Source organism: Thauera sp. 63 (assembly GCF_000310165.2).
Lineage (GTDB): Bacteria > Pseudomonadota > Gammaproteobacteria > Burkholderiales > Rhodocyclaceae > Thauera > Thauera humireducens.
Genome location: NZ_AMXC01000012.1, coordinates 1 through 57377, shown reverse-complemented (window position 1 = coordinate 57377; position 57377 = coordinate 1). Strand labels below are relative to the sequence as shown.

Sequence of the window (57377 nt, the reverse complement as noted above, 5' to 3'; positions counted from 1 at the left end):
AGGTCACGTCCACCGACTACGTGGGACCGCTGCTCGACAAGGCCGCCGATCGCGCACGCGCCGAAGGCCTGTCGGTCAGGTTCCAGGTTGCCGACGTCGAGGCCCTGCCCTTCGCCGATGGCCATTTCGACGCCGCGCTGTCGACCTTCGGTGCGATGTTCGCGCCCGATCACGAGCGCACCGCCAGCGAACTGCTGCGCGTCGTGCGTCCCGGCGGACGGATCGGCATCGCTGCATGGACGCCGGAAGGCTTCATCGGGCGCCTGTTCCGCGTCATTTCGGCCCACGTGCCGCCGCCGGCCGGGCTGCGCTCACCGGTGAAATGGGGCGACGAGCCCTACCTGGTGGAGCTGTTCGGCGCCCATGCCGAAGACATCCAGTGCGCGCGACGCACCTTCAACTTCCGCTACCGCTCGCCGGCACACTGGATCGAGATCTTCCGCAACTATTACGGGCCCACGCACAAGGCCTTCGCCGCGCTCGACGAGGCTGGTCAGGCGCGCCTAGAGGCCGACCTGACGGCGCTGCTCGAGTCGATGAATGTCGGCGGCGCGGACTCGCTGGTGGTGCCGGGCGAATACGTGGAAGCGGTCATCACCCGGCAGTGACGGGGCCGGCCGCGGGCGCGAGGGATCAGGCCGCAAACGCGGCCAGGGCCTCGCGCAGCTCGTCCGGGGTGACGTCCTCGGCGAGCACGGCCACGGCCTGCCCGTCGACCACGATCCGGGTGCCGTCAACGGCGAACGCGGCGCCCTGCTTGAGTGCTGACACGACGCTGCCGGCCTCGCGCGGCGAGGCGAAGCCCTCGCCCTGCAGCAGCAGCCTGCCGTCGGCCGCAACCAGCTTGAAGTGGAAGCGGCCATCGGCCTCGCGGTACTGCTTGAACTGCGGCAGTGCAGCCTTCGCCTTGTCCACCGCAACGGGCGTGGCGACCGCGGCGAGGTTGCGCAGGCCGACGGCGTGGCGCAGTTCGGCCAGGAAAGGCGTGGCGATCGCGCGCGCCTTGGCCGCGCCTTCATGCAGCAAGCGCTCGATCTGCATGGGTTCGGCGATCAGCGCCTGGTATTTCTCGCGCATCGGGGCGAGCGTGGACTCGATCTTCTCGAACAACGCCTGTTTGGCTTCGCCCCAGGCGATGCCCTCGTCGAAGGCGGTGCGCATGGCGCGCGTTTCCTCGGCGGTGGCGAACGCCTGATACAACTCGAACAGCGCCGAGCCGTCGGCATCCTTCGGCTCGCCCGGCGCCTTCGAATCGGTGACGATGGAGAAGATCTGCTTCTTCATCTCCGCCGGCGCGGCGAACAGAGGAATGACGTTGTCGTAGCTCTTGCTCATCTTGCGCCCGTCCAGCCCGGGCAGCGTGGCGACCGAAGCGTCGATGGCGGCCTCGGGCAGCACGAAGTGCTCGCCGTACAGGTGATTGAAGCTGCCGGCGATGTCGCGCGCCATCTCGATGTGCTGGATCTGGTCGCGCCCCACCGGCACCGAGTGCGCCTTGAACATCAGGATGTCGGCCGCCATCAGCACCGGGTACATGTAGAGGCCCATGTTGACGCCGGCATCGGGATCGAGACCTTCGGCGGTGTTGCGGTCCACCGCGGCCTTGTAGGCATGGGCGCGGTTCAGCAAGCCCTTGCCCGCGACGCAGGTGATCAGCCAGGTCAGCTCGGTGATCTCGGGGATGTCTGACTGGCGGTAGAACCACACGCGCTCGGTATCGAGCCCCGCGGCGAGCCAGGTCGCGGCGATTTCCAGCGTCGAGCGCTGCACCCGCAGCGGATCAGTGGTCGAGATCAGCGCATGGTAGTCGGCCAGGAAGTAGAAGCTCTCCACCCCAGGATGCCGGCTGGCGGCGATGGCCGGGCGGATGGCGCCGGCGTAGTTGCCGAGGTGGGGCGTGCCCGAGGGTTTGATCCCGGTAAGAACGCGCTGGACAGTCATGGATCGCTCCGGCGGAAACTGGACAAAGAGCGCGAGTTTAACGGCTTTCAGCCGGCCGCGATCAGGCGCCGCCAGCGATCTACTCCAGCCAGCGCAGCTGGATGCGCGCGCCACCGCCCGGCTTCAGGTCCATCCAGTGTTCCTGCGTGATGCCGCCGTAGGTGGCGGTGATGCGGTAGCGCCCCGGCGCCGGCACGTCGACCAGGCCGATGGGCCCGCAGCTCGCTTCGACGCGGCGGTCGCCGAGCGGATCGTCGATGCGGGTGGCGACATCGGCCAGATAGCTGCCATCGACGCTGACGAAGAAGATCAGCAGGGCATGCAGCCCGCCCTCGACCCGCATGCGCAGCGACTCGTCGAGGCCGATGCCGCCGCACTGGAGGCGCAGCTCGCCGGCTTCGGCGGCAATCGCCGCGGGCCCGGCGACATCTGGTGCGACCGCCTGTTGCGCGTGGACGGGCGCCGCGGCCAACAGGGCGAGGGCGGAAAGGAGGCGAAGGGAAACACGGCGGAGCCTGCTCATCGTGACACTCCTACGGACATGCGTTCGACACGGCCTTGGGCTAAGGTTGCGATTGTCGTCGCGCGACCGCCGGGGAACAAGGCCGGCCTGCGGGCGACAAACAGGAGCCCCTTCGGCGCCCTCCGCACGGTGCCTACCCTGTGCCAGGTCCGCCGCCGAACGCCCTTCACCCACCGGACAAGAGGACACCCCCCGCATGCTGGAAACGCTGACCAACCTGGACTGGATCGACACCTATGCCCTGCCCTGGGGCATCAACCTGCTGTTCGCGCTCGGCACCTTCATCGTCGGCCGCTGGGTCGCGCGCGGCGTGGTCGCCGTGGCGCGCAGGGTGCTCACCCACGCCAAGCTCGACGTGATCCTGGTGAACTTCATCCTGTCGATCCTGCAGGGCGTGCTGCTGCTCGTCGTCATCATCGCCGCGCTCGACCGCCTGGGCGTCGACACGACCTCGCTGGTCGCGCTGATCGGTGCGGCGGGCCTGGCGATCGGCCTGGCGCTGCAGGACTCGCTGAAGAACTTCGCCGCCGGGGTGATGCTGATCGTGTTCCGCCCGTTCAAGGCCGGCGACTTCGTCGAGGCCGGCGGCACCTCGGGCGTGGTCGAGAAGATCAACATCTTCAGCTCCACCTTCCGCACCGTCGACAACCGCGAGATCATCGTCCCCAACGGCGCGATCTACTCCGGCGTGATCACCAACTTCTCGGCGCGCGCGACGCGGCGCATCGACCTGCTGTTCGGCATCAGCTACGACGACGACATCCGCAAGGTCAAGGGCATCATCGAGCAGGTGCTGAAGGACGACCCGCGCGTGCTGGCCGATCCCGCGCCCTTCATCGGTGTCGCCGACCTGGCCGACAGCAGCGTGAACATCCACGTCCGACCGTGGGTCGCCACTGCGGATTACTTCGATACGATGTGCAGCCTGAAGGAAAAGGTGAAGATCGCCTTCGACGAGAACGGCATCACCATTCCGTATCCGCAGATGGACATGTACCAGCACGTGATCCATGTCCCCTCGGGGCAGAACGTCGAGACCCGGACCGGGGCCTGAGCGCGGCGGCAAACGGGTTCAGCCCGGCTGCGATTCCGCGCGCCGCCACAACGGCGCCAGCGCGATCAGCCCGAACACCGGTCCGGGCAGCAGCACCCAGGCCACGCGGTCGCCGATCAGGGGCCACAGGCGGGTGGTGAGTTCAATCGAGCCCATGGTGATGGCGAAGCCGATCGCGTTCTGGAAGGCCAGCGCGCTGCCCACGCTCTCGGGCGGGCAGGCGCGTGCCGACAGCGCCGAGAAGTGGGGTGAATCCGCCACCACGCTCGCGCCCCACACCAGCATCAGCGCCGCCAGCAGCAACGGCGGCCAGCCGACGGCAAACGGGTAGACCGCGCAGCACAGCGCGGACACCGCCAGCGCCAGCGCTGCGACGCGCGCGCTGCCGATGCGCCGGCTGAGCCACCCGCCCAGCACGCAGCCCACGGCACCGATGCCGATCACCGCGAACGCCGGCCCCGAAGGCGAGCCGGCCTCGGTGCCACGCGCCGCGATCACCAGCAGGGGCACCAGGGTCCAGAAGGCGTAAAGCTCCCATTGATGACCGAAGTACCCCAGCGCCGAGGCCCGGAAGCGCGGCTCGCGCATGGCGTACAGGCCCTCGCCCAGCCGCAACCGCGGCGCACCCGGGCGACGCACCAGGTGCGGACCGTCACCCAGCGTGAAGATCATCACCGCGGCCAGCAGCGCCAGCACGGACGACACCAGGATGGTCGCCTGCCAGCCCCAGCCGGCGTCGAACATGCGCACCCCATGCGGCAGCGCGGTGCCCAGGGTCAGCATGCCGACCAACCAGGCCAGCGCAGCCCCGGCCTGCTGCGGCACCCAGCTCACCACCAGCTTCATGCCCAGCGGATAGACGCCGGCGAGCGCCAGTCCGACCGCGAAGCGCCACGCCAGGCCGTCCGCCAGCCCTTGCGCCAGCAGCGCGAAGCCGGCGTTGGCGCCCGCGCCGAGCACCGCGCAGACAGCGAAGATGCGGCTGGCAGCGAAACGGTCGGCCAGGCCACTGAGCGAGAAACCCAGCGTGCCGAGGATGAAACCGAGCTGCACGGCATTCGTCAGCCGCCCGATGTCCGCTGCCTGCAGCGCCCAGGTCCGCATCAGGTCCTCGCCGGCGCTGTTGGCGGAGAACCACAGCGAGGTACCGAAGAGCTGCGCGACGACGATCAGGAACAAAGGCGGGAGGCGCACGGGCGACGGCGGGAACGGGATGGACATGGGCGTCGAGTCTGCAGGCGGCGAACGGCCGATTCAAGCGCCATGCATGACGCGCCGCAGCAGCCGATCGACGCCAGGCACGTTCTGCCAGCGCCTGCCGCCGCGGCCCAACCCCGAGGCGAGGGGGCGCCTACCCGCCCGTCTTCCGCGCGATCGGGATACCATTGCGCCTGTGCCGGCGGACACATGCACCCTCGCGTACCCTCCGCCCCCTTGATCACTCAGCGTCGATTCCATCGTGAGCCTGCCCTCCTCCGAACGCCCCCGCGTGCCGACCATCACCATCGGCCTGCGCCCCCATCCCACGACCACCCCGCTCCAGCCCGCCACCGACGACAGGCCCACCGTGACCTCGCCCGTCGGCATACTGCTGGCCACGATGTACGCTGCGCCCGATGGCGCGGCGGTATTCGAGTTCAAGCTCGAGGACAGCCGCATCGAGGCCATCCGCATTCCGGCCGCGACCGAACCCCGTCCGGCCGACGCGCTGTGGCAGCACACCTGTTTCGAGGTCTTCATGGGCGTGAAGGGCGAACCTAGCTACCGCGAGTTCAACTTCTCGCCGTCCGGGCAGTGGGCCATCTACGATTTCCGGGCCTGCCGCGAACGCAGCGAGGATTACGCAGCGGACGCAGCCCCCGAACTCCGTTTCGCACAGGACGACAACGCTGCCCGGCTCGAGGCACGCGTGCCGTCGGCGGCCCTGCCCGCGGTGCCGCCGGGCACCGAACTCGAGATCGGCCTCGCCGCGGTGATCGAACGCAAGGACGGCGAACTGGAGTACTGGGCCGTGCAGCACGTCGCCGAGCAGCCCGACTTCCACGCCCGCAACAGCTTCGTGCTGATGCTGAAGACCTGGGCCGAGCCGGACGGCAAGAAGTGATGTCTTCGATCCGCTTCGGTCTCGACCGCCTGCTCACCGACCCCGCACTGCGCCGCCCACTGGCGGGCAAGCGTGTCGCCCTGCTCGCCCATCCGGCCTCGGTGACCCGCGACCTGACGCACTCGCTCGACGCCTTGGCCGCGCTGCCCGACATCACGCTGTCGGCCGCCTTCGGCCCGCAACACGGGCTGCGCGGCGACAAGCAGGACAACATGGTGGAGTCCTCCGACTACACCGACCCGCTGCTGGGCATCCCGGTGTTCAGCCTGTACGGCGAGGTCCGTCGCCCCACCGCGGCGATGATGGACAGCTTCGACGTGCTGCTGGTCGACCTGCAGGACCTGGGCTGCCGCATCTACACCTTCATCACCACGCTGCGCTACGTGCTGGAAGAAGCGGCCAGGCACGGCAAGTCGGTCTGGGTGCTGGACCGCCCCAACCCCGCCGGCCGGCCGGTGGAAGGCACACTGCTGCGCGAAGGCTGGGAAAGCTTCGTCGGCGCCGGCCCCCTGCCGATGCGCCACGGCCTGACGATGGGCGAACTGGCGCGCTGGTTCGTCGCCACACTGAAGCTCGACGTCGACTGCCGGGTGATCGACATGGAAGGCTGGCAGCCCGAGGCTGCGCCCGGCTACGGCTGGCCGCTGGGCGAGCGCAGCTGGATCAACCCCAGCCCCAACGCGCCCAACCTGTGGATGGCGCGCGCTTACGCCGGCACCGTGATGCTGGAAGGCACGACGCTGTCCGAAGGCCGCGGCACCACCCGGCCGCTGGAGCTGTTCGGCGCGCCCGACCTCGACGCCCGCGCGATCATCGCCGACATGCGCACCCTGGCGCCGGACTGGCTGCGCGGCTGCGTGCTGCGCGACTGCTGGTTCGAGCCCACCTTCCACAAGCACGCCGGCAAGCTGTGCAACGGCGTGCAGATCCACGTCGAGGATCCGGCCCACTACGACCACGCCGCCTTCCGCCCATGGCGGGTGCAGGCGCTGGCCTTCAAGGCCATCCGGCGACTGTGGCCGGACTACCCGCTGTGGCGCGACTTCGGCTACGAGTACGAATTCGAGCGCCTGGCGATCGACCTCATCAACGGCTCGCCGCTGCTGCGCGAATGGGTCGACGACCCTGCCGCGACACCGGCCGATCTGGATGTGCTCGCCGGCGCCGACGAGGCGGCCTGGCGGGAGGCGCGCCGCGCCTTCCTGCGCTATCCGGACTGAGCGCCACGGCGGAGGGCCACCTGGCCCACCGACGTCCACGATGCCCGCCAGCACTGCAAGCGGAATCTGCAGCAGGATGATGATGATGGAGCCAATACCGCTCACGAAGCCGGACACCACCGGGTGGAGAATTAAGTGGACCAGGTCGCCCGCCTTCATCAGACCAAGCCCGAACTGCACCAGACCGCCGACGAGCATCGAGCCGAGCGCCATCGCCAGGTCACCGCCGAGCACGACCAGTGCGGGGGCGAAAAGGACCGCCCTCGGCACGGTCGGCGGAGGCCACGCCAAAGACCAACGCCAGCGGCAGGACATCCACTCCGACCATCAGGCCACCGAACACGTCGCCCCGCACGTGGGATAAGGTCCGCGCACCACGTTCCATCGAAACTCCGTTTCAAACCATGGCCGTGCGGGATCGGCCGAGGATGGGTAGTGCTGTCACCGCCGCTGTCGCTGTGCCGCAGCGATGCGCGAAAAAACGCCATGCGGGCAAGCCCCTGCGAACTACAGTTGGAGTTAGGACGCTTGTTCGATACCAGAAGCGGAAAGACACGTCGACGTATTCCTCCACACTGTGCTTGAGAATATGCTTGTCAACATGATCGGGAGCAGACTCGGTCTTGTTGCTTCCGCTGACTTGCCGCTTCGCTGCCGGCTCAGGAGATGTGTCTCACCCTTGCGATCGCTGGCCTGCGTCAATCGTTTCAACCTTCTCGGAACATCCTGCCATGTCACTAAGCGACAACATCAGCCTTGGCCACAAGTTCCGGCAATACTTCCGAATTGGCGCAGCGCTTGACGATGACCTTCGCCGTGCGGTGTTCAGTATCCGGCATGAGGTCTATTGCGAGGATCTGCACTTCGAGCCCGAGCACCCAGACCGCCTTGAAACGGACCCATACGACGCCCACAGCCTCCATTGCCTGATGCAGCGGGTCGGCTCGCCAGGCGATATGGTCGGCTGCACCCGCCTCGTGCTGACGGATCCTGAGTCCCCGTTCTCGCTCTTGCCTTTCGAAGAGACGTGTTCGGCGACGATCAATCGATCGATCGTCGATCCCATGACAATGCCGCGGGGCAGAATCGCGGAAGTCTCACGTCTCGCCGTGCGACGCATGTTCCGCCACAGGAAGGGCGAAGATCGCAGCAGCGCAAGCGTTCGAGACGAGGATTTCGGTGTCGGCGAGCATCCCCGCTTCCCCTACATTCCCATCGGTCTCTACATGGGCGCGATTGCGCTCGCTGCGCGCAGCGGTATCGACGTTCTGTTCGTCCTGACCGAGCCGAGGCTGACCAGCCACTTTGCTCGCCTCGGCGTCAATATCCGCCAGATCGGTGATCCGGTGTCTCATCGCGGCACTCGCGTTCCCTCGATGCTAGACGTGCAGGAGACCATCAGGGAGATGCGGCCGACGATGCGACCACTGTGGCGTGAGATCCATCGACAGATTGAATGCAGCTACGCGGAGTCTTCCTTCCTCCATCAGTCTTGCGAGGAATGAGGGTTGTCGGTTTTTTTTACACGCAATACGAATTTAGCTCTAATAAACGCAGACCATCTTAACAAGACATTGTTTTATTTTGATATTTTGCCATACGGTACAACTCTTGCTTGATTCTTGATGGCGGCAATGTCTTTCATCCGAGGCATGCAATGCGCGCCTTGCCATCCACGAGGAGAGTCATCATGAAATCAAGTCCGGTTCTGAAGCAGCTTTCTGTTCTGCTAATTGGCTTGGCGGGCGCGGCAACCGTTCAAGCGGCTCCAGTGGTTACAGATTGGAGCTACACACTCAGCGCTGACTGGCAGAGCTACACATTGACCAATGGCGCCACCACCTCCCCGGCGCCGGGCACGAAGTTGATCTCATGGGGATCGGGGGGCACGCAATCCTCTCTGGGGATTACCGACCCTGCACCTGGGTTCATTCAGACGCAGATTACAGGCGACAGCCCTCAGCCGGGCACGACCGCGGCGGGTATCACCCTGACGCACAACAACTTCCCGATCCAAGCGCCGAGCTTGTCCAGTGCGGTACTGCGCGCAACACTGAATCTCACTGCTTTACAACCCTTCGATGCCGTCATCGGTGGTCCCGGTGGGTTGCCTCCGCTGGAGTATGACATCCTGTTCACTGAGACGCCCAATGCAACCCCGTGCGTGGTGGCCAGCCCCACGCCCTGCAACGATATCTTCGTTCAGCAGACAGGTTTCCTCGATCAGTTGCTTCCGTACAACGGCAACAACTATTTCATCAACATCTTCCCGACATTAGGCGGCGCGCTGAGCCTGCTCTCGGACGCAGCGTGCGCCGCTGCTGGGGCGGGGGCTGGCTGCCTTGGTTTCACCACGCCGGAGGGTCAAAGTACGCAGTTGGCATTCGGCTTCACGATTTCGACCGAGCGTTTCAATCAAGTTCCGGAGCCTGGCATTCTTGCGCTGCTGGGTATCGGCGTTGTGGCGGGCGCGTTCAGCGCGCGCCGTCGTCGCGCTTGAACCTGCGGTTCAGTTTGCGGCTGGCAGCCAAGTAGATGCCAAGGTTGAAGGGTGGGCCAGGAGACTGGCCCACCCTTTTTGTACGCTGCTACGGCAGCCGGACAGCTTCAGGGAGGGCGCTGCGGCTTACGGTAGGATCGGCGGGTCGGTCCGGCTTTCGCTAGCGCTTTGCGTTCATGTGGTGCTCGCACCATGGATGTCGCAACACGCAATCACCTGTTTGAGGCTTGGATGAGAGTGATGGATATCGCGGCGGCAACGCAGGCGTGGGGCGCATTGGGGGCAGGGCTTGAGGTGCTCGATGGCGAAGCCGCTGCTGCTGCCTATGGGGCTGACACCACGGAAGTGCGCCGTCGCTTTCTGGGCACGCTGAGGCCCGCACGGGCTGAACTCATACCCGAGATCATGCGCATTGCTTCGCGCTTCGGCGTACCGGTACATCCCATCAGCACCGGGCATAACTGGGGTTACGGCACTGCACTCCCAGTGCGTGATGATTGCATGGTCCTCGATCTGTCGAGGCTCACCCGCATCATCGACTTCGATGCAGAACTGGGTATTGTCACGCTGGAACCCGGCGTCACGCAGCAGATGCTGGCAAACTTTCTTGATCGCGGCCATCATCCGTTCCTGGTACCAGTGACCGGTGCCGGGCCGACATGCAGCCTAGTGGGCAATGCGCTCGAGCGCGGTTATGGCGTCACGCCCGAGGCGGATCACTTTGCTGCGGTAACGAGCATTGAGGCCGTGCTTGCGGACGGTTCAGTGTATCGGGGCATGCTGAGCGACCTTGCCGGGGAGAGCCTCGGCAAGTTGTTCAAGTGGGGGCTTGGCCCCTATTGCGATGGACTCTTCACGCAGAGCGGATACGGCGTTGTCACCCGTGTATCGATTGCGCTGGCGCGCCGGCCAGAATGCATCAAGGCCTTGTTCTTCAGTTTGCGCGACGACAGTCTGCTCGAGGACACGGTCGAACGCATCCGCAACATCCTCTGTTCACTGCCTGGAGTCGTGGGGGGCATCAATCTTATGAACCGGAGGCGCGTGCTAGCCATGGCAGCGCCTTACCCGGCCGACCAGCTGGACCCGGACGGTCTGATCAGGCCCGAGGCAGTGGCAGCGATGGGGCGGGCCTATCAGGTCATGCCGTGGACCGGTTTCGGCACGCTCTACGGCACAGAGCGGGTGGTTCGCGCGGCCCAGCACGAGATTCGACGAGCCTTGTCCGGAGTCGCCACCCGGGTCGTTTTTCTGTCAATGGGTCAGGCTCGGTGGCTTGCGCGCATCGCGCAGAAGTTGCCTGGTAAGCTCGGGGCGCGCGCGGGCAAGACCGCGGCGACCATCGCACAATCGCTCGAACTCGTTGAAGGACGTCCCAACGAGACCGCCCTTCCGCTGTGCTATTGGCGCGGGGGAACCGTGCCGCCGCCAGGCACCTTGCTCGACCCGGCGCGCGACGGTTGTGGGCTGATCTGGTATTCGCCCCTCGTACCCATGCGTCCAGATACGGTGCGCAAGTACGTGAAAATGGTCGAGGAGCAATGCCATCGGCACGGAATCGAGCCGCTCATCACGTTGACCTCGCTCAACGCCAGGCTGTTCGACAGCACCGTGCCCATTCTTTTCAGGCGTGACGACCACGATGAGGCTACGGCAGCTCGCGCCTGCTATGCCTCTTTGTACGAGGCTGGACGCGAGCTCGGCACCCATCCCTATCGCTTCAGCGTACATGAGATGGCGACGCTCGATAACCGCGTTCGCCCCAGCGCCGACCTTGCACGCCGCTTGAAGGAGGCGCTCGATCCTCAGGGCTTGATTGCGCCCGGTCGATATGAATAGGACACGGCTCAGAGTTCGCCCTCTCCCCCTTCCCCTCGGGGCCGACTGCGGATAAAAGGAAGACCTCCGCCACCCGCCCAGAGACAGTCCCATGATGAAACACGGCCTCCAGATCTTCGCCTGCAACGCCAGCCGCGAACTCGCCGGCGAGATCTGCCACCGCCTCGGCATCCGCCTTGGCCAGCTCGACATCTCGCGTTTTTCCAACGACAACCTGCGCGTGCAGATCCAGGAGAACGTGCGCGAGCGCGACGTGTATGTCGTGCAGTCCTTCACCGAGCCGGTCAGCGAACACATCATGGAACTGATGATCACGCTCGACGCGATGCGCAGCGCGTCAGCGCAGCGCATCACGGCGGTGATTCCCTACTATTCCTATGCGCGCTCGGACAAGAAGGACGCGCCCCGCATCTCGATCACCGGCCGGCTGATCGCCGACATGCTCAAGACCGCGGGTGCCGACCGCGTGCTGACGATGGACCTGCATGCCGACCAGGTACATGGCTTCTTCAGCGTACCGGTTGACCACCTGACCGCCATCCCGGCGATTGCCGAGCATTTCCGTCGCCACCACGACCTGTCCAACATGGTCGCGGTGGCCACCGATGCCGGCGGCGCCAAGCGCGTGGGCCGCTTCTCGGAACGGCTCGGCATCCCGATGGCGATCATCGACAAGCGCCGCGTCAGCGACACCGACGTCAAGCATGGCGAAGTCGTGGGCGACGTCCGCGGCCGCGACGTGGTGATCTTCGAGGACGAGATCTCGACCGGTGGCACGCTCGTGTCGACCGTCGCGACGCTGAAGGCCGCCGGCGCGCGCAGCATCCACGCCGGCGCGGTGCACGGCGTGCTGTGCGGTCCGGCCATCGAGCGCCTGCGCGATGCCGAGATCGACTCGGTGGTGATCAGCAACACCGTGGCACTTCCAGCGGAGAAGCGCCTGCCCAAGATCACGACGCTGAGCGTAGCGCCGCTGTTCGCAGCGGCGATCGAGCGCATCCACAGCGGCCAGAGCGTCGGCGCGTTGTTCGAGTAAAGGCCCGACTCAGCGAAAGCACAGCCCGTCAGGCGCGCTGCGCCTGACTCGGGTTCTGCGACCGGCAGTACATCGTGCGCTGTGCAATTTCACACGAAGAGGTCGATTTCTCGATGATTCGAGCCTTCTCCTGCTTATCATCGATCAAATCTTTCGATTCCGCTCAAGCTCCCGGCGCGTACCGCCGTTAGGCGTCATGGCTCCGGGCTTGCCGGGGCGCTCCAATTCCGTTTGCCGAGGTCATCATGGACTGGTTCGACAATCTCAGGCTGCGCACGAAGCTGCTGTTCAATTTCGTCGCGTCCAGCGGCATCCTCATCGCCGCGATCATCATCTGCTACGTCCAGATCGACCGCATGGACGCGCTCTCGCACGCGATGTCCGACCACACCGTGCCCTCGGTCACGCAGGCTGCGAGCCTGAGCGAAGGCCGCATGCGCTATCGCATCCGCAGCCTCGAGTACATGCTCGCCGACAGTGCCGCGGAGCGCGACAAGCTCGAGGCCTCGCTGGTCGACATCGACGCCAAGCTCGCCAAGTCGATCGAGGATTACCGCAAGTACGCCACGACGCCCGAAGCGCGCGGCTTGCTCGATGCCTTCACCAAGGCCGTGGCCGAGTATCGCAACGCCGTGATGGCCGCGGTGAAGCTCGTCAAGGACGGCCGCGAATCCGAGGCCGTGCAGTTGCAGAAAACGGAATGGTTCGCCGCGGGTTCGCGTGTCGCCTCCACCACGAGCGCCTTGCTGAAGCACGTCAACGAACAGGGTGACGCGGTGCGCGAGGCCAGCGCCCAGGCCGCCGTCCACGCCGAACGGATCGCGATCGGCGCTTTGGTGATCGGCACGCTGGTGGCAGGCCTGCTCTCGGTGCTGCTGGCACGCCGGATCGGCTCGCGCCTGAACCGGGTCGTCGAGGTTGCGAGCGAGATCGCGGCCGGTCGCCTGGCCTCCCGGGCGGGCAGTGTCGGGGCGAGGAACACCGACGAGATCGGCGACCTTCAGAGCGCCATCGATGCGATGCGCGAATCGCTGCACGGCACCATCCGCGAAACCCGCGACGAATCGATGCGGCTGTCCGAGTCGGCCGCAGGACTGGGCGCAGGCGTGACGCATCTCGAGTCCAGTGTCGACGCGCAGAGCACGGCCGCGTCCAACATCGCCGCCCGCGTCGAGGAAGTCACGGTATCGATCGGCGAGGTGGCGAACCGCACCAACGAAGCCAGCGCCGCAGCGCGGGAGTCCGACACCAAGGCGCGCGATGGCCGCGAAGTGTTGCGCAAGCTGGAACAGGAGATCGACCGTGTTGCCGACGTGGTGCGAACGGCATCGGAGGGCATCGGCAACCTCGCCGAGGACTCCAAGAAGATCTCTGCGATCGTCAATGTCATCAAGGAGATTGCCGACCAGACCAACCTGCTGGCCCTCAACGCGGCGATCGAAGCCGCCCGCGCGGGCGAACAGGGACGCGGCTTCGCGGTCGTGGCCGACGAGGTGCGCAAGCTGGCCGAGCGCACCGCGCACTCGACGGGCGAGATCACCGAGATGGTCGGCACCATCCAGGCCTCGACCGCGCAGGTCGTCACCCGCATCGACGAGGGCGTGTCCGCCGTCGGTCGCAGCGTCGCCCACGCCTGTGACGCCGGCGAGAGCATCGAGTCGCTGCTGGCCATCGCGCGCCAGGTGTCCGAACTGATCGGCGACATCGACCTCGCGCTCAGGGAGCAGGCCGAGGCCTCGAACGACGTCGCCCGAACCGTCGAGCAGATCGCCAGCAATGCCGAGGAGATCCACACGGTCACCACCGAGACCAAGCGCTCCGCCGAGGCCCTGCAGGCCATGGCCGGACGCATGCAGCACAACGTGAGCCGCTTCAGCCTCTGAGGACCGCGCGCCTCGCCCTCGGCGGCGGGGCGCTCAGTCGCCGGGCCGTGTCGACACCAGCCAGTAGGTCACGCCGAGGGCGAGCACGACCACCCCGATGCCGAACAGGTACATGGGCGCCAGTGCCGACAGGTCGAGTACGATGACCTTGCGCGCGATCGCCATCAGCGCGGTGGCGATCACCAGCTTGACGTGGATGACGTCGTCGCGCAGGTAGAGGGTGATGTTGACGAAGATCTCGATCGCGATCAGCACCGCCAGGAAGGCGGCGAACACCACGAAGATGTCGTTGAGATCCAGCAGCAGGAATGGCGGATCCGACAGCTTCTCGTAGAGCACCAGGACGACATCGGCCACGGTCCACAGGATCACCGCCACCATCAGCACCGCCAGCAGGCGGATCGCCTGGCGGATGATCCAGTGCAGACGATCGATCAGCGGGTCATCGACGCGATCGCCGAGGTGATTGTCGTGGTCGATGCTGCGCACGAGTTTCGTGTTGTCCATGTCGCCCCCCGATGCGTTCGCGGCACGCAGGCCCGCATGCGGATGGGCCTGCGTGCCGCAAGCTTCAGTTCAGCGCCCCGCCATCCGGGTACGCACCCCACTTCTGCAGCGCGCGGGCAAGGACCTCGACCTCGGCCGAGGTTTCCACGCCATCGGCGCTGACGATGTCCTGCATCGTCCGCAGCAGCGCCCGCTGCAGGGCCGGATCGGTGATGTCCTCGAGCAGCAGGTCGAGCACCTCGTCGGCCACCTTCAGGCGCACGCCATCGAGGTAGTTCGCGCTCAGCAGCAGATCGTCGCAGTACTCGCGCAGGATGCGCTCGAACTCCACCCGGCCGATGCTGAGGCGACGCGCGAGGTCGGCCTGCATCATCGCGTCGAGCTCGTTGCGGTCGAGGCCACCGTCGGCAAGCACGGTGAGGGCAAGCAGGCGGGCGGCAGCCGGGCTGCTGTCGGTTTCGTAGTGGCGCATGGTGCTGTCTCCTTTCTTGTGTCGGGATGGCTGCTGCGGCCCGGACAACCGGTTTGGCACACCGGGGAGCGCGGCAGACAGCTGCAGACTAAAGGAGAAGCGATCTCTCAAAAAGTCGATTTTGATTAGCAATACAATCGATTTTTTAGACGGAACAAAGGAGGGTGCGAGATGACCGAACTCAACTACAAGCACCTGCGCTACTTCTGGACCGTGGCGCGTGTGGGCACGATTGCCGAGGCCGGCCGACTGTTGAATCTTGCGCCGCACTCGATCAGCACCCAGCTCGCCACCTTCGAAGCCGCACTCGGCGTCAGTCTGTTCCGCCGTGCCAGGCGCCGGCTGGTCGTCACCGAAGCGGGCGAACGCATCCTGGGTCACGCCGAGGAAATCTTCGCGCTGGGCGACCAGATCGTCGACGTGGTGCGCGACGACAGCCTGCGCCGCAGCCTGCCGTTTCGCATCGGCATTCCGGACTCGATGCCCAAGTCCGTCATCTACCACTTGATCGAGCCGGCGCTGCACGTCGAGCGCCCCGGCCGGCTGGTGTGCCGCGAGGCGCCGCTGGCCGAACTGCTCGCCGAACTGGCAGTGCATCGGCTCGACCTGGTGATCGCCGACCGTGCGGTGCCGCCCGAGGTCAGCGTGCGCGGCTACAGCACGCGGCTGAGCGAGAGCACGCTGACCGTGTTCGCCACGCCCGCATTGTCAGCGCAATTGGTCGAGGGCTTTCCGGCGACGCTGGATGGTGCGCCCTTCCTGCTGCCGGGCGAGGACGTCGCCCACCGCGGGGCGCTGCTGCAATGGTTCGAGCGCGAGCGCGTGCAGCCTTCTGTCGTGGCCGAATTCGACGACAGCGCGCTGATGAAGTCTTTCGCCCAAGGGGGCGCGGGCGCCATCGTGGCGCCCACCTCGATTGCCGACTATGTCTGTCGCCAGTATGGGCTGGTGGTGATCGGCGAGATCGACGCGGTGGTGAGCCGCGTCTATGCCATCACCACCGAGCGCCGGCTATCGCATCCGGCCATGCAGGCGATCCGCGATCGGGCCGGCACGCTGGGCTGATGCCCTGAAGCGGGCGGTTCAGGCCTCTGCCTGGCCCGCTTGCTGCGCAGCGATCTCGGCCCGCACCTGCTCCATGTCCAGGCCGCGCACGCCTTCGATGACCTGATTCAAGGCATTGGCCGGCAGGGCGCCGGACTCACGGAACACCATGATGCCCTCGCGGATCACCGCGATGGTCGGAATGGAGCGGATCTGGAAGGTCGCGGCCAGCTCCTGCTGGGCCTCGGTGTCGATCTTGCCGAAGACGATGTCCGGGTTGGCTTCGGAGGCCGCCTCGTACGTGGGGGCAAAGTTGCGGCACGGGCCGCACCATGCCGCCCAGAAGTCCAGGAACACGATCGGGTTGTTCTCCAGAACATCGTTGAAGTTGTCGGCGGTGATTTCGAGGCTGGCCATGTCGGGCTCCCGGGAATTGAAGCCCGTGATGCTACCGGAGGCAGCCTCACTCCCCAAGCGCCGCGCACTTCACAGACCGCGATTACAGCAGCGGCGCCAGCCAGCGCGCCGCTTCCTCCACCTCCATGCCGGTACGCCGCGCCCAGTCCTCGAGCTGGTCACGGCCGATTTTCGGGATGGCGAAGTAGTGGCTTTCCGGATGCGCGAAGTAGAAGCCGCTGACCGCGGCGGCCGGGGTCATCGCGTAGCTCTCGGTGAGGTCCATGCCGATGCGCTCGCGCACGCCCAGCAGCTCGAACAGCGGCCCCTTGACCGTGTGATCCGGGCAGGCCGGGTAGCCCGGCGCCGGACGGATGCCGCGGTACTGCTCGGCGATGAGCGCCTCGTTGTCGAGGGTCTCGTCGGCGGCATAGCCCCAGCATTCGCGGCGCACGCGCTCGTGCAGCCATTCGGCACAGGCCTCGGCCAGGCGGTCGGCCAGGCTCTTGAGCATGATGGCGTGGTAGTCGTCGTGCGCGGCCTCGAACTCGGCAAGCTTGGCCTCGATGCCCAGCCCGGCGGTCACGGCGAAAGCGCCAACCCAGTCCGCCACGCCCGACGCCTTGGGCGCAACGAAGTCCGCCAGGCACCAGTGCGGTTTGCCTGCCGGGCGCTCGTGCTGCTGCCGCAGGCCGTGCCACACCATGGCCAGGTGCTTGCGATCCTCGCCGGTGTAGATCTCGATGTCGTCGCCCACCGCGTTGGCGGGGAACAGGCCGAACACCGCCTTGGCCTGCAGCCAGTTCTCGGCGACGAGCTTGTCGAGCATGGCCTTGCCGTCGGTAAAGACACTGCGCGCGGTCTCCCCCACCACCTCGTCGTCGAGGATGGCGGGGAAGCGGCCGGCGAGGTCCCAGGTCTGGAAGAAGGGGCCCCAGTCGATGTAATTCACCAGCTCGCCAAGCTCGACGTCGATCGCCTGCACGCCGAGCATGTTGGGACGCGGCGGTTCATAGTCGGCGGCGACGCGGAAAGCGTTGGCGCGCGCGGCCTCGACGCCGACCAACTGCACGCCCTTCTTGTTGGCGTGCAGGGCGCGGATCTTCTCGTAGTCGGCGGCCACCTCGGCCTTGAACGACTCGCTCTGCCCCTCCGACAGCAGCGCCGTGACCACGCCCACCGCGCGCGAGGCGTCGGGCACGTACACCACCGCCTGATCGTAGTGCGGCGCGATCTTGATCGCGGTGTGGTTGCGGCTGGTGGTGGCGCCGCCGATCAGCAGCGGCACGGAAAAGCCCTGGCGCTTCATCTCGGCGGCGACATGGCTCATCTCCTCCAGCGACGGGGTGATCAGGCCGGACAGGCCGATCGCCTGCGCGCCGTGCTCCTTGGCCGCCTCCAGGATCTTGGCTGCCGGCACCATCACGCCGAGGTCGATCACCTCGTAGCCGTTGCAGCCGAGCACCACGCCGACGATGTTCTTGCCGATGTCGTGTACGTCGCCCTTCACCGTCGCCATGATGATGCGGCCCTTGCTGCTGGCGCCGGTGCGCAGCTTCTCGGCCTCGATGTAGGGGATGAGGTGCGCGACCGCCTGCTTCATCACGCGCGCCGACTTCACCACCTGGGGCAGGAACATCTTGCCCGCGCCGAAGAGGTCGCCGACCACGCTCATGCCCGCCATCAGCGGCCCTTCGATCACGGCCAGCGGCGGCTTGCCCTCGGCCTCGAGCTTGGCACGCACCTCCTCGGTGTCGGCAACGACGAACTCGGTGATGCCCTTCACCAGCGCGTGCGACAGGCGCTCTTCCACCGACCACGCGCGCCAGGCCAGGTCCTGCGCGGATTCCTTGGCCTGGCCCTTCACCGTCTGCGCCAGCTCGACCAAGGCCTCGCCCGCCCCGGGCTTGCGGTTCATCACCACGTCCTCGACCTTGTCGCGCAGCGCCGGATCGAGTTCGTCATACACGCCGAGCTGGCCGGCGTTGACGATGCCCATCGACAGCCCGGCCTTGATCGCGTGGTACAGGAACACGGTGTGGATCGCCTCGCGCACCGGGTCGTTGCCGCGGAAGCTGAAGGACACGTTCGACACCCCGCCCGAGGTCTTGGCGTACGGCAGGTTCTCCTTGATCCAGGCCACGGCGTTGATGAAGTCGACCGCGTAGTTGTCGTGCTCCTCGATGCCGGTGGCGATGGCGAAGATGTTGGGGTCGAAGATGATGTCTTCCGGCGGGAAGCCGGCGCCGCCCTCGGCCACCGGCTTGGTGAGCAGCGTGTAGGCGCGCTCGCAGATCTCGGTCTTGCGGCGGAAGGTGTCGGCCTGGCCCTGCTCGTCGAAGGCCATCACGATCACCGCCGCACCGTAGCGGCGCGCGAGGCGCGCCTGGCGCAGGAACTCGGCCTCGCCCTCCTTCATCGAGATGGAGTTGACCACGCCCTTGCCCTGGATGCATTTGAGGCCGGCCTCGATCACCGACCACTTCGACGAATCGAGCATGATCGGCACGCGCGAGATGTCCGGCTCGGTGGCGATGAGCTTGCAGAAGCGGTCCATGGCGGCGACCGAGTCCAGCATCGCCTCGTCCATGTTGATGTCGATGACCTGGGCGCCGTTCTCGACCTGCTGGCGCGCCACCGCGAGCGCGTCGTCGAAGCGGCCCTCGAGGATCATGCGTGCGAAGGCCTTGGAGCCGGTGACGTTGGTGCGTTCGCCGACGTTGACGAACAGGGCGTCGCTGCCGACGTTGAAGGGCTCGAGGCCGGACAGGCGCAGCTTCTTGTCGATGACGGGCACGGCACGCGGCGCGAGGCCCTGGACAACTTCGGCGAGCGCCGCGATATGCGCCGGCGTGGTGCCGCAGCAGCCGCCGACGATGTTCACCAGGCCGCTCTGCGCCCACTCGCGGATCTGGCCCGCGAGGTGCTCGGGCGTCTCGTCGTAGCCGGTGGGCGACAGCGGGTTGGGCAGGCCGGCGTTGGGGTGGGCCGACACATGGGTGTCGCAGGCGTTGGACAGCTCCTCGACGTACTGGCGCAGCTGGTCGGCGCCGAGCGCGCAGTTGAGACCGAAGCTGATCGGTTGCGCATGTGACAGCGAGTTCCAGAAGGCTTCGGCAGTCTGGCCCGACAGCGTGCGGCCCGAGGCGTCGGTGATCGTGCCCGAGATCATCACCGGCCAGCGCTTGCCGAGGTCGTCAAAGAGCTTCTCGATCGCGAACACCGCGGCCTTGGCGTTCAGGGTGTCGAACACGGTCTCGATCAGCAGGATGTCGGCGCCACCTTCGAGCAAGGCCTTGGCCGAGTCGTAGTAGTCGTCGGCAAGCGCATCGAAGCTGATGTTGCGAAAACCGGGGTCGTTCACATCCGGCGAGATCGACAGCGTGCGCGAGGTCGGCCCGAGCACGCCGGCGCAGTAGCGCGGCCTGGCGGGGTTCTTCGCGGTGTATTCGTCGCACAGCTCGCGCACCAGGCGGGCACCCTCGACGTTGAGCTCGTAGGCCAGCGCCTCCAGCCCGTACTCCGCCTGCGACACGCGGGTGGCGTTGAAGGTGTTGGTCTCGATGATGTCCGCACCGGCCTCGAGATAGGCGCGGTGGATGCCGGCGACCACGTCGGGGCGGGTCAGCACCAGCAGGTCGTTGTTGCCCTTGAGATCCTTGGGGTGATCGATGAAGCGATCGCCACGGTAGTCCGCTTCGCCCAGCTTCTCCTGCTGGATCATCGTGCCCATCGCGCCGTCCAGGATCAGGATGCGCTCGGCGAGAAGCTGGCGGAGTTCGGTGCTGCGATCGGCTTGCATGGCGGGGTCCTCGGTCGTTCGACGGCTGCCGGGCAACGCCACGCACAAAAGCGAACGGCGCCACAAACCGGCTGAAGGTTTGTGAGCGCCGTTGATCGGTTGCCGAGCCTGGCCCTCGCAGGTTCAGTCGGGGTCGCAGCGCTCCTCGGCAGGGGACGAATTGTATCGACTCACGCCGAGACTTGCCAAGCGCGAAAGCGACTTGGCGACAGGGACTTACCAGTAGGGAAAGTAGGGGTGCGGCGGAAAGAACGGGTGGCGGTAATAGGAGGGGTGCGGGTAGCCCCACCCGCCCCAGAACGGCCCCTCGCGCGGATAGACGTAGGTCTGGCTCGTCCGCACCACCTTGCCGTCGATGAAGTGCACGTTGAACAGCGTGGCGATGCCCGGACCGTAGTTGCGCACGTTCCAGTCCCACACCTCTTCACCCGACAGGCGGAAGGTCTGTTCCGAGCGATGCTCGCCGAGCAGGCGGTCGACCTCCTCGCGCGTCATGCCCTTCTGCACGCGCGCCAAGTTCTCTTCGTCAAGCGCATCCCACTGCCGCAGTACGATGCCGCCCGCGTCGACCTGCACCATCAGGCAGCTGCGCCCGTAGGGTTGCGTGGCGTACTCGAGCGTAGTCGTACCGTCGTCGTTCTGCCAGCGCCGCGTGGGCTCGCCCTTGGCCGCCAGGGTCTCGGCCTCGGTGGTGAAGGGGCGCGGCGGCGCGTACGTCACGCAGCCGGCCAACTGCAACGCCCCCAGCATCGCCAGCAACATGCCGACCCCGCGCAGCCGCCGCAGTGGCAACAGCTTGAAGACATTCATGACCTTCCTCCGGTCAGCGTCGATATTGCGTGTAACGGCCGGAGCCGACGACACGGCCCTCGGTATTGAAAGACACGGTGAAGAACTCCGGTTCGCTTGCCGTGCCCACACCATGGCTAACCTTCCATTCCCACACGGTTTCATGCTTGAGCTGGAAGAACTGGCTGCGCGCCGGCTTGCCGAGCAGGCGGCGCACCTCGTCGCCGCTCATGCCATTGACCACCCGGGCGAAGTTCTGTTCGTTCAGGACCTGGTCGATCTGGCGCAGGATATCGTCCGGCCCGATCGTGATCATGAAGCATTCGATGCCCTCGGGCTGACGGGTGTACTCCCAGGTGACCGAACCGTCCTCGTTCTTCCACTCCATCCTTGGCGGCCCGAAGCGTTCGCGCACCTCCGTCGCCGTCGACACGCCTGGCTTGAGCTCGCGCAGATTGAAGTAGTCGCAGGCGGTGATGCCCAGCGCAGAGAGCATCGCGCACAACCAGGCAAGCAGGCGTTTCATCCTTCCGTATTCCCCAATCCCTCGCACCTGCCGGACGACAGGCCACTGGGCTAGAATCGATCATCACCCCGGGATTTGCAACGCCCACGCGGTGACTCTTTGCAACCTTCGGAGACACGCCCCATGAAGAAGACCCTGCTTGCTCTCGCCCTGGTCAGCGCAGGCTTTGCCGCTCACGCCCAGACGGTCGTCAAGATCGGCCACGCCGGCCCGCTGACCGGCCCGATCGCGCATTTCGGCAAGGACGGCGAATTCGGCGCCCGCCTGGCACTGGAGGACGCCAATGCCAAAGGCCTCACCATCGGCGGCAAGCCGGTCAAGTTCGAGCTGCTCAGCGAGGACGACCAGGGCGACCCGCGCACGGCCACCACCGCTGCCCAACGCCTGACCGACGCGGGTGTGGTCGGCGTCGTCGGCCACACCACCTCCGGCGCCTCGATTCCTGCCTCGCGCGTGTATGAACAAGCGGGCGTGCCGGTGATCACGCCCTCGTCCACCAGCCCCAAGCTGACGCAGCAGAACTACAAGGTCACCTACCGCGTCATCGCCAACGACCTGCAGCAGGGCGAGGCCATGGCGAAGTACGCGGTCGAGAAGCTGCAGGTGAAGAAGTTCGCCATCATCGACGACCGTACCGCTTACGGTCAGGGCCTGGCCGACGCCTTTGCCGAAAGCGTCAAGAAGCAGGGCGGCGAAGTGGTGGGCCGTGAGTTCACCAACGACAAGGCCACCGACTTCACCGCCATTCTCACCAAGATCAAGGGCCGCACCCCCGACGCGGTGTTCTACGGTGGCATGGACGCCCAGGGTGCGCCGATGCTGCGCCAGATGCGCCAGCTCGGCATCGCCTCCACCTTCCTCGGCGGCGACGGCACCTGCACCGGCGAAATGCTGAAACTGGCCGGCGACGCGATCAACGACAAGGTGTTCTGCACCCAGGCCGGCATCCCGCTGTCGATGATGCCCGGCGGCGGCGAGTTCCTGTCGCGCTTCAAGCAGCGCTTCAACGTCGACGTGCTGCTCTACGCCCCGTATGCCTACGACGCCGCCACCGCGCTGATCGAAGGCATGAAGGCCGCCGACTCCACCGACCCGGCCAAGTACCTGCCGGCGATGCAGAAGGTGAACTTCAAGGGCGTCACCGGCAACATCGCCTTCGACCCCAAGGGCGACATCAAGGAAGGCGGGGTGAGCCTGTACGGCTTCGCCAATGGCAAGTGGGAGCCGCTGAAGTAAGCAGAATGATAGTTTGCATACTTGGCTGAACGGGAAAGCTCACATGCCGACCAAGTGATACAAGACGGGGGATGCAGTTGCATCCCCCGTCTCATTTTCCGAAACCTCCCGTAGCCGACACCCGCTCATTAATTCGACCTTGAGCTCACACAACGACGACAAGAGCTCCGGGTACGAAGACACCGGCCCGATTTCTCCGACTGCATTCCACGCGCCCACGCGGGGCGCGACGCTGCCGCCCGTCGCCACGGTCCAGCCCGAGCTATCGTTTCAATCCACGCGCCCACGCGGGGCGCGACACCATGTGGCCGGGGTGCCCAGCGCCTGGCCGCGGAGTTTCAATCCACGCGCCCACGCGGGGCGCGACAAATTGTCCCCAATTCTCACTTGGTCGGCGTATTTGTTTCAATCCACGCGCCCACGCGGGGCGCGACGACGAGGCAAAAGCATTCACGCCCGCGCAGCAGGCGTTTCAATCCACGCGCCCACGCGGGGCGCGACCGGTTCTGGCCGCGCTGAAGTCGGCGATTGGCTGGGTTTCAATCCACGCGCCCACGCGGGGCGCGACCGCCACACATCGAACATGCGCTTGAAGTCGGAACGGTTTCAATCCACGCGCCCACGCGGGGCGCGACTAGAGCGCATGGCGAAAGGCCACGTCACGACGAAGTTTCAATCCACGCGCCCACGCGGGGCGCGACGGCAGCAGAGGCGATGCCAGCGCCACCACGGCGCCGTTTCAATCCACGCGCCCACGCGGGGCGCGACGCGGATCAATGACGGAGGGCGGAACGATGGCGCGGTTTCAATCCACGCGCCCACGCGGGGCGCGACGCCGGTGTAGCGCGTCGGGCGGGCGCGGCCGGAGTTTCAATCCACGCGCCCACGCGGGGCGCGACCGGCGAGCGCGCCAACCTGCGGCGGACCACCGAGAAGTTTCAATCCACGCGCCCACGCGGGGCGCGACAAATGCGTGCGGTGTGGCGCGAGGTGCAGGAGGTGTTTCAATCCACGCGCCCACGCGGGGCGCGACCTTCGATCGACGTGTTGCCGCGCTGCGGCACTTCAGTTTCAATCCACGCGCCCACGCGGGGCGCGACCTCGGCCGTGATGTTGTTGATTCCGACCGACGTGTCGTTTCAATCCACGCGCCCACGCGGGGCGCGACGCCCAAGCTCTGCGGTGCGCCGAGTCGGACCTTGAAGTTTCAATCCACGCGCCCACGCGGGGCGCGACCGACGGCAGCCAGACGCCCGACCTCATTCTGGCCGAGTTTCAATCCACGCGCCCACGCGGGGCGCGACGCTGCCTTGACACCATCGGCGCTGATGCTGGCGGTGTTTCAATCCACGCGCCCACGCGGGGCGCGACGTCCGCGGAGTGCATGATGATTGTTTCGTGCTCGGGGTTTCAATCCACGCGCCCACGCGGGGCGCGACGATGCAGTTCTGCATGTCGATCAGTTGTCGATCTGGTTTCAATCCACGCGCCCACGCGGGGCGCGACTCCGCGCTGTAGTTGAGGTTTTCGACGACGCGGCTGTTTCAATCCACGCGCCCACGCGGGGCGCGACACGCGCTGGCCGGCCGCTTTGCGGTGCTGCTGGTCGTTTCAATCCACGCGCCCACGCGGGGCGCGACCTGCAGTCGATAACACCCTGGCCGACGGCCGCGTGTTTCAATCCACGCGCCCACGCGGGGCGCGACCGGCCGCAACGTGCAGACCCTTGCGCGCCGATACGGTTTCAATCCACGCGCCCACGCGGGGCGCGACGCTCGGAGATTGCTGCGGGGTTCGCTGCGGCAATGTTTCAATCCACGCGCCCACGCGGGGCGCGACTAGATGCCTGCGGCCATGGCCTCTTTCACCGAGCGGTTTCAATCCACGCGCCCACGCGGGGCGCGACATAGGCCCAGGCCATCACTCGCCCTCCTTCACGATGTTTCAATCCACGCGCCCACGCGGGGCGCGACCGGTAGTTGCCCTTGTTGGTCTGGGCTATGAGGCGGTTTCAATCCACGCGCCCACGCGGGGCGCGACTGGCCGGCAGGTGCAGTTCGCGCGTGAGCACGTCGGTGTTTCAATCCACGCGCCCACGCGGGGCGCGACCTCAACAGCAAATTTAATGCGGACGTGTGGGCATGGTTTCAATCCACGCGCCCACGCGGGGCGCGACGTGCGTGACGCTGCCCCAGTTCGCGGTCGGCGCAGGGTTTCAATCCACGCGCCCACGCGGGGCGCGACGATCTCGGGGCTCACGGCCAGCACCGCCTACAGCCTAGTTTCAATCCACGCGCCCACGCGGGGCGCGACGAGGACTACACGGTAGAGGTCGTATGGGGGGCGCTCGTTTCAATCCACGCGCCCACGCGGGGCGCGACATGTTCCCGGACCTTTTCAAGTAGGGACCCACCATGTTTCAATCCACGCGCCCACGCGGGGCGCGACCCGCTACAGCTGCTGGAAGCAGCTCTCAACATTCTGTTTCAATCCACGCGCCCACGCGGGGCGCGACCATTTCGCAGGCATCGACGGCCATCGACGCACTGCAGTTTCAATCCACGCGCCCACGCGGGGCGCGACCTCTTCGGCCGAAAAGCCCACCCAGCGCTCGCCAGGTTTCAATCCACGCGCCCACGCGGGGCGCGACCCGAGGACGTTGCGGCGTATCTCGACCGGATGCGGTTTCAATCCACGCGCCCACGCGGGGCGCGACACCCCCTCTCGGCATCTCGACAGCCACCAACGGCGCGTTTCAATCCACGCGCCCACGCGGGGCGCGACTAGTCCATGACCGGGCGGACCACGTCGATGGCTAACGGTTTCAATCCACGCGCCCACGCGGGGCGCGACTGGAGCAGACGCCGGGCCTTGCGCGCGCGATTGCAGTTTCAATCCACGCGCCCACGCGGGGCGCGACGTTCGACGGTGCAGATAGCGGCGTCGTCGGCCTGTTTCAATCCACGCGCCCACGCGGGGCGCGACCGTGCCCGATCGCATCGACGTCGCCACGCGCACTGTTTCAATCCACGCGCCCACGCGGGGCGCGACTTGTAACGGGCATCCAGCAGACGCGCAAGCACCTGTTTCAATCCACGCGCCCACGCGGGGCGCGACGGCGACAGTATCATCACGGTGTCGCCGATCTCGAGTTTCAATCCACGCGCCCACGCGGGGCGCGACGCGAGGCTACTTGCGCCTTGCCTCCGCTGCATCAAGGTTTCAATCCACGCGCCCACGCGGGGCGCGACGGCGCAGACGACGCTGCGGCAGACGAGGTGATGCGTTTCAATCCACGCGCCCACGCGGGGCGCGACCATGCAGCTTGAGCACCGCCGCAGTGTGACGCGTTTCAATCCACGCGCCCACGCGGGGCGCGACCCGCTCGCGGTGCCGGATGGGAAGGCCACTGAGTAGTTTCAATCCACGCGCCCACGCGGGGCGCGACGCCGACAGAAGCGTGACAGTCCCGGCAATCGGCGGGTTTCAATCCACGCGCCCACGCGGGGCGCGACGCGGCGGTGGCCGCCCGCGCCGAAGAACAGGCGATGTTTCAATCCACGCGCCCACGCGGGGCGCGACCCGCGCGTCCGACGCCTCGCCCCCGCGCCGAAACAGTTTCAATCCACGCGCCCACGCGGGGCGCGACCTGCCGAGCACGATCACTGTCACCGAGCCGCTTAAGTTTCAATCCACGCGCCCACGCGGGGCGCGACGATGCCTCCCTTGCCTGGCAGCCGGAAGGAGCAGACGTTTCAATCCACGCGCCCACGCGGGGCGCGACTGCTGACCGCCCACGGCCGCCACACCCCACACCAGTTTCAATCCACGCGCCCACGCGGGGCGCGACCGAAGTGCAGACCTCCGAACCGGCATCAGTACAAAGTTTCAATCCACGCGCCCACGCGGGGCGCGACCCTAGACCGCGACTTCGAGCTATCGAAGATCGAGTTTCAATCCACGCGCCCACGCGGGGCGCGACGCGCGGGCGGCCTCATTGACGCGCTGGCGCAGCAGTTTCAATCCACGCGCCCACGCGGGGCGCGACCGGCCACGTGGCCGTGGTTGGCGCACAAGGCATGTTTCAATCCACGCGCCCACGCGGGGCGCGACTTCGTCGAAGTCGTCGGCGGCGTCGATCGACTGGCCGTTTCAATCCACGCGCCCACGCGGGGCGCGACCGCCAACCTCATCATCGGTTCTAGGCTCGACCCTGTTTCAATCCACGCGCCCACGCGGGGCGCGACGCGGGTATCACGCTGGCGCTTGGGCAGGCCTGGACGTTTCAATCCACGCGCCCACGCGGGGCGCGACAGGAATACGGCGACGACGTCTCGAAACTCGCAACGTTTCAATCCACGCGCCCACGCGGGGCGCGACAAGGTGAGGATGCTCTTCTTCTCGTCGCCTTCGATGTTTCAATCCACGCGCCCACGCGGGGCGCGACAGGTGCTCGCGTGGCATCGCGAAAACGTGCGCAAGTTTCAATCCACGCGCCCACGCGGGGCGCGACAGGACCTCGTCCGCCACCACAGCACCAAGCCACTGTTTCAATCCACGCGCCCACGCGGGGCGCGACCCAAGCGCTGGCGCGGCGCCCACTGCTTGGCGCTGTTTCAATCCACGCGCCCACGCGGGGCGCGACGTGTCTTGGTACGACTTCACCACGGGGGAGCTGCTGTTTCAATCCACGCGCCCACGCGGGGCGCGACCGCCGCTGACCCACTTCGAAGCCGCAAAGGCGCTTCGTTTCAATCCACGCGCCCACGCGGGGCGCGACCGGGCCGGCAATCGCTCAATCTGGCAGGATTTGCGTTTCAATCCACGCGCCCACGCGGGGCGCGACGCCGACATCCGCGGCGTTGACGGCAAGCTGTGCCGAGTTTCAATCCACGCGCCCACGCGGGGCGCGACAATGCGTGCGGTGTGGCGCGAGGTGCAGGAGGTGTTTCAATCCACGCGCCCACGCGGGGCGCGACGCCGTAGCCGCCGATGCGGTTGCGTTCCTGGGTGCGGTTTCAATCCACGCGCCCACGCGGGGCGCGACGCGCCCCCGCCGTACAACACACGCTCGTCCGGTGGTTTCAATCCACGCGCCCACGCGGGGCGCGACATAACGGTGCGTCACGGAATGGCGCCGTGTCGAAGTTTCAATCCACGCGCCCACGCGGGGCGCGACTGTGTCCTTACAACAACATGAAAACAATACGAAAAATATCGGATCTCGGCGAACCAAGAAAGCACTGCTTGAAAACGGGGGCGTGACTATCGAGTTCTTCGCCGGACAACCAGAAGATCAATGGTTTTGCCACAGTGCGAACCTCCCCTGGTTTTTATGGACGCTTCAGGTTCGCACGCAAGGACTCAGAGGATGAGCGGGCCGTTCAGATCAATGACTGGTTTGGCGCCGACATGTTCGACCTTGCTCTGCCAGTTCTTGCCGAGATAATAGAACCGCAGACTATCCTGCTCGGGATCAATCAATTCGCACAGCCGATTCTTCAGGAAGGTCCACTGCGCGTAGTCCACCTCGATCTCGAACACTGAGTACTGCACCCTCTGCCCGTAGTCACGACACGCCTTGGCCAGGCGACGCAGGCGCTTCTCGCCACTAGCGCTGCTCGTGCTTACGTCGTAGCTGACGAGAACCATCATGACGTCACCCTACTTCCAGAGGAATGGGGGATAGGCGTCGAGATCGCCACGAAGGTGCCGGGCGAGCAACTGAGCCTGGACGACCGGAAACAACCCGATCTCGACCTTCTCATCGAGAAAGGCATGGCGAAGCTGTTCTCGCTTGCGCTCCTGGTAGGCCGTAAGCACGGTCTTGCGCGCATCCTCCTTGAGCAGCACGGCACCGTTGTCCATTCGTATGAAGTCGCGCGCGGAAACTTGCTTGCGGTTGATCAGCGACAGGGCCATTCGGTCGGCAAGCGCAGGTCGGAATTCCTCGACGAGGTCGAGCGCCAAGCTGGGGCGGCCAGGACGGTCACGATGGAGAAACCCCACGGCTGGATCCAGCCCAACGGTTTCGAGCGCCGAGCGGCAATCGTGCGTCAATAGCGTATAGAGAAATGACAGCAACGCATTGACCGCATCCGTTGGGGGGCGCCTGCTACGTCCAGAAAACCGCATCGCAGCATCCGGCACGCGAATCAGATGGTCGAATACCCCGAAATAGGCTTGGGCCGCTTCGCCTTCCAGGCCTCGTAAGATGTCGATCGGCGCCTCAGCAAGCAAACCGGCGCCGATACGCTTGAGCCGCATATCGGTGTGAAGCAACGCGTCACGGGCCGACGTCGGCAAATCGTCGCCATAGTCACGTAGCCCGCGCGACACCACCGCGCGCTGGTTGTGCACCTTGCCCACCAGCAGGTTGCGCACGATGGCGGCACAGCGCGGCCCGTCGTCGCTGCGTCGGTACTGCTCGCGGCGCAGCAACACGTTGCCGGAAACTGGCCCTTCCACGCGAGCAAGGAATTTTCCGTTGGGGCTAAGGTAGCAAACGCTGATGCCCTGTTCTGCGCAATAGCCGAGCAGCGGCGGCGAGACCAGCACGCGGCCGAAGCAGACTAGGCTGTCAAGCATGTGAGCCGGTAAGCGCGCACGCGTCTCCCCCTCGACTTCCATGACGATGTTCTCGCCATCCTTGCGCAGCCACGCGCCTTCTGTAGTCACATATACGGTATTGAGCTGTCGACGCATGCTTTAGGGCTCCTCGGCAATCTGACCACGCAACCAGGTCTCGACGTCCCGCCCCTTACCGAGCAGTTTCGGCTGGCAGAGATCAATGAGCGAGCAGGCATCGCAGCGTTTGGCCTTGTAGCTCGCCGTCGGGGTATGTCCCGCACGGATCATCTCGCGCGCGGCCTTTATCGTTTCCAGCGTCAGCTGGCGCAACGCATGGTCGAACACCACCGCCTGCCGGCGGCGGGTCTGGCCGTAGAACAGGGCGCCCTCCCCCACCCTGCAGCCGAACATCACCTCCAGACACAGCGCTTGCGCGCATAGCTGTACCTCGTCGGCGCGATGATGCTTTGGGCTGCCGCGCTTGTACTCGACCGGGAAAGGATGCTCACCCCCCTCATCCGCCCTGAGCTCCACGACGTCCGCGACTCCAGCAATGCCAAGTTCTGCACTGGATAACGGCATCGCGGTGATCGTGCGCACGCCATGACGACGCTCGATCTGCGGTGTGTCGGCGCGGTCGTGCAGCAAACGCCCCTCGGCGGTCTGGCGGTTCTCGGCCCACAGGCGCTCGACATGGATCAACGCGCACTGGCGCGGGCAATAGAGATAATGCTGCAGGGCGGAGAGGGGGATGAGGTCGTCGGGTTCTTCCATGGCGTTCCCCGCTCCGCCCGTTCGCTTACAGCAGTTCGCGCACGCTCACGCCCTTAGGCATGGCGTCCGCGTCGACGCGGACGCGATAGTCCGCAAAGCTGCGCGCGGGGCAGTCTTCGGTACCCTCAGCACGCTTCACCTCGACCGCATCGAACAGCACATGAGCCGGTGCATTGCCCATGGCGCTTTCGTGCTCGAACACAATCAGCTTGCGCGCCGCCATCTCGCCGCGCGCCGCTGAGCGGTCGTGCTCGAACATGTTGATGAGCGCATGCCACAGCAATTGCAGGTCGTTGTCGGAAAAGCCGGTGCGTTCAGCGAGCTTGGCGGAGACGAAACCGTGGGCGCGATACAGCCCGTAGGGCAGGATGTGCTTGCGGCCCATGGTGCGGTTGTCTCCCGATTGCTTCTCCGCCTCCTCCGCGGTAGTGACTGCCATGCGGGTAATCGAGATTTCCAGTGGCAGGACTGGTTCGACAGAGGTCGCAAACGCCAGTTGTACCGGCCCCCGTACTTGACCGGCATTGACGCCGGTAGTCATCACCGCGCCGAAGGTGCGCACGTCGAAGAAGTTCGCGCACATCCAAGCGGTGATCTCACGGGCCTTGGCCTCGTCTTTTGGCAGCTTCTTAAGCTCTTCCTTGCTTTCGTTCGTCAGACCCACGGCTTGACGGCCCAAAAGGTGCTGGTTGTTGAGTACCGCCTTCTCCTGCATGTAGATGGCGAAGCCCGGTGTCCCTTCCTTGTCCAGCGTGACGAAGTTGCGGATCTTGCGCTTGAGCGCGACGTCGGTCACCAAGCCGCAGTTCGTTTCCGGGTCGAGCCGCGGCAGATTTCCGGCGTCCGGGTCGCCGTTGGGGTTGCCGTTGGTTACGTCGAACAGATAAACGAACTCGTAGCGGTGGGCGATGGCGGTCATTGGTCGGCTCCTTCGGTTTCGATGTCGGTAGGTTGGGCGGATTCGTCGGCATACGCGCTATCAGCCGCGTCGCGGCGCGTGAAGTAGGACTGCGACTGGTGGTAGTAGCCGATGGCGAAACGACCCTGGTCTTCGATCTTGAGGCTGCGCGGGAACTGGTCGGGCAAGCCGCCGACGATCTCGCTGATGTCCTTTTCCAGATTTACGGCCTGCCCCTTACGATCCTTGCGCAGCTTGCCGAGGTGGTTCTGGGTGTTGCGTAGCAGCACCGGAAAGATGGAAGCCGGCGTTGCCGACGCCGCACCGTAATACCGGTCGCGAATCGTGGCGTTGACCTGGCTGCCCAGGGCGGCGCGCTGCACGTGCTCCAGGACTGCGAACAGCCGCCCGAGTAGGTAGCCGGGCTGGGTGGATTGCTTGTCGAGACTCACGGGGATCTCCTCCTCGGATGTACGAATGTCCCGGCGCCGCTCGCGCGCCAGAACGCCCTTGCACAAGGCCACGCGCAGGCCGGAGATGTCTCCGTCCGCCCGAAACCGCATGATGGTGTTGGCCAGCAGGCTGCGTGGATACGGCCCGCCGCTGAGAATCGCGCGCATCGTCTCGCCGATGACGATGTTGATCGCGTCGTCGGCCTTGGGCTTGACACCCTCGCGGTGCGGCACCGTCGCCAGCACCAGCCGATACACGGATGGTTCGGTGCGCCAGGGCAGCGGCTCCAGATGCAGGTCTTCCGCATGCTGGGCGATGCGGCCAGCGAGCACCGCCAGCGTATCCACCTGCCAGAAGCGCACCGACAGGCGCGAGGCATTGGGCGCGAGGCCCAGCACATACATGCGGGTACCGGGTTCGAGATTGGGAACGAGGTCCGCCACCGGGCGGCCTTTCGCGATGCGCTCCAGCACCGCGCGCACCCGCGCTGCCTCCGATGCATCATCGGCAGGCGGGTTGAGCAGGGTGGCAAACAGATCCTCGGCCGCGCTCGCCTGCTTCGCATCGGCGGCTTCGGCCCAGAACACCACCGATGCGTCGCCTACCTGCAGACGCTGACGGTTGTGCTCGCCCCGGCGCAGCAGGTAGTTCAGCGCCGTGGTGTAGGCGAAGGCGGCCTGCTCGGATATCGGTGCGTTGTCGCCCTGGCTCTTGGCGTAGGAGGTGAAGGCGTCGAGATTGAAGGAGACGATGGACGCGCCCGAACTCTGCGCCCCGTTCACCCCCTTGATCGCGGGATGCAGGCGGGCCACCGGTGCCACTTCTCCGCTGACCAGGCAAACCGCCCCGCTAGCCTCCGCTTCCTGTCCCACGTCGCCTGCGAGCAGCCGGGCGCGCACCGCCCGTGCGGCTGGCCGGTCGTGCAGGAAGCAATGCTCGCCGTCCATCCGGAACACGAGGTTGGCGTCGACCATGTCGGCAGGAAAACCACGTGCCTCGAACTGATCCGGCGACCAGCCGCGCAGGAAGCTGAGCAAGGCCTTGAGTCCGGGGTCGTCCTCGCCGACGAGTACGGCTTCGTGCAATTCGACGAAGGCCTCATGCTCCTTGTCGGCGCGCTTGCTGGTGTTGCTCACGCCAAGCACGTAGCTGGTCTTGTCCCACAGCAAGTTGGACTTGATTCCTACCGTGCGTTTTTCGGCCTGCGGCACATTGAGCATGCGCGGCAGGGGCTTCTTGCCGGAGGTGTCGCGAATGTCGTTGACCTGCGCCACATCGCCATCCGGCGTGAGCAGGATCTCGAAGCTGATCTTTTCTGGGCTGCAACCGGCGGGGGCTACATCCTCGGGCTTTTGCTCGATCAGCCGCTCGTAATAGCGGTTCAACGCCTGCAGGATCATGACTTGACCTCCTCGCCCTGCCACGGCGGCACCTCGATGACGCCTGCCTTCAACTGCGCACGGAAGAAGCGTGGCGTCATGTCCCGAGCGAAATCGATGTCATGCAGCATCCAGCCCAGGTCCTTGTCGGCTTCGCGTTCGGGGTGTGCTTCGGGCAGCGGCTGACCATCCTCGATCAGGCTGAAATGGGCGGGAAACTCGCGCACGCCCAGGCACGGTGCATGGAAGTGCTGCCCCTTGCGGGCGCGACGGTTGAAGATATCCAGATGCTTGCCCACCGAATCGTCCGGCCCCGCCTTGTCGGTGAGCTCGAAGTGGGCCTCGATCACGTAGGCCACGTCGCGCAACACCGTGGCGGCACGCTGCTGGCGGTCTTCGTCGACGTAGGTCGCCAGCCCGGCGGCGGTGCCCGCCTTCATCGCCTTGCTCACGTTGCCCGGAGACAGCTTGCCGCCGACCTCGTTGCGGCGGATGGATTCGAAGCGCACCGGCTTGAGCACATGGATGCGATCCACCACCCAGCGGATCGCCGGCTTCCAGTGAATGGCCTCCAGAATGCCGCGCGCGGCCGACGGCGTGATGACGTCGTAGCTCACCCGCTCCACCTTCATTTCCGGCCGTGTGAAGCAGGCCCGATCGCCCCAGACGTGCAGGCGGATTCCAAAGCTCATTCCTCGTGCCCTCCCTTGGTTGCATCGTCTTGGCCACTCGGTACCGGGACGTACTTCGGACAGCGGTTGTAGCCGATGGACGGATTGTTGGACTGGTTCTGGCGAATCAGCTCGGCTTCCATGTGCGTAACTTCCCCTGCCGAGGCTGATTCGGACTCCCACAGAATCGTGCGGCGGATCACGAAGTCCCGTCGTTGTTCATCGGTGAAGTCGCGCGCGATCAACTCACTGCTGGCACTGCCGAAGTAGTTGATGCTGTTGGTCCGGTCCTGGCCAACGTAGATCTTCCCGTTCGGATACGTGATCATGTAGATGACGCTCTTCTTCGGTTTCATCACCACATCAAGCTCTCGGACTTGATGAACGCCGGGTCGTCCCAGGACAACCCGAATCGCGGGTCGTACAGATCCATGTTGACCAGCTCCATGAATTGCTCCCCCCACTTCTCCGGCGCCACGGGCTGAACCGCGCCCGCCTTGCGCAACGCGTCGAAGCCGTTGCGCGGCAACTGCACCAGGTAGGGCTGTAGCTTGCGCGCGAGGCCCCCGCTCTTTTCGACGTGGTGCAGGCTCTTCAGGTAATCGCGGGCATCGTCGTCGAAGGGCACGATGACCGGCATCTGCACCGTCTCGATCATGTGGAACTTGGCCGCCAGCGTTTCCAACGGCAGGGAGTCGATACGGCTTTCGGCGCACAGGCCGAGCAGGTCTGCCTTATCCAGTTCCTTGTCACCCTTCTGCCAGTAAAGAAGTCGGAAGTAGGCTTCGATCGCGGACGGCGACAGCGGATCGTCGCGAAACTGCGGCTGACGCATGACCTCCTGTGCGGCTTGGGCGAACTGGCGCAACTCTGGCGGCGGCGCCCAGTCGCCGTTCGCGGTGGCGAACACGCACACCTCGCTCAACTCCGCTGCGCGCTCGCCGTTGCGGTTGCAACGCCCCGCGGCCTGGGCGATAGAATCCAGGCCGGCTTCGGCGCGGTAGACGGTGGGGAGCGAGATGTCGACGCCGGCTTCGATCAGCGACGTCGACACCAGCCGGCAGGGCTCACCGGCCTTGAGGCGTACCCGTACCTCGGCCAACACCTGGCTACGGTGCCTGGCACACATCAGTGTGGTCAGGTGGCGGGCACCCGGCCGGTCGGCAAGCGCCTGATACAGGGCGCGAGCGTGGCGACGGTTGTTGACGATGCACAACACCTGATCGAGATCGCGAAGCTGCGCCGCGAGCGCGTCATCGTCGAGCGTACCCACATGGCGCACGCGCACTCGGTCCAGCTTGCGGAAGAGCTCCGGCGGGTTCGGGGCGAGTTCGCGTACCTGGTCCTTGTCGAATCCGCCGCGAAAATCCGGCGCGTTCAAGGCTGGCTGGGTAGCCGTGCACAGGACGATGCTGCTGCGGTAGTTGCGAGCCAGTTCGTCGATGGCCGCGACAGCCGGCCGCAGCAGCTTGAGCGGCAGGGTCTGCGCTTCGTCGAGTATGACCACGCTGCCGGCGATGTTGTGCAGCTTGCGGCATTGCGACGGGCGTGCCGCGAACAGGCTCTCGAAGAACTGCACGGCGGTGGTGACGATGATGGGCGCATCCCAGTTCTCCATCGCGAGCCGCAGCTTTTCCCGGGCCTGGTAGCGCTCGGCGTCCGAACGGGGAAGTTGCGCAGCGACGAAGGCACTGTGATGCTCCAATACCGCAGCCTCCCCCAGATCACCCAGCGCGGAACGGAACACCGCGGCGTTCTGCTCGACGATGCTGGTGAAGGGAATCACAAAGATCACCCGCCGCAGCCCATGCTTGATCGCATGGTCGAGCGCGAAGGCCAGCGAGGCGAACGTTTTGCCGCCGCCTGTCGGTACTGTCAGCGAGAACAGGCCGGGCGAATGCTGCGCGGCTTGGCGCGTATGGGCAAGGATGTCCGCGCGGACGCGATTGACATGTGAGTCGGCCGTGAAGCCGGAGAGATAAGTGTCGAGGCGCTCGCGCAGTGCTTGCAGCGAGGGCAATGCCTGCGCGCGCGATGCGCTGCGGTCGTTGGGTTGCCCGGGAAGCGCGACACGATCGTAGAAAGCTTCGGTGTCGAGATAGTCCGCATCCACAAGGCAGGAAAAGAGCATGCGCGCCAAGAACGCAAACTGGAAACTGCCGCGCTCCTTATGTGGCGTGAGCCGAGGCGGCATGAGGCGTTCGGGGAGGGGAATCTCGCTTCGCCAATCATCCTTCAATGGCGGCAATCCAGCGCCCTTCAGTCGGTCGCGAAGCGCGGTGCGCTCTCCCCCCTCACTGCCGTTGGCTAAGCCCGCGTGATGACCCGCGATTCCATAAGCCAATAGAGTGCCAATCTGCTTGTAGCGCTCGACGGCCAACATGGCGCCACGCGTTGCGTGGTCTACACGAACGGCATCACCGGAGATGCGTCGCTGGAAATCGTCCGTATATTTGCCGATGTCATGCAGAAGACCGCCTAACTCCGCCAGTTCACGCCCACCGAACCACGTGGCGGACTGCCCTGCGAGGGCGGCCACAGCTCTCAAGTGCTCACTCAATGGCTGCCAGTTGGATTTGGAGTCATCACTGGTGGAATGTGCAAAGTAGCGAGGCAACTGGAGCGCTGCCGGCTCAGGAAGATCCGTCACAGGTGACTTGATCATGTCCAACGCATCTCCATCGAAGTCCATCGGCATTAGACCATACATATGCTTGATGGAAAGAGGGCCTGGAGCAGGCGATCTTTACAACCATCCGCAACCGACCAAATGGCAAGACGACAGCGGTCCAGCCCTCACGACCTGACATGACGCTTACGATCTCGATCAGGGTTATCCGCAACATGGCACGGATTGTGCATCGCACCACTTGTTGACTGACGCGAAAATGAGCCACGAGCAGAGCAATTCGGCTGTTCGCATATGGAGGCGCTGGATTTGTCGAGCATTTCTCGCTGCGCCGCATCACATCAAGTGGGCAGAAGCACCCCGTAACGGGGCATGCCGGCGCCCCGTTTTTGTGCAGAATACGAAAACCTTTGTCACAGAGCCGGTTCTGGCCGGCGTGGCAGGAGGAGAAGGGGCCAGGGACAACGGCTCCGACGAGGGGAGACAAGACCTCGCAGATGCGTCGGACAACAACATCGTCATCCATTGATATCGCTGGAGAATCGAGCATGAAGAAAAGCATCGTTGCAGTCGCGGTCATGAGCATCGGTCTGGGCGCTGCCCACGCCCAGGAAGTCGTCAAGCTCGGCAGCGCAGCGCCGCTGACCGGCACCATCTCGCACCTTGGCAAGGATCTGGAAAACGGCAGCCGCATGGCGGTCGACGCGATCAACGCCCAGGGCGGCGCCGATATCGGCGGCAAGAAGGTCAAGTTCGAGCTGATCGGCGAGGACGATCAGGCCGACCCGCGTACCGGCACCACGGTGGCGCAGCGTCTGGTGGATGCGGGCGTCAAGGGCGTGATCGGGCACCTGAACTCGGGCACCTCGATTCCGGCTTCGCGCATCTACGACCAGGGCGGCGTGCCGCAGATCTCGCCGGCATCGACCAACCCCAAGCTGACGCAGCAGAACTTCAAGGGCGTGTTCCGCACCATCGCCAACGACGTGCAGCAGGGCGGTGCACTGGGCACCTTCGCGGTGAAGACGCTGGGCGCCGCCAAGGTCGCGATCATCGACGACCGCACCGCCTACGGCCAGGGCCTGGCGGACGAGACCGACAAGGCGGTGAAGGCGGCCGGCGCCCAGGTCGTCGCGCGTGAATTCACCACCGACAAGGCCACCGACTTCAACGCCATCCTGACGAAGATCCGCGCCACCAACCCGGACGTGATCTTCTTCGGCGGCATGGACGCCCAGGCCGGCCCGATGCTGCGCCAGATCAAGCAGCTCGGCATCAACGCCAAGTTCCTGACTGGCGACGGCGGCTGCAGCCCGGAAATGATCAAGCTCGCGGGCGACGCCATCAATGCGACCACCTATTGCTCGATGGCTGGCCTGCCGCTGGACAAGATGCCTGGCGGCGCCAAGTTCCGTGCCGACTACAAGGCACGCTTCAACGGCGAAGTGCAGCTCTACGCGCCCTATGCCTACGACGCCGCGATGGCGATCGTGAAGGCGATGGAAAAGGCGGGCTCGGTCGAGCCGTCCAAGTATCTGCCCGAGCTGAAGAAGATCAACTTCGACGGCGTCACCGGCAATGTCTCCTTCGACGACAAGGGCGACATCAAGGAAGGCGCGGTCACGATGTACCAGTTCAAGGACGGTACCTGGGTCGCGCTGTAAGCATCGGCAGCCCCTCACGCGCCCCGCGTGAGGGGCAAGGCCTGGAGAGTGCTTCGCCGCGCAGCCTCCAGACCTTGCCCCTCAGAGTCGTCCTGCCTGACCGCCACCCGGACCAACAGGCTCCTTCCCAAGGCCTCACCTGCTCAGCGACCCGTCCAAAATGGAAACCCTCATCCAACAACTCATCAACGGTCTGGTGATCGGCAGCGTGTATGCGCTGATCGCACTGGGCTACACGATGGTCTATGGCATCCTCGGCCTCATCAACTTCGCCCACGGCGACGTGCTGATGGTCGGCGCCCTGACCGCACTGCAGACCATGATGTTCCTGATGGGCGTCGCACCCGGGATGTCGCCCATCTACATGCTCACCATCGCGTTGATGGTCGCCATCCCCGTGTGCATGACGCTGGGCTTTCTGATGGAACGCCTCGCCTACCGGCGATTGCGCAATGCCCCCCGCCTGGCGCCGCTGATCACCGCGATCGGCATGTCCTTCCTGCTGCAGACCGTGGCGATGATCATCTGGGGACGCAACTACCACACCTTCCCGCAGCTGATCTCGACCACGCCGCTGGAACCGATCCCGGGCGTATTCATCACCCCGGTGCAGGTCGTCATCATCCTGGCCTCGGCCGCGATCATGATCGGGCTGACGCTGTTGGTGACCCGCACCAAGATCGGCCGCGCGATGCGCGCCACCGCCGAGAACCACCGCGTCGCCAGCCTGATGGGGGTCGACACCAACGCGGTGATCGCCTTCACCTTCGTCGTCGGCGCCGCACTGGCCGCGGTAGCGGGCGTGATGTTCGCCAGCAACTACGGCATCGCCCACTACGGCATGGGCTTCATGCCCGGCCTCAAGGCCTTCACCGCCGCGGTGCTGGGCGGCATCGGCAACCTGGGCGGCGCCATGCTCGGCGGCATCGTGCTCGGCCTGGTTGAATCCTTCGGTGCCGGCTACATCGAACACATGACCTTCGGCTTCCTGAACTCGTCCTACCAGGACATCTTCGCCTTCATCATCCTGGGCCTGGTGCTGATCTTCAAGCCCACCGGCCTGCTCGGCGAACGCGTGTCGGATCGGGCCTAAGGGGGCCGCACAACCATGAACGAACTCGTCTCCGCCGTCCCCTACCTGGGCAAGCGCAACCCGATGGCTGCGCGCTGGCTCATCATCATCATCGCCCTGGTGGCGCCGATCATCGCCTGGCAGTTCGGCAAGAGCTGGGTGCGCATCCTCGACTTCGCGCTGCTGTACATGATGCTGGCGCTGGGCCTGAACCTGGTGGTGGGCTTCGCCGGCCTGCTCGACCTGGGCTACATCGCGTTCTACGCCGTCGGGGCCTACACCTTCGCCTTCCTCGCCTCGCCGCACTTCGACATCCACCTGCCGTTCTGGCTGGTACTGCCGCTCGGGGCGGCCTTCGCCGCACTCGCGGGGATCATGCTGGGCTTTCCGGTCCTGCGATTACGAGGGGACTACCTCGCGATCGTGACCCTCGGCTTCGGCGAGATCATCCGCATCTTCATGCTGAACCTGAACTACCCGATCAACATCACCAACGGGCCGCAGGGCATCAACATGATCGACCCGATCAACCTGTTCGGCTGGGATCTGTCGCGCAACCTGCAGGTCACCGAAACCTTCTCGATCAACTCGCTGTTCCTGTACTACTACTTCTTCCTGCTGTGCGTGGCGGGCTCGATCCTGTTCATCCAGCGCCTGCAGATCTCGCGCGTCGGCCGCGCCTGGGCGGCGATGCGTGACGACGAGCTGGCGGCCAAGGCCATCGGCATCAACACGCGCAACATGAAGCTGCTGGCATTCTCGCTCGGCGCCACCTTCGGCGGCGTGGCGGGCGCGCTGTTCGGCGCCTTCCAGGGCTTCGTCAGCCCCGAGAGCTTCAGCCTGATGGAATCCATCGCCGTGCTGACGATGGTGGTGTTCGGCGGCATGGGCAACATCGCCGGCGCCATCATCGGCGCCTTCGTGCTCGCCCTGCTGCCCGAGATCCTGCGCGACGTCGCCGTGCCGCTGCAGCAGACGCTGTTCGGCACCGTGATCCTCGACCCCGAAGTGCTCCGCATGCTGCTGTTGTCGCTCGCCATGATCCTGATGATGCTGCTCCGCCCCTCGGGCATGATCCCCGCCCGCGCCCGCTACGCCCACCCCGAGAACATGAAGCAGGGAGGTGCGCAGTGATCACCCTGCTCGAAGCCCGTAACATCGGCAAGCGCTTCGGTGGCCTGCAGGCGTTGACCGACGTATCGCTGACCATCCGCAAGGGCGAGATCTATGGCCTGATCGGCCCCAACGGCGCCGGCAAGACCACCTTCTTCAACGTGCTGACCGGCGCCTACACGCCGGACGGCGGCGAGTTCGTGTTCAACGGCAGCGAACTGCCCGCCGGCAAGCCACACAAGATCGTCGGCCGCGGCATTGCCCGCACCTTCCAGAACATCCGCCTGTTCCGCGACCTCACCGCGCTCGAGAACGTCATGGCCGGCCACCACATCCGCACCAAGGCGGGCGTGTGGGGCATCCTGACGTGGAACCGCTTCACCCGCGAGGAAGAGCGACTGACCACGCAGCGCGCCTACGAGCTGCTCAATTACGTGGGCATTGGCCGCTTCGCCGACGTGGTGTCGAAGAACCTGTCCTACGGCGACCAGCGCCGGCTGGAGATCGCCCGCGCGCTCGCCACCGAGCCGCAGCTGCTGGCGCTCGACGAACCCGCCGCCGGCATGAACGCCACCGAAACCGCGCAGCTCAAGGTACTGATCGAGCAGATCCGTCACGACGGCATCACGGTGATGCTGATCGAGCACGACGTGAAGCTGGTGATGGGCCTGTGCGACCGCGTCGCGGTGCTGGACTTCGGCAAGAAGATCGCCGAGGACGTGCCCGCGGTGGTGCAGAAGAACGAAGCAGTCATCGCCGCCTACCTGGGCGGAGGCAAGCATGCACACTAATCCCACCTCCCCGCTGCTGCAGTTGCAGAACCTGCAGATCGCCTACGGCGGCATCCAGGCCGTCAAGGGCATCGACCTCGACCTGTGGGCGGGCGAACTCGTCTGCCTGATCGGCGCCAACGGCGCCGGCAAGACCACCACGCTCAACGCCATCGCCGGCGTGCTGCCGGTCGCCGGCGGCGACATCCTGTATGGCGGCGACCGGATGAACACCGTGCCGGCCCACAAGCGCCTGCGCAAGGGGATTGCACTGGTGCCCGAGGGGCGTGGCATCTTCACCCGCCTGACGGTAGAAGAGAACCTGCGCATGGGCGCCTACACCCGCAACGACAAGGCGGGCATCGAGACCGATCTGGAGCGCGTCTACACCATGCTGCCGCGGGTCAAGGAGCGTCTGCACCAGGTGGCCGGCACGCTGTCGGGCGGGGAGCAGCAGATGGTGGCCATCGGCCGTGCACTGCTGTCGCGCCCCAAGCTGCTACTGCTGGACGAGCCGTCGATGGGCCTGGCGCCGCTGGTGGTCGAGAAGATCTTCGAGGTCGTGCAGTCGGTGGCCCGTGAAGGCGTCACCATCCTGCTGGTCGAGCAGAATGCCAACCTGGCACTGGAGTTCGCCCAGCGCGGCTACGTGATGGAATCGGGCAAGATCACGCTGACCGGCACCGGAGACGAGCTGCTGGCCAACCCGAAGGTGCGCGCCGCCTATCTGGGCGAGATCGCCTGACCCCGGCGCCCGACCCGAACGCTCGCCGTCCTGGCGCTGGCCTTGGCCCTGGCCGCGCTGGAAACAGCCGGCAGGCAGTGCATTCGTTGTTCCGAATATAATCCTTCGCCCAAGGAGAACAACGCATGAAGCACATCCCCCCCAAGGAAGCCTATGCCTTCCTGCAGGCAAACCCGGAAGCGCTGCTGATCGATGTGCGCAGCGAGATCGAGTACCTGTTCGTCGGCCATCCCGTCGGCGCGATCCACGTCTCGTGGAACGACGGCCCGGACTGGGAGGTGAACCCGCACTTCGTCGGCGAGGTCAGAAAGCTGGCCGGCAACGGCGGCAAGCGCCCGATCCTGCTGATCTGCCGCTCGGGTAACCGTTCCGAGACGGCAGGCCATACGCTGATCGAGGCCGGCTTCGAAGAGGTCTACAACGTGCAGCATGGCTTCGAGGGCGAACTCGACGAGCGCCACCACCGCAACTCGGTGAATGGCTGGCGTTTCGACGGTCTGCCGTGGGAGCAGTGCTGAGGCGCGCACCACCGCGCTGACCGGACCGCGTTCGGCGCAGCCGTCGCCTCAGCGACCGTCCAGACTGCGGCGGTACTGGATCGCCTCCGCCACATGCGCCGCGCCCGGCTGCGCGGCACCTGCCATGTCGGCCAGCGTGCGCGCCACCCGCAGGATGCGGTGATAGGCGCGCGCCGAGAGATCCAGACGATTCATCGCCTGCTGCAGCAGGGCTGCGCCCGCCGCATCCGGCAGGCAGAAACGTTCCACACCGCGGCTGTCGAGCCGCGCATTCACGTCGCCCTGGCGTTCCATCTGCTGCGCCCGCGCCTGCACCACGCGCGCCCGCACGTCCGCTGACGAGGGCGCCGGGACCGCCGTGGCGAGCTCCTCGTGCGCCAGCACCGGAACCTCGACCACCAGGTCGATGCGGTCCAGCAGCGGCCCGGAGAGTTTTCCGCGATAGCGGGCAACCTGTTCGGGCGTGCACCTGCAGGGCTTTCGCGGGTGTCCCGCATAGCCGCAGGGACAGGGATTCATCGCTGCCACCAACTGGAACCGGGCGGGGAACTCCGCACGTCTGCGGGCGCGCGAGACGCTGATATGGCCTGTTTCCAGCGGTTCGCGCAGGGATTCGAGCACACGGCGGTCGAACTCGGGCAACTCGTCGAGGTAGAGCACCCCGTTGTGGGCCAGCGAGATCTCGCCCGGCCGCGGCGTCGCCCCGCCGCCCACCAGTGCCGCCGCCGAGGCCGAGTGATGCGGACTGCGGAAGGGGCGCTGGGCCCAGCGCGACGCATCGAAACTGCCTTCGAGTGAACACACGGCCGCGGTCTCGAGCGCTTCATGTTCGAGCATGGGTGGCAGCAGGCCGGGCAGCCGCTGCGCCAGCATGGACTTGCCCGTGCCCGGCGGACCGAACAGCAGCAGCGAGTGCGCGCCCGCGGCGGCTACTTCCAGCGCACGGCGCGCCTGGAGCTGCCCGCGCACATCGGCAAGGTCGGGCGCGCACGCCGTGGCGGCAGCGGCCGGATTGTCGAGCACGGTCGGCGGCAGCGGCGTGTGGCCATTGAGGTGCGCCGCCACCGCACACAGGCTGGCCGCCGGCAACACGGTCGCGGTACGCGCCAGCGCCGCTTCGGGCGCGTTGGCCGTCGCCACCACGAGACTGCGCCGCGCACGCCCTGCGGCCAGCGCCACGGCAAGCACGCCGCGCACCGCGCGCAGCTCGCCATTGAGCGACAGCTCGCCGCAGAACTCCAGCCCGTCGAGCAGCCTGCCGGCGACCTGGCCGGAAGCGACAAGAATGCCCACGGCGATCGCCAGATCGAAGCGCCCGCCCTCCTTCGGCAGATCGGCAGGCGCCAGATTGACCGTGATGCGCCGCTGCGGGAACTCGAACTGCGAGGTCTGAAGGGCCGCACGCACCCGGTCGCGCGCCTCGCGTACCTCGGTGTCGGGCAGGCCGACGAGACTGAAGGCGGGCAGGCCGTTGGCCAGATGCACCTCGACCGTGACCTCCGGCGCGTCGAGACCATCGAGTGCGCGGCTGCGCACGAGTGCAAGCGACATGCGGCTCTCCAGACTGGGCGGGGGGCCAGTCTAGCGGAGAACACACTAATGACAAACAGATAAGCCGGACGACATGTCCGGCACCGGAGATCAGGCCGGCTTGTCACCCTCGCCGGCGAGGCGGCGCTCGAGCTCGACAACGCGGGCTTCCAGATCGGCAACCTTCTGGCGCGCATGGGCCAGCACTTCGCGCTGCACCTCGAATTCCTCGCGGGTCACGAGGTCGAGCTTGCCGAAGGCGCTGCCGAGCATGGCCTTGACGTTCTTCTCGATGTCGCGGGCGGGGCTGTTGGCCGCCAGTTCGGAGAGTTTGGAGCCGATTTCGTCGAGAAAGCGCGGAGTAGCCATGATCGGTAGTGAAGTGCCGGTTGTAGACGGTCGAAGTCTAGCACGCCCGCCAAGACTGCCCGGCGTCGGCCGCGGACACCGCGCCGATGCCGATGCACCACATCGGTGCATCGCGTCCCGCTTTCGTGCGCGATTTCATCTCGCACCGCAGCAACGCCGCCTGAAAAGCGCCATCGGCGCATGTGAAACCCGCATGAACACTGGATTTCACGAAGCTGGCACGCGGCCTGCTAAAGGTTGTTCGTCGGAACCCCTCATCTGTCTCAGGAGAAAACAACCATGCACAAGACCCTTGTCGCCGCTGCCCTCGCCGCCGCCCTTCCCTTCGCGGGGGCAGCCCACGCCGAAGAGAGCCCCTTCTCCGCCAACGTGGGCATCGTGTCGGACTATGCCTACCGCGGCATCAGCCAGACCGACGAGCGTCCGGCCCTGCAGGGCGGCTTCGATTATGCGCACGCGAGCGGCTTCTACGTCGGCGTGTGGGGCTCGAACGTCTCCTGGCTCAATGACGTCGACACCACCGACTCGACCGGCAACAGCCTCGAGATCGACCTCTACGCCGGCTACAGCGGCGAAGCCGGCCCGATCGGCTACGACGTCGGCCTGCTGCAGTACTACTACCCGGGCAGCTACAGCTCGACGTGGAAGACCGAGACCGGCCTGACCAAGCCGAACACGCTGGAGGGCTACATCGGGCTGTCGTGGGAGTTCCTGTCGTTCAAGTACTCCTACTCGTTCACCGACCTGTTCGGCCTGCCGGACTCGGAAGGCAGCCAGTACTACGACCTGGGCGTGTCCTACGAACTGGGTGGCGGATTCAACCTCGACGCGCATTACGGCTACAACGACCTCAAGGGCGGTGACGACTACAAGGACTGGAAGCTCGGCGTGACCAAGGAGCTCGGCGGCTTCGAGTTCGGTCTGCACTACGTCGACACCGACATCAAGGACGTCGATCTCGCCGATGAGCGCTTCATCGTGTCGGTCAGCAAGTCCTTCTGATCACCCCGCCAGCTGAACGGGAGAAAACCATGAAATTCATCGCTGCGATCATCAAGCCCTTCAAGCTCGACGAGGTGCGCGAAGCGCTGTCCGCCATCGGTGTGCAGGGCATCACCGTCACCGAGGTCAAGGGCTTCGGCCGCCAGAAGGGCCACACCGAGCTCTACCGCGGCGCCGAGTACGTCGTCGATTTCCTGCCCAAGGTGAAAGTCGAGGCAGCCGTGTCCGACGACCTCCTGGACCAGGCGATCGAGGCCATCGAGAAGTCCGCCGCCACCGGCAAGATCGGCGACGGCAAGATCTTCGTCTTCGAACTGGAACAGGCCATCCGCATCCGCACCGGCGAGACCGGCCCGGACGCGCTGTAAGGGAGATCATCAAAATGAAGAAACGCTTTGCACTTCTGCCGGCGCTGGCCCTCGGTGGCGCGCTTGCCGGCGCATCGGGCGGCGCCTTCGCCCAGGAGGCCGCCGCCGCTGCGGTCGAGGTCAACAAGGGCGATGTGGCCTGGATCATGACGGCCACCCTGCTCGTGCTGATGATGGCCCTGCCCGGCCTCGCACTGTTCTATGGCGGCCTGGTACGCGCCAAGAACATGCTGTCGGTGCTGATGCAGGTCATGACCGTGTTCTCGCTGAATGCCCTGCTGTTCGCCATCTACGGTTACAGCCTGGCCTTCACCGAAGCCAGCCCCTTCATCGGCTCGCTGGACAAGATCTTCCTGTCCGGGGTGACGATCGACACGCTCGCAGACACCTTCACCGAGACGGTGAAGCTGCCCGAGTTCGCCTTCATCGCGTTCCAGGCCACCTTCGCCGGCATCACCGGTGCGCTCATCGTCGGCGCCTTCGCCGAACGCATGAAGTTCTCCGCGGTGCTGATCTTCTCGGTGATCTGGTTCACCTTCTGCTACCTGCCGATCTGCCACATGGTGTGGGGCCCGGGCGGCTACCTGCTGGAGGACGGCGCGCTCGACTTCGCCGGCGGCACCGTGGTGCACATCAACGCCGGCGTCGCCGGCCTGGTGGGCGCCTACATGGTGGGCAAGCGCATCGGCTTCGGTCGCGAATCAATGGCGCCGCACAGCCTGACGCTGACCATGGTCGGTGCCTCGCTGCTGTGGGTGGGCTGGTTCGGCTTCAACGCCGGCTCTAACCTCGAAGCCACCTCGGGCGCCGCGCTGGCCTTCATCAACACGCTGGTGGCCACGGCTGCCGCGGTGCTGGCCTGGTCGCTGGGTGAGGCACTGCTGAAGGGCAAGCCCTCGATGCTGGGTGCGGCGTCGGGCGCGGTGGCCGGCCTGGTCGCCATCACCCCGGCCTGCGGTTCGGTCGGCCCGATGGGCGCCATCGTCATCGGCCTGCTGTCGGGCTTCATCTGCCTGTGGGGCGTGAATGGCCTGAAGCACATGCTCGGCGCGGACGACGCACTCGACGTGTTCGGGGTGCATGGCGTGGGCGGCATCGTCGGCGCCATCCTGACCGGCGTGTTCGCGGCCCCGTCGCTGGGCGGCACCGGCGGCGAGGACTTCGCGATGGGTGCGCAGGTGTGGATCCAGACCTGGAGCGTGATCATCACCATCGTGTGGTCCGCCGTGGTCGCCTTCGTCGCCTACAAGATCGCGGACGTCCTGGTCGGCCTGCGCGTGCCGGAAGAGGAAGAGCGCGAGGGCCTGGATATCACCGCCCACGGCGAAACCGCCTACCGGATGTAAGCGGGAACGATGTCACCTGCGGAGCCGGTCCTCCCCGGCTTCGTTTTAACGCGGCGCTCCACGGGGCGCCGTTTTTTTTCGCGCCGGGTGTACGCAAAGAAAGCGGGGCGGCCCGAAGGCCGCCCCGATCGCATTCCTCGCCCTGCGCGAACGCGGGAGCAGGACGCTCAGACCCGCGGCACCGGCACGCCGGGATTGACGCACAGCGCCTGGTTGAGGGCGACGATCGCCTTCTTGTAGTCGCTGCGCTCGATGATGAACTGCATGTTCACCTGGCGCAGGGTCTGCGACACGCAGTTGACGTTGACGCCCGCGTCCGCCAGCGTCTGCGCCGCGCGCGCGAGCACGCCGGGAATGCTGATGTTGGAGCCGATCGCGCACACGATGGCGCTGGGCTTCACCGTCACTACTTCGTAGCGCGCCTCCAGCTCGGCGATGAGCTCGGCCGTCACCGAGCTTTCCCACAGCACGTGGGCGATCGAGTTGGCGTTGGTGGCCTTCAGGATGTACGAGATGCCGTGCCTGCAGAAGATCTCCATCAGCCCCAGGTCGAAGCCGACGGTGCCGACCATGCTGGGGTCGTGGATCTCGACCAGCGTGACCTTGTCGCTGCCGGTCACCATCTCGACGCGGGCGCGTTCGCCCACGTAGTCCTTGGTGATCAGCGTGCCCGGATGGTCGGGCTCGAAGGTGTTCTTCAGGCGGATCGCGATGCCGGCCAGCTCGATCGGCTTGGCCGCCTTCGGGTGGATGGCCTCCATGCCGACGTCGGCGAGCTGGTCGGCGACGTCGTAGTTGGTCGCCCCCACGACCACCGCATTCTCGAGGCCGACCAGATTGGGGTCGGCGGAGGACAGGTGGAACTCCTTGTGGATGACGGCTTCGGCGGGGCGCAGCTCGACGGCGATCTTGCTGAAGGTGACCTCGGAATAGCCGCGGTCGAACTCGCGCATGATGCCTTCGGTACCCTTGGTGTAGCCGGTGGCGACGATGACGTTGTTGGCGAGATCCAGGCCCTTGAAGCTGTTCTGGATGCGCTCGTCGATGGTCCAGGCTTCGTCGTCGTGGAAGCCGGCGAGATCGAGCAGGATGGCCTTGACGCCATTGGCCTTGAGCATCTCGACACTGTTGAACGCGCTGTGCGACTCGCCGATCGAGGCCAGCACCTCGCGCGCGGCGAGCAGCACGTCCTTGCGACTGATGTAGCCGCTGGCGAGCACGTGGTGCATGGCCTCGAGGTACTTCTTGACCTCGCCGATACGGGTATCGACGAAGGCGTCGGCCACATCCAGCGGCAGGCCGAGATCGGCGAAACCGGCGTTGAGCTTCTTCAGGCTGGCCGCCAGGCCATCCAGCGCGGCGTGGTAGTTCGCACCGTCGGCGAACAGCGCGTAGATGCCCGGCTCACCGGTCTTCTTGTGTTCCAGCAGCTGGTTCGTCACGCCCGAATAGGCGGACACCACGTAGATGCGCCCGTAGATGCGCGATTTGTCGTGGAGCATGATGTGGCGCAGCACATCGCCGAATGCCGACATCGACGTGCCACCGATTTTCTCGACCGTGAGCATGTTCTTTCCCGAGTTGTGCATGAGGTGTATCCCAGTTCTTTTTGCGGACCGCCCGAAACCCGACATCGTATTGTCTTGATGGGGATTTGGACATAGGCGGGCCACGGTCCCGGCCTCGCCGGGCGGGGCGAGCGCCCCGATCGCTCAGCGGAACACGATGGTCTTGTTGCCGTGCACCAGCACCCGGTCTTCAAGGTGGTAGCGCAGGCCGCGGGCGAGCACCGTCTTCTCGATGTCCTTGCCGTAGCGGACCATGTCCTCGACCGCATCGGAGTGGTCGATGCGGATCACGTCCTGCTCGATGATCGGCCCCTGGTCCAGGTCGGCGGTGACGTAATGGCAGGTGGCGCCGATGAGCTTGACGCCCTTGGCCCAGGCCTGGTGGTAGGGCTTGGCGCCGACGAAGCTGGGCAGGAAGCTGTGATGGATGTTGATGATGCGGCCGGGGTAGGCGGCACACAGCTCCGGCGACAGGATCTGCATGTAGCGCGCCAGCACCATGGTGTCGCCGCGCACTTCCTCGAAGATGCGCTGCACTTCGGCGTAGGCCGAAGCCTTGTTGTCGGCGGTGACCGGCACGTGATGGAAGGGAATGCCGTGCCACTCGACGAAGCCGCGGAAGGCGTCATGGTTGGAGATCACGCACGGGATCTCGATGTCGAGTTCCTTCGACTGCCAGCGTGCGAGCAGGTCGTACAGGCAGTGCTCCTGCTTGCTGACCAGCATCACGACACGCTTCTTGACCGCGGAGTCGCTGATCTTCCACTCCATCTCGAGTTCCTCCGCCAGCGGGCGGAAGCGCTCGCGGAACTCGGCAAGGTGGAAGGGCAGCGAGTCGGCCTTGATCTCGATGCGCATGAAGTAGCGGCCGACCGACTCGCCTTCGGCCGGTTGCTCGGCGTGCAGCGAGGTCTCGAGGATCCAGCCCTTGTGCTCGGCGATGAAGCCGGAGACCTTGGCGACGATGCCGACGCGGTCGGGGCAGGAGGCGGACAGGGTGTAGAAGCGTTCGCGGTGCATGGCGTGTGGGTGCCTCAGCCGGCGCGGGCAAATGCTTTGTCGATCTCGGCGCGCAGGGCAGCGTAGTCGCGCACCACCGGATACTGCGGGAACTCGCGCACCACGTTCTCCGGCGGGTGGAACAGGATGCCGCCGTGGGCCTCGCCCAGCATCGCGGTATCGTTGTACGAGTCGCCCGCGGCCACGACCTTGAAGTTCAGTTCCTTGAAGCGCTTGACGGCCTCGCGCTTCTGGTCGGGCATGCGCAGGTGGTAGTTGACCAGGATGCCCTCGGCGTTGGCTTCGAGACTGTGGCAGAACAGGGTCGGCAGGCCGAGCTGCTTCATCAGCGGCTTGGCGAACTCGTAGAAGGTGTCGGACAGGATCACCACCTGGTAGGTGTCGCGCAGATCGTCGAGGAAGGCGCGCGCACCCTCCATCGGCCCCATGCTGGCGATCACGTCCTGAATGTCGGGCAGGCCCAGCTTCTTCTCCGCCAGGATGTTCAGGCGGTACTTCATCAGCGTGTCGTAGTTGGGCTCGTCACGCGTGGTGCGGCGCAGCTCGGGGATGCCGGTACGCTCGGCGAATTCGATCCAGATTTCGGGGACCAGCACACCTTCGAGGTCGAGACAGACGATACGCACTGCACACTCCTGCAGACAATATTTGGCCAAGGCCGCGATTCTAGCATTCGCCTCCGGCACTGTCGGTCGGGCGACGACAAGCACGGTCAGTGTGGTCAACTTCTCGAAGCGGGCAACATCCCGGTGGCAGGCACGGCACGCGAATCGGATAATTCCGGCAAATTCACTCCAAAATTCAGATGATCAAGCTGATCCCCATCGAGAAGCTCCAGCCCGGCATGTACATCCACGACCTGAACTGCGGGTGGATGGAACATAACTTTCTGCGCAACCGCTTCGCGGTGAAGTCCGACGAGGACGTCACCAAGGTGCGCGAACTGGGCGTGCATGAGATCTACATCGACATCGGCCAAGGGCTCGATGTCGAGCAGGCGCCGACACAGGAAGAGGCCGCCCATCAGGTCAACGAGGCGCTGGAGGCGATCGCCAAGAACACCGCGACACCGCCCCGGCACGACGCGGTGCAGCGCGAAGTGGGACGTGCCCACAGCCTGCACAACGAAGCCAACCGCATCGTGCGCGACATGATGGGCGACATCCGGCTCGGCAAGCAGATCCAGCTCGAGCAGATCGAGCCGCTGGTCGAACGCATCGTCGACTCGATCTTCCGCCAGCAGGATGCGATGCTGCCGCTGGCGCGGCTCAAGGAGCACGACGAGTACACCTTCCAGCACTCGGTCTCGGTGTGCGCGCTGATGACCTCGTTCGCGCGCACGCTGAAGCTGCCGCGCGACATCATCCACGAGATCGCCGTCGGCGCCCTGCTGCACGACGTGGGCAAGGCCAAGGTACCCGACGAGATCCTGAACAAGCCGGCCAAGCTCACCGACGCCGAGTTCCTGAAGATGAAGAGCCACGTCGTGCAGAGCAAGATCATCCTGCAGGGCACGCCGGGCATCAGCCAGATCGCGCTGGACGTGGCGGCGCAGCACCACGAGCGCTTCGACGGCACTGGCTACCCGAACAAGCTCAAGGGCGACGAGATCAGCCTGTACGGCCAGATGGGGGCGATCGTCGACGTGTATGACGCGATCACATCCAACCGCGTCTATCACAAGGGCATGGCGCCAACCGAAGCGCTGCGCAAGCTGCTGGAGTGGAGCAAGTTCCACTTCAACCCGACGCTGGTGCAGGCCTTCATCCGCGCCGTCGGCATCTACCCCACCGGTTCGCTGGTGCGCCTGGAGAGCCGCCGCCTCGCCGTGGTGCAGGCGCAGAACCCCGAGAACCTCATGCAGCCGGTGGTGAAGGTGATCTTCCACTCCCGTGGCTACTACATGACGCCCGAGATCGTGGATCTGCGCCGCTCGCAGGACCGCATCGTCGGCCACGAGGACTTCGAGGCCTGGAACATCGACCCCGCACGCTGGCTGCCGGAATAGGCGATCGGCAGCAGGCTGCGAGGTCGCCCGCTTCAGTCGGCGGGAATCGCCTCCAGCGCCTCGTGCAGTTCCAGCCAGCGCAGCTCGGCCTCCTCGATGCGCCCGGCGAGTTCGGCCTGGCGCCTGTTGAGCGCCGGCACCTCGCCCGCCTGCGGGCCGGTGTAGAGCGCCGGGTCGGCAAGCTGCGCGTCGATCTCGGCCTTTTCCTTGTTCCAGGCGGCCAGGCGCTTGTCGATCTGCTCGATCTCCTTCACCAGCGGCCGGCGCGCGGCCAGCCGCGCCTGGCGGTCGGCCGCGGCCTGGGCGCGGTCGGCCTTGCGCGCAGCCTTGTCGGCGGCCTGATCGGGGCAGGCTGCGGCAGCGGCGACTTCCGCCCGGCGGGTGGCGAGCCAGTCGCGGTAGTCGTCGAGGTCGCCATCGAAGGGCTGGATACACCCGCCGTCGACCAGCAGGAAACGATCGCAGGTGGCACGCAGCAGCGCGCGATCGTGCGACACCAGCACCATTGCGCCCTCGTAGTCCTGCAGCGCCATCGTCAGTGCGTGGCGCATCTCGAGGTCGAGGTGGTTGGTCGGCTCGTCGAGCAGCAGCAGGTTGGGCCGCTGCCAGATCAGCAGCGCCAGCGCCAGGCGCGACTTCTCGCCGCCGGAGAACGGGCCGCAGGGGGTGGTCGCCGGCGTGGAGGTGCCGCCCACGCCGTCGCCGCGGAAGTCGAAGCCGCCGAGATAGTCGCGCAGCTCCTGCTCGCGCGTCTGCGGGTCGAGGCGGACCATGTGCTGCAGCGCCGACTCGTCCGGGCGCAGGGTCTCGAGCTGATGCTGGGCGAAGTAGCCGGTGGCCAGCCCCTTGCCTTCCAGCCGGCGGCCGCTGGCGAGCTGCAACTCGTGGGCGAGCAGCTTGATCAGCGTCGACTTGCCGGCGCCATTGCGCCCGAGCAGGCCGACGCGCTCGCCGGGGCGCAGGGTCAGCGTGATGCGCTCGAGCACCGTCTTGTCGCCGTAGCCGACTGCGCCGTCCTCGATCTGCAGCAGCGGGTCGGGCGCCGGCGGCGCGTCACGGAAGCCGAAGGTGAAGGGCGTGTCCACATGCGCCGCGGCGATGCGCTCCATGCGCTCGAGCGCCTTGATCCGGCTCTGCGCCTGGCGGGCCTTGGTGGCCTTGGCGCGGAAGCGGCGGATGTAGTCTTCCATGTGCGCGATCTCGCGCTGCTGCTTGTCGAACATCGCCTGCTGCTGCAGCAGGCGCTCGCCGCGCTGGCGCTCGAAGTCGGAATAGCCGCCGGTATAGAGCGCGAGCCTCTGCTGCTCGATGTGGGCAATGTGGGTGACGCAGGCGTCGAGGAACTCGCGGTCGTGCGAGATCAGCAACAGCGTGCCGCGGTAGTCGCGCAGCCAGGCCTCGAGCCAGATCACCGCGTCGAGGTCGAGGTGGTTGGTGGGCTCGTCGAGCAGCAGCAGGTCGGAACGGCACATCAGCGCCTGCGCCAGGTTCAGGCGCATGCGCCAGCCGCCGGAGAAATCGGACACCGGACGCTCGATGTCCGCGGGCAGGAAGCCGAGACCGTCGAGCAGCGCTGCCGCGCGCGAACGCGCCGCATAGCCGCCGATCTCGTGCAGGCGGGCGTGGAGTTCACCGATATGCGCGCCGATGTGCTCGCCATCGTGGGCGGCCTCGGCGGCAGCCAGTTCGGCCTCGATGCGGCGCAACTCGGCGTCGCCGTCGAGCACGTAGTCGATCGCCGGCTGCGGCAAACCGGGCGTTTCCTGCGCGACGTGCGCGATCACCCAGCCGGGCGGCATGTCGAGGTCGCCCTGGTCGGGGTGGAGTTGGTCGCGCAGCATGGCGAACAGGCTGGACTTGCCGCTGCCGTTGGCACCGGTGAGGCCGACCTTCCAGCCGGGGTGGATCTGCAGCGTGGCGGCCTCGATGAGGACCCTGGCGCCGCGCGCGAGGCGCAAATTGCGAAGACTGATCACGAACGGATACACGGCCGCAGGGCCGCGAAAGCAGGTAAAGGCGCTATTCTACGCGCCAAGCGAATCGTCCCCGGAACCTTGCGCGCATGTCCCGCCCCAGCGTCTTCCCCGCCCTGCCCCGCAGCATCCTGTCCCTGTCCGCCGTCGCCCTGCTGTCGCTGTCGCCGGCCGCCCTTGCCCAGCCGGCCCCCACGCCGCAGGCCGAAGCCGAAGCGGCCGAACGCACGCGGCGCGTCGCCGAGGATGCGCGCCGGGCCGAACTCGAAGCGCAGGCGAAGGCCTTGCGTGACGAGGCCGAGACCACGTTCAAGGCCACCGAGGCGGGCTGCTACGACACGTTCATGGTCAATCACTGCATTGACAAGGCCAAGCGCCAGCGACTCGACACCATCCAGCAAGCCCGCGCGCTGGAAGCCGAGGCGCGCCAGATCGACCTTGCGCAACGTCAGCGCGCTGCGGCCGAGGTGCAGGCCAGCCAGCGGCTCGCCCCGCCCTCCGAGCCTGCCGCCCCCGCGCCGGACCCCGAGGCGGCCCGCCGTGCGCCGACCGTCATCCCCGTGCCTGCACCGGATGTCGACATCGCGCCGACCCCCGAAGCCGATCGCATCCGTCGCGACCGCGCTCGATCGGCAAGCGACGCTGCGGCCACGGCCGAGGCGCAACGCGCCGCGCGCGATGCCGAACGCGCCGCCAAGCGTGCGGATACCGAGGCCGAAGCCGCCGCCCGCGCCGAAGCCGCGGCACGCGACCGTGCGCGCTACGAAGAGCGCCTGCGCAAGTACGAAGAAGAGCAGGCCGCGAAGAAGAAGTAGGGACGTCGCGGACCGACGCAGGCAGCGAAGCCGCCTGCGGCTCCCGGTTGGCAGCGCTGTCCGCAGCCGTATTACAGCGCTCGAACGCCGCGCGCCCAGTCCAGCGCGTCCTCGAGGCGGTCGTTGCCCCAGAACAGCTCGTCGCCGACGCGGAAGCTCGGTGCGCCGAACAGACCCAGCTCCGCCGCGCGCTCGGTCTGGCAGCGCAATGCGAGCTTGTTGGCATCGGCCAGCGCGCGGCCGATCACCGCCTCGGCATCCAGCCCCTGCGCCGTGAGGATGTCGGCAATCACCTCGCGCTGGCCGATGTCCCGGTCCTCGGCGAAGTTCGCGTTCATCACCGCACGCGAGAACGGCGCCACCCAGCCTTCGCCCACACCGACCAGCGCCACCCGCGCCGCCAGCACGCTGTTGCGCGGAAAGCCGCTGGGCTTGAGGAACGGCAGGTGGTGCTTGGCCGCCAGGCGCTCCAGGTCGCGCCACATGTAGCGCCCCTTGGGCGGATAGATGTTGAACGGCGAGTCGTTCCAGCCCAGCGCCATGAACACTGGCCCGAGCAGGAAGGGCCTCCACACCAGCTCGACACCCGCCGCCTCGGCCAGCGGTTCGATGCGCATCACCGACAGCCAGGAATAGGTGCTGGCAAACTCGTACCAGAATTCGACGACGGGACGGGACATGACGGACTCCATCAGCGCGTGGACAGACTGAGAATATAGCCCACCGACTCCCGGGAGCCGGAACACGGCTCGTTCGCTTGAAGTGTCAGCGAACCGTCATCGCCACTCAGAGCGGGGTCATGCCCGGCACGTGGCTGGGCGTGACGAGTTGCTGAATCTGCTTCTTCAGGGCCGAGGCCAGCTGACTGAAGTCCGAGCGCCGGGAAAGGACGCCGATATTGAGGACGGGAAGCGGATTGGAGATCGGCACCGAAACGATGGGCTTGCCGTCAAGCGCGGCATTGTTGACCGGACGCACGACGCCAATCGAGACGCCGATGCCGTTCGCGACCATCGAGCGGACGACCTCGAAATGCGTCGTCTTCATCCGGACGTTCGGCGAGACGCCCGACTTCTCGAAAATGGACAGGAAGTAATCCCGGCTGATCGGGAGATCCAGAAGGATGTAGGGGTCGCCCTCCAGCTCCTTGATATCCACTGACGACATGGTCGCCAGGCGGTGATTCGCATCCACCATCACCACCGGCGGCAGGCCGGCAAGGGGCTCGAACCAGAGATCCTGAGGGATGTGCATCTCGTAGGTGATCGCAAGGTCGATGATGCCGCGCCGCAAATACCCGATCAATTGGTCCTGGCTCCCCTCGAGCAACTCGATGCTCACAGCCGGATGCCGTTCGGCAAAGGACTGGCAGATCTCGGGCAATACGAGGGGCGCCAGCGTGATGAACGAGCCCAGCGTGACCTTTCCCCGCAATTCCCCCTTGACCAGACCGCTGAAATCCTGCAGTCCGTGCGCCTTCTCGAGCAGCGCCCGCGTATGGCTCAGGACCTCGCTGCCGGCATCGGTCAATTGAAGTCCACTGGGCTGACGTACGAAGAGCCGTACCTCGAGCGCCTCCTCGAGCTGAGCGATGGCGACGGATATCGAGGGCGGCGAGACATGCACCTTCTCCGCCGCACCCGCAATCGTCCCGCATTCGGCGACAGCGACAAAATACTCAAGCTGCTTGAAGGTGTACCGCATATGCTGCTAAGCGCTCCTGATCCGTTCGGCCGTCCGGAACACCATCATCCCGGACGAATCACGGCACCTGCCATCGCTTGAATACACGCCAGCGATGGCGCGACAGGCCCGTGACCCAGACCGGAGTTTAGCAGCGAAGCTCACCAGCTCCCCGTGTTGGGCATGTCTGCCCATGGCTGCCGCGGCGGCAGGGGCTCGCCATTCTGGAGAAGCTCGATCGAAATCCCGTCCGGAGAACGCACGAAAGCCATGTACCCGTCACGGGGAGGCCGATTGATCGTCACGCCATGCGTCTTCAGTCTTTCGCAAACGGCATAGATATCGTCAACCCCGAATGCCAGATGACCAAAATTACGCCCTCCGGAATACGTTTCGGGTGCCCAATTGTGGGTCAATTCAATCTGGACGGAATGATCGCCCGGCGCAGACAGATAGTAGTTCGTGAATTGCCCCTTTTCCGATTCGCGCTTGCGGATGAGTTCGAGCCCGAGCGCATCGCAGTAGAAACGCAGGGATTCGTCCGGGTTGGAGACACGTACCATTGCATGCAGATATTTCATTTCCTTTCACCTTCTCCGATTGCAGCGTCTGAGCGCCGCAGTTCGTGCCTGAGGACATAGAGTCCCGACAGCAGGATCACCACACCGCCCACCAGGGTATGCATCCCCGGGAGCACGCTCCAGATCAGCCAGTCCACGCCGACGCCCCAGGCCAGCGCGGTGTATTCAAAGGGGGCCACCACCGAAGCCTGGCCATGGCGGAAGGCCTCGGTGATGCCCAGTTGCGCCAGAAAGCCGACCAGCGCCAGTGCGACCAGCAACCACACGTGCTCGTCTCGAATGGGCATCCAGTCTGGAAGGGCGAGCGCACTGGGCAGAACCGCCATCATCGCCATCATCCAGAACATCAGGCTCTCCTTGGAGTCGGTCCGGCTTCCCAGGCGGGTCAGAACGGCGACACCGGCATAGCAGAAGGCCGCGCCCACGATGAACAGTCCCGCCCAGTTGAAGAACGCCTCTCCCCCCGGGCGCAGCGCGATCAGTACGCCGAGCAGGCCACCGACCAGGGCATACCAGTGCACGGCCGTCCCCCTTTCGCCGAGCAGGGGGCCGGCGAGCAAGGTCATCAGCAGGGGCGCGACGAAATACAGGGTGTAGGCGTTGGCCAGCGGCAGATCGCGATAACCGAGCGTCAGGAGCACGAGCATGCCCACGGCCAACATCCCTCGCATGAGCTGGAGCGGCACACGGACCCGGATCAGCGACCGCCACGCGCGCCGCCGATGAATCCAGACGAGCAGTACCGGCAGGGCAACAAGGCCTCGCAGGCCGGCCACTTGCAAGGGTGGGTAATGCGCGACCAGCAGCTTCAGGATGGCATCGACGAGCGCGAACATCGCCACGCCGAACACCATTGCGACGATGCCCAGGAAGTTCCCGCTCCAGCCCTGCAATGAATCGACCCTTGTCACGCCCCGCCTCACCCTGACCTCACCCCGAAGCATCCCGCAAGACCGAGACGCTCCCTAAGCACTACGGCAGGGGGG

At 65.9% G+C, this 57377-nt stretch carries 49 protein-coding genes, 1 CRISPR repeat array and 1 riboswitch (1 of these 51 running past the window's edge); of the genes, 22 read left to right on the top strand and 27 right to left on the bottom strand.

Going from position 1 to position 57377, the window contains the following annotated elements; all coding sequences use genetic code 11:
* On the top strand, positions 1–608 hold the 3' portion of the coding sequence (locus C664_RS12050; protein ID WP_004260345.1) for a class I SAM-dependent methyltransferase. Its footprint begins 232 nt before the window's first position; only the last 608 of its 840 coding nucleotides appear in the window; the start codon falls outside the window, past its left edge; the stop codon is at positions 606–608.
* A gap of 25 nt (positions 609–633) precedes the next feature.
* On the opposite strand, the gene C664_RS12045 is transcribed toward C664_RS12050, so the two are convergent.
* The gene (locus C664_RS12045; RefSeq protein ID WP_004260343.1) at positions 634–1941 is read right to left on the bottom strand and encodes a tryptophan--tRNA ligase; all 1308 of its coding nucleotides are present in this window, start codon (positions 1939–1941) and stop codon (positions 634–636) included.
* Positions 1942–2020: 79 nt separating this feature from the next.
* On the bottom strand, positions 2021–2464 hold the full coding sequence (locus tag C664_RS12040; RefSeq protein WP_004260340.1) for a hypothetical protein: 444 nt from the start codon (positions 2462–2464) through the stop codon (positions 2021–2023).
* A 196-nt stretch (positions 2465–2660) separates the two neighbouring features.
* Here C664_RS12040 and C664_RS12035 point away from each other — a divergent pair, with 196 nt between their 5' ends.
* Positions 2661–3518, top strand: coding sequence for a mechanosensitive ion channel family protein (locus C664_RS12035; RefSeq protein WP_004260338.1), 858 nt, complete (start codon positions 2661–2663; stop codon positions 3516–3518).
* Between the two features lie 18 nt (positions 3519–3536).
* Here C664_RS12035 and C664_RS12030 read toward each other — a convergent pair whose 3' ends face one another.
* Positions 3537–4739: an MFS transporter gene (locus C664_RS12030; RefSeq protein WP_004260333.1), complete on the bottom strand. Its 1203-nt coding sequence runs from the start codon at positions 4737–4739 to the stop codon at positions 3537–3539.
* Positions 4740–4977: 238 nt separating this feature from the next.
* On the opposite strand from C664_RS12030, the gene C664_RS12025 reads away from it, so the two are divergent.
* From C664_RS12025 to C664_RS11990, 7 genes are all read left to right on the top strand, one after another.
* On the top strand, positions 4978–5622 hold the full coding sequence (locus tag C664_RS12025; RefSeq protein ID WP_038011668.1) for a DOMON-like domain-containing protein: 645 nt from the start codon (positions 4978–4980) through the stop codon (positions 5620–5622).
* Positions 5622–6842 carry an exo-beta-N-acetylmuramidase NamZ family protein gene (locus C664_RS12020; RefSeq protein WP_038011665.1) on the top strand — a complete coding sequence of 407 codons (1221 nt, stop codon included), beginning with the start codon at positions 5622–5624 and terminating at the stop codon, positions 6840–6842. Before C664_RS12025 ends, C664_RS12020 begins: the two co-directional genes overlap by 1 nt.
* A 731-nt stretch (positions 6843–7573) precedes the next feature.
* A complete protein-coding gene (locus C664_RS12010) occupies positions 7574–8347 on the top strand; it encodes a PEP-CTERM/exosortase system-associated acyltransferase (RefSeq protein ID WP_004260308.1) in 774 nt (257 codons plus the stop codon).
* A 185-nt stretch (positions 8348–8532) separates the two neighbouring features.
* Positions 8533–9342, top strand: coding sequence for a THxN family PEP-CTERM protein (locus tag C664_RS12005; RefSeq protein WP_004260303.1), 810 nt, complete (start codon positions 8533–8535; stop codon positions 9340–9342).
* Positions 9343–9534: 192 nt separating this feature from the next.
* Positions 9535–11181 (top strand): FAD-binding oxidoreductase, encoded by a 1647-nt coding sequence (locus C664_RS12000; protein ID WP_198291519.1) that lies wholly within the window; start codon positions 9535–9537, stop codon positions 11179–11181.
* Positions 11182–11272: 91 nt separating this feature from the next.
* Positions 11273–12217 carry a ribose-phosphate diphosphokinase gene (locus C664_RS11995; protein WP_004260295.1) on the top strand — a complete coding sequence of 315 codons (945 nt, stop codon included), beginning with the start codon at positions 11273–11275 and terminating at the stop codon, positions 12215–12217.
* 245 nt (positions 12218–12462) lie between these two features.
* Positions 12463–14100, top strand: a complete 1638-nt coding sequence (locus C664_RS11990; protein ID WP_004260293.1) for a methyl-accepting chemotaxis protein — start codon at positions 12463–12465, stop codon at positions 14098–14100.
* 33 nt (positions 14101–14133) lie between these two features.
* Here C664_RS11990 and C664_RS11985 read toward each other — a convergent pair whose 3' ends face one another.
* Entirely contained in the window at positions 14134–14607 is a 474-nt protein-coding gene (locus C664_RS11985; RefSeq protein WP_004260292.1) for a phosphate-starvation-inducible PsiE family protein, read from the bottom strand.
* 64 nt (positions 14608–14671) lie between these two features.
* Positions 14672–15079, bottom strand: coding sequence for a TerB family tellurite resistance protein (locus C664_RS11980; protein WP_004260290.1), 408 nt, complete (start codon positions 15077–15079; stop codon positions 14672–14674).
* Positions 15080–15250: 171 nt separating this feature from the next.
* On the opposite strand from C664_RS11980, the gene C664_RS11975 reads away from it, so the two are divergent.
* The gene (locus tag C664_RS11975) at positions 15251–16144 is read left to right on the top strand and encodes a LysR family transcriptional regulator (RefSeq protein ID WP_004260289.1); all 894 of its coding nucleotides are present in this window, start codon (positions 15251–15253) and stop codon (positions 16142–16144) included.
* Between the two features lie 18 nt (positions 16145–16162).
* On the opposite strand, the gene C664_RS11970 is transcribed toward C664_RS11975, so the two are convergent.
* From C664_RS11970 to C664_RS11955, 4 genes are all read right to left on the bottom strand, one after another.
* Entirely contained in the window at positions 16163–16540 is a 378-nt protein-coding gene (locus C664_RS11970; protein WP_004260287.1) for a thioredoxin family protein, read from the bottom strand.
* 82 nt (positions 16541–16622) lie between these two features.
* Complete coding sequence (gene metH / locus C664_RS11965) at positions 16623–20321, bottom strand: methionine synthase (protein ID WP_004260285.1); 3699 nt, start codon at positions 20319–20321, stop codon at positions 16623–16625.
* Between the two features lie 76 nt (positions 20322–20397).
* Positions 20398–20474, bottom strand: a riboswitch (S-adenosyl-L-homocysteine riboswitch).
* 63 nt (positions 20475–20537) lie between these two features.
* Entirely contained in the window at positions 20538–21131 is a 594-nt protein-coding gene (locus C664_RS11960) for a hypothetical protein (protein WP_004260281.1), read from the bottom strand.
* A 13-nt stretch (positions 21132–21144) separates the two neighbouring features.
* Complete coding sequence (locus tag C664_RS11955; RefSeq protein ID WP_004260277.1) at positions 21145–21636, bottom strand: hypothetical protein; 492 nt, start codon at positions 21634–21636, stop codon at positions 21145–21147.
* A 123-nt stretch (positions 21637–21759) separates the two neighbouring features.
* Here C664_RS11955 and C664_RS11950 point away from each other — a divergent pair, with 123 nt between their 5' ends.
* A complete protein-coding gene (locus C664_RS11950; RefSeq protein ID WP_004260273.1) occupies positions 21760–22872 on the top strand; it encodes a branched-chain amino acid ABC transporter substrate-binding protein in 1113 nt (370 codons plus the stop codon).
* A gap of 199 nt (positions 22873–23071) precedes the next feature.
* A CRISPR array of direct repeats spans positions 23072–28051; the repeat unit is 32 nt; unit sequence GTTTCAATCCACGCGCCCACGCGGGGCGCGAC.
* Positions 28052–28236: 185 nt separating this feature from the next.
* Here C664_RS11950 and cas2 read toward each other — a convergent pair.
* From cas2 to C664_RS11910, 8 genes are read right to left on the bottom strand one after another with little or no spacing between them, the layout of a single operon-like run.
* The gene (gene cas2 / locus C664_RS11945; RefSeq protein WP_004260246.1) at positions 28237–28527 is read right to left on the bottom strand and encodes a CRISPR-associated endonuclease Cas2; all 291 of its coding nucleotides are present in this window, start codon (positions 28525–28527) and stop codon (positions 28237–28239) included.
* A 9-nt stretch (positions 28528–28536) separates the two neighbouring features.
* Positions 28537–29577: a type I-C CRISPR-associated endonuclease Cas1c gene (cas1c, locus tag C664_RS11940; protein WP_004260244.1), complete on the bottom strand. Its 1041-nt coding sequence runs from the start codon at positions 29575–29577 to the stop codon at positions 28537–28539.
* A gap of 3 nt (positions 29578–29580) precedes the next feature.
* A complete protein-coding gene (gene cas4 / locus C664_RS11935; protein WP_004260241.1) occupies positions 29581–30216 on the bottom strand; it encodes a CRISPR-associated protein Cas4 in 636 nt (211 codons plus the stop codon).
* Between the two features lie 25 nt (positions 30217–30241).
* Positions 30242–31135, bottom strand: a complete 894-nt coding sequence (gene cas7c, locus C664_RS11930; protein WP_004260238.1) for a type I-C CRISPR-associated protein Cas7/Csd2 — start codon at positions 31133–31135, stop codon at positions 30242–30244.
* The gene (cas8c, locus tag C664_RS11925; protein WP_004260234.1) at positions 31132–32967 is read right to left on the bottom strand and encodes a type I-C CRISPR-associated protein Cas8c/Csd1; all 1836 of its coding nucleotides are present in this window, start codon (positions 32965–32967) and stop codon (positions 31132–31134) included. Before cas8c ends, cas7c begins: the two co-directional genes overlap by 4 nt.
* Positions 32964–33638: a type I-C CRISPR-associated protein Cas5c gene (gene cas5c, locus C664_RS11920; protein WP_004260232.1), complete on the bottom strand. Its 675-nt coding sequence runs from the start codon at positions 33636–33638 to the stop codon at positions 32964–32966. Before cas5c ends, cas8c begins: the two co-directional genes overlap by 4 nt.
* Entirely contained in the window at positions 33635–33973 is a 339-nt protein-coding gene (locus tag C664_RS11915; RefSeq protein ID WP_038011658.1) for a hypothetical protein, read from the bottom strand. The genes cas5c and C664_RS11915 overlap by 4 nt, the downstream gene beginning before the upstream one ends.
* A complete protein-coding gene (locus C664_RS11910) occupies positions 33973–36282 on the bottom strand; it encodes a CRISPR-associated helicase/endonuclease Cas3 (RefSeq protein WP_083483089.1) in 2310 nt (769 codons plus the stop codon). Before C664_RS11910 ends, C664_RS11915 begins: the two co-directional genes overlap by 1 nt.
* A gap of 512 nt (positions 36283–36794) precedes the next feature.
* Between C664_RS11910 and C664_RS11905 the strand changes: the two genes are divergently transcribed.
* The 6 genes from C664_RS11905 to C664_RS11880 all read left to right on the top strand — a co-directional run bounded on the left by C664_RS11905 (position 36795) and on the right by C664_RS11880 (position 42128).
* Positions 36795–37910 carry a branched-chain amino acid ABC transporter substrate-binding protein gene (locus tag C664_RS11905; protein WP_004260227.1) on the top strand — a complete coding sequence of 372 codons (1116 nt, stop codon included), beginning with the start codon at positions 36795–36797 and terminating at the stop codon, positions 37908–37910.
* A gap of 160 nt (positions 37911–38070) precedes the next feature.
* Positions 38071–39003, top strand: coding sequence for a branched-chain amino acid ABC transporter permease (locus tag C664_RS11900; protein WP_004260224.1), 933 nt, complete (start codon positions 38071–38073; stop codon positions 39001–39003).
* A 15-nt stretch (positions 39004–39018) separates the two neighbouring features.
* Positions 39019–40116: an ABC transporter permease subunit gene (locus C664_RS11895; protein ID WP_004260221.1), complete on the top strand. Its 1098-nt coding sequence runs from the start codon at positions 39019–39021 to the stop codon at positions 40114–40116.
* Entirely contained in the window at positions 40113–40886 is a 774-nt protein-coding gene (locus tag C664_RS11890; protein WP_004260218.1) for an ABC transporter ATP-binding protein, read from the top strand. Before C664_RS11895 ends, C664_RS11890 begins: the two co-directional genes overlap by 4 nt.
* A complete protein-coding gene (locus C664_RS11885; protein WP_004260215.1) occupies positions 40876–41610 on the top strand; it encodes an ABC transporter ATP-binding protein in 735 nt (244 codons plus the stop codon). Before C664_RS11890 ends, C664_RS11885 begins: the two co-directional genes overlap by 11 nt.
* A gap of 125 nt (positions 41611–41735) precedes the next feature.
* Entirely contained in the window at positions 41736–42128 is a 393-nt protein-coding gene (locus C664_RS11880; RefSeq protein WP_004260211.1) for a rhodanese-like domain-containing protein, read from the top strand.
* A gap of 48 nt (positions 42129–42176) precedes the next feature.
* Here C664_RS11880 and C664_RS11875 read toward each other — a convergent pair whose 3' ends face one another.
* Both C664_RS11875 and C664_RS11870 read right to left on the bottom strand, forming a co-directional pair.
* Positions 42177–43679 carry a YifB family Mg chelatase-like AAA ATPase gene (locus C664_RS11875; protein WP_004260207.1) on the bottom strand — a complete coding sequence of 501 codons (1503 nt, stop codon included), beginning with the start codon at positions 43677–43679 and terminating at the stop codon, positions 42177–42179.
* 90 nt (positions 43680–43769) lie between these two features.
* Positions 43770–44027: an accessory factor UbiK family protein gene (locus C664_RS11870; RefSeq protein ID WP_004260204.1), complete on the bottom strand. Its 258-nt coding sequence runs from the start codon at positions 44025–44027 to the stop codon at positions 43770–43772.
* 279 nt (positions 44028–44306) lie between these two features.
* Between C664_RS11870 and C664_RS11865 the strand changes: the two genes are divergently transcribed.
* The 3 genes from C664_RS11865 to C664_RS11855 are packed head-to-tail and all read left to right on the top strand — an operon-like array spanning position 44307 to position 46743.
* Positions 44307–45029, top strand: a complete 723-nt coding sequence (locus tag C664_RS11865; RefSeq protein ID WP_004260196.1) for a TorF family putative porin — start codon at positions 44307–44309, stop codon at positions 45027–45029.
* Positions 45030–45058: 29 nt separating this feature from the next.
* Entirely contained in the window at positions 45059–45397 is a 339-nt protein-coding gene (gene glnK, locus C664_RS11860) for a P-II family nitrogen regulator (protein WP_004260191.1), read from the top strand.
* A 14-nt stretch (positions 45398–45411) separates the two neighbouring features.
* On the top strand, positions 45412–46743 hold the full coding sequence (locus C664_RS11855) for an ammonium transporter (protein ID WP_004260186.1): 1332 nt from the start codon (positions 45412–45414) through the stop codon (positions 46741–46743).
* A 167-nt stretch (positions 46744–46910) separates the two neighbouring features.
* On the opposite strand, the gene C664_RS11850 is transcribed toward C664_RS11855, so the two are convergent.
* From C664_RS11850 to thrH, 3 genes are all read right to left on the bottom strand, one after another.
* Complete coding sequence (locus C664_RS11850) at positions 46911–48332, bottom strand: aspartate kinase (RefSeq protein WP_004260175.1); 1422 nt, start codon at positions 48330–48332, stop codon at positions 46911–46913.
* A gap of 123 nt (positions 48333–48455) precedes the next feature.
* Positions 48456–49331: a formyltetrahydrofolate deformylase gene (gene purU / locus C664_RS11845; RefSeq protein WP_004260172.1), complete on the bottom strand. Its 876-nt coding sequence runs from the start codon at positions 49329–49331 to the stop codon at positions 48456–48458.
* A 14-nt stretch (positions 49332–49345) separates the two neighbouring features.
* Positions 49346–49957, bottom strand: coding sequence for a bifunctional phosphoserine phosphatase/homoserine phosphotransferase ThrH (thrH, locus tag C664_RS11840; RefSeq protein WP_004260169.1), 612 nt, complete (start codon positions 49955–49957; stop codon positions 49346–49348).
* Between the two features lie 179 nt (positions 49958–50136).
* Between thrH and C664_RS11835 the strand changes: the two genes are divergently transcribed.
* The gene (locus C664_RS11835) at positions 50137–51339 is read left to right on the top strand and encodes an HD-GYP domain-containing protein (RefSeq protein ID WP_004260166.1); all 1203 of its coding nucleotides are present in this window, start codon (positions 50137–50139) and stop codon (positions 51337–51339) included.
* A gap of 32 nt (positions 51340–51371) precedes the next feature.
* Here the strand turns inward: C664_RS11835 and C664_RS11830 are convergent, their stop codons facing one another.
* The gene (locus C664_RS11830; RefSeq protein ID WP_004260164.1) at positions 51372–53315 is read right to left on the bottom strand and encodes an ATP-binding cassette domain-containing protein; all 1944 of its coding nucleotides are present in this window, start codon (positions 53313–53315) and stop codon (positions 51372–51374) included.
* An 86-nt stretch (positions 53316–53401) separates the two neighbouring features.
* Between C664_RS11830 and C664_RS11825 the strand changes: the two genes are divergently transcribed.
* Positions 53402–54127, top strand: a complete 726-nt coding sequence (locus C664_RS11825; protein WP_004260160.1) for a hypothetical protein — start codon at positions 53402–53404, stop codon at positions 54125–54127.
* Positions 54128–54198: 71 nt separating this feature from the next.
* On the opposite strand, the gene C664_RS11820 is transcribed toward C664_RS11825, so the two are convergent.
* The 4 genes from C664_RS11820 to C664_RS11805 all read right to left on the bottom strand — a co-directional run bounded on the left by C664_RS11820 (position 54199) and on the right by C664_RS11805 (position 57302).
* Positions 54199–54807 (bottom strand): 2-hydroxychromene-2-carboxylate isomerase, encoded by a 609-nt coding sequence (locus C664_RS11820; RefSeq protein WP_004260156.1) that lies wholly within the window; start codon positions 54805–54807, stop codon positions 54199–54201.
* Between the two features lie 106 nt (positions 54808–54913).
* Positions 54914–55831, bottom strand: a complete 918-nt coding sequence (locus C664_RS11815) for a LysR family transcriptional regulator (protein WP_004260155.1) — start codon at positions 55829–55831, stop codon at positions 54914–54916.
* 140 nt (positions 55832–55971) lie between these two features.
* Complete coding sequence (locus tag C664_RS11810; protein WP_004260153.1) at positions 55972–56391, bottom strand: VOC family protein; 420 nt, start codon at positions 56389–56391, stop codon at positions 55972–55974.
* Entirely contained in the window at positions 56388–57302 is a 915-nt protein-coding gene (locus C664_RS11805; protein ID WP_198291518.1) for a DMT family transporter, read from the bottom strand. The genes C664_RS11810 and C664_RS11805 overlap by 4 nt, the downstream gene beginning before the upstream one ends.
* Between the last annotated feature and the right edge of the window lie 75 nt (positions 57303–57377).

What these genes read in the sequence shown, in the direction of transcription:
- C664_RS12045 (WP_004260343.1), bottom strand. Translation starts at nt 1,941, where the DNA reads ATGACTGTCCAGCGCGTTCTTACCGGGATCAAACCCTCGGGCACGCCC.
- C664_RS12040 (WP_004260340.1), bottom strand. Translation starts at nt 2,464, where the DNA reads ATGAGCAGGCTCCGCCGTGTTTCCCTTCGCCTCCTTTCCGCCCTCGCC.
- C664_RS12035 (WP_004260338.1), top strand. Translation starts at nt 2,661, where the DNA reads ATGCTGGAAACGCTGACCAACCTGGACTGGATCGACACCTATGCCCTG.
- C664_RS12030 (WP_004260333.1), bottom strand. Translation starts at nt 4,739, where the DNA reads ATGTCCATCCCGTTCCCGCCGTCGCCCGTGCGCCTCCCGCCTTTGTTC.
- C664_RS12020 (WP_038011665.1), top strand. Translation starts at nt 5,622, where the DNA reads ATGTCTTCGATCCGCTTCGGTCTCGACCGCCTGCTCACCGACCCCGCA.
- C664_RS12010 (WP_004260308.1), top strand. Translation starts at nt 7,574, where the DNA reads ATGTCACTAAGCGACAACATCAGCCTTGGCCACAAGTTCCGGCAATAC.
- C664_RS12005 (WP_004260303.1), top strand. Translation starts at nt 8,533, where the DNA reads ATGAAATCAAGTCCGGTTCTGAAGCAGCTTTCTGTTCTGCTAATTGGC.
- C664_RS12000 (WP_198291519.1), top strand. Translation starts at nt 9,535, where the DNA reads ATGGATGTCGCAACACGCAATCACCTGTTTGAGGCTTGGATGAGAGTG.
- C664_RS11995 (WP_004260295.1), top strand. Translation starts at nt 11,273, where the DNA reads ATGATGAAACACGGCCTCCAGATCTTCGCCTGCAACGCCAGCCGCGAA.
- C664_RS11990 (WP_004260293.1), top strand. Translation starts at nt 12,463, where the DNA reads ATGGACTGGTTCGACAATCTCAGGCTGCGCACGAAGCTGCTGTTCAAT.
- C664_RS11985 (WP_004260292.1), bottom strand. Translation starts at nt 14,607, where the DNA reads ATGGACAACACGAAACTCGTGCGCAGCATCGACCACGACAATCACCTC.
- C664_RS11980 (WP_004260290.1), bottom strand. Translation starts at nt 15,079, where the DNA reads ATGCGCCACTACGAAACCGACAGCAGCCCGGCTGCCGCCCGCCTGCTT.
- C664_RS11975 (WP_004260289.1), top strand. Translation starts at nt 15,251, where the DNA reads ATGACCGAACTCAACTACAAGCACCTGCGCTACTTCTGGACCGTGGCG.
- C664_RS11970 (WP_004260287.1), bottom strand. Translation starts at nt 16,540, where the DNA reads ATGGCCAGCCTCGAAATCACCGCCGACAACTTCAACGATGTTCTGGAG.
- metH (WP_004260285.1), bottom strand. Translation starts at nt 20,321, where the DNA reads ATGCAAGCCGATCGCAGCACCGAACTCCGCCAGCTTCTCGCCGAGCGC.
- C664_RS11960 (WP_004260281.1), bottom strand. Translation starts at nt 21,131, where the DNA reads ATGAATGTCTTCAAGCTGTTGCCACTGCGGCGGCTGCGCGGGGTCGGC.
- C664_RS11955 (WP_004260277.1), bottom strand. Translation starts at nt 21,636, where the DNA reads ATGAAACGCCTGCTTGCCTGGTTGTGCGCGATGCTCTCTGCGCTGGGC.
- C664_RS11950 (WP_004260273.1), top strand. Translation starts at nt 21,760, where the DNA reads ATGAAGAAGACCCTGCTTGCTCTCGCCCTGGTCAGCGCAGGCTTTGCC.
- cas2 (WP_004260246.1), bottom strand. Translation starts at nt 28,527, where the DNA reads ATGATGGTTCTCGTCAGCTACGACGTAAGCACGAGCAGCGCTAGTGGC.
- cas1c (WP_004260244.1), bottom strand. Translation starts at nt 29,577, where the DNA reads ATGCGTCGACAGCTCAATACCGTATATGTGACTACAGAAGGCGCGTGG.
- cas4 (WP_004260241.1), bottom strand. Translation starts at nt 30,216, where the DNA reads ATGGAAGAACCCGACGACCTCATCCCCCTCTCCGCCCTGCAGCATTAT.
- cas7c (WP_004260238.1), bottom strand. Translation starts at nt 31,135, where the DNA reads ATGACCGCCATCGCCCACCGCTACGAGTTCGTTTATCTGTTCGACGTA.
- cas8c (WP_004260234.1), bottom strand. Translation starts at nt 32,967, where the DNA reads ATGATCCTGCAGGCGTTGAACCGCTATTACGAGCGGCTGATCGAGCAA.
- cas5c (WP_004260232.1), bottom strand. Translation starts at nt 33,638, where the DNA reads ATGAGCTTTGGAATCCGCCTGCACGTCTGGGGCGATCGGGCCTGCTTC.
- C664_RS11915 (WP_038011658.1), bottom strand. Translation starts at nt 33,973, where the DNA reads ATGAAACCGAAGAAGAGCGTCATCTACATGATCACGTATCCGAACGGG.
- C664_RS11910 (WP_083483089.1), bottom strand. Translation starts at nt 36,282, where the DNA reads ATGATCAAGTCACCTGTGACGGATCTTCCTGAGCCGGCAGCGCTCCAG.
- C664_RS11905 (WP_004260227.1), top strand. Translation starts at nt 36,795, where the DNA reads ATGAAGAAAAGCATCGTTGCAGTCGCGGTCATGAGCATCGGTCTGGGC.
- C664_RS11900 (WP_004260224.1), top strand. Translation starts at nt 38,071, where the DNA reads ATGGAAACCCTCATCCAACAACTCATCAACGGTCTGGTGATCGGCAGC.
- C664_RS11895 (WP_004260221.1), top strand. Translation starts at nt 39,019, where the DNA reads ATGAACGAACTCGTCTCCGCCGTCCCCTACCTGGGCAAGCGCAACCCG.
- C664_RS11885 (WP_004260215.1), top strand. Translation starts at nt 40,876, where the DNA reads ATGCACACTAATCCCACCTCCCCGCTGCTGCAGTTGCAGAACCTGCAG.
- C664_RS11880 (WP_004260211.1), top strand. Translation starts at nt 41,736, where the DNA reads ATGAAGCACATCCCCCCCAAGGAAGCCTATGCCTTCCTGCAGGCAAAC.
- C664_RS11875 (WP_004260207.1), bottom strand. Translation starts at nt 43,679, where the DNA reads ATGTCGCTTGCACTCGTGCGCAGCCGCGCACTCGATGGTCTCGACGCG.
- C664_RS11870 (WP_004260204.1), bottom strand. Translation starts at nt 44,027, where the DNA reads ATGGCTACTCCGCGCTTTCTCGACGAAATCGGCTCCAAACTCTCCGAA.
- C664_RS11865 (WP_004260196.1), top strand. Translation starts at nt 44,307, where the DNA reads ATGCACAAGACCCTTGTCGCCGCTGCCCTCGCCGCCGCCCTTCCCTTC.
- glnK (WP_004260191.1), top strand. Translation starts at nt 45,059, where the DNA reads ATGAAATTCATCGCTGCGATCATCAAGCCCTTCAAGCTCGACGAGGTG.
- C664_RS11855 (WP_004260186.1), top strand. Translation starts at nt 45,412, where the DNA reads ATGAAGAAACGCTTTGCACTTCTGCCGGCGCTGGCCCTCGGTGGCGCG.
- C664_RS11850 (WP_004260175.1), bottom strand. Translation starts at nt 48,332, where the DNA reads ATGCACAACTCGGGAAAGAACATGCTCACGGTCGAGAAAATCGGTGGC.
- purU (WP_004260172.1), bottom strand. Translation starts at nt 49,331, where the DNA reads ATGCACCGCGAACGCTTCTACACCCTGTCCGCCTCCTGCCCCGACCGC.
- C664_RS11835 (WP_004260166.1), top strand. Translation starts at nt 50,137, where the DNA reads ATGATCAAGCTGATCCCCATCGAGAAGCTCCAGCCCGGCATGTACATC.
- C664_RS11825 (WP_004260160.1), top strand. Translation starts at nt 53,402, where the DNA reads ATGTCCCGCCCCAGCGTCTTCCCCGCCCTGCCCCGCAGCATCCTGTCC.
- C664_RS11820 (WP_004260156.1), bottom strand. Translation starts at nt 54,807, where the DNA reads ATGTCCCGTCCCGTCGTCGAATTCTGGTACGAGTTTGCCAGCACCTAT.
- C664_RS11815 (WP_004260155.1), bottom strand. Translation starts at nt 55,831, where the DNA reads ATGCGGTACACCTTCAAGCAGCTTGAGTATTTTGTCGCTGTCGCCGAA.
- C664_RS11810 (WP_004260153.1), bottom strand. Translation starts at nt 56,391, where the DNA reads ATGAAATATCTGCATGCAATGGTACGTGTCTCCAACCCGGACGAATCC.